General features: G+C 47.2%; 50 protein-coding genes (1 of these 50 running past the window's edge). 27 read left to right on the top strand and 23 right to left on the bottom strand.

Translation table 11 applies throughout. The annotated features are described in order from the left end of the window. From gyrB to dnaA, 5 genes are all read right to left on the bottom strand, one after another. Positions 1-852: the start of a DNA topoisomerase (ATP-hydrolyzing) subunit B gene (gene gyrB, locus EKM75_RS06980; protein WP_125693230.1), read on the bottom strand. It extends 1,092 nt beyond the left edge of the window; only the first 852 of its 1,944 coding nucleotides appear in the window; its start codon is at positions 850-852; the stop codon falls past the left edge of the window. Positions 853-855: 3 nt separating this feature from the next. Next, on the bottom strand, positions 856-2,010 hold the full coding sequence (gene recF / locus EKM75_RS06975) for a DNA replication/repair protein RecF (protein ID WP_125680583.1): 1,155 nt from the start codon (positions 2,008-2,010) through the stop codon (positions 856-858). Then, a complete protein-coding gene (gene yaaA, locus EKM75_RS06970; RefSeq protein ID WP_125693228.1) occupies positions 2,010-2,237 on the bottom strand; it encodes a S4 domain-containing protein YaaA in 228 nt (75 codons plus the stop codon). Before yaaA ends, recF begins: the two co-directional genes overlap by 1 nt. 511 nt (positions 2,238-2,748) lie before the next feature. Continuing rightward, positions 2,749-3,888: a DNA polymerase III subunit beta gene (gene dnaN, locus EKM75_RS06965; protein ID WP_125680579.1), complete on the bottom strand. Its 1,140-nt coding sequence runs from the start codon at positions 3,886-3,888 to the stop codon at positions 2,749-2,751. A gap of 272 nt (positions 3,889-4,160) precedes the next feature. After that, positions 4,161-5,519 (bottom strand): chromosomal replication initiator protein DnaA, encoded by a 1,359-nt coding sequence (gene dnaA, locus EKM75_RS06960; RefSeq protein WP_125693226.1) that lies wholly within the window; start codon positions 5,517-5,519, stop codon positions 4,161-4,163. 544 nt (positions 5,520-6,063) lie between these two features. Here dnaA and rpmH point away from each other — a divergent pair. The 8 genes from rpmH (at position 6,064) to EKM75_RS06920 (ending at position 13,432) form a co-directional block, all read left to right on the top strand. Further along, positions 6,064-6,198, top strand: a complete 135-nt coding sequence (gene rpmH, locus EKM75_RS06955) for a 50S ribosomal protein L34 (RefSeq protein WP_081624573.1) — start codon at positions 6,064-6,066, stop codon at positions 6,196-6,198. A 95-nt stretch (positions 6,199-6,293) separates the two neighbouring features. Then, positions 6,294-6,650: a ribonuclease P protein component gene (rnpA, locus tag EKM75_RS06950; RefSeq protein WP_125693224.1), complete on the top strand. Its 357-nt coding sequence runs from the start codon at positions 6,294-6,296 to the stop codon at positions 6,648-6,650. A 38-nt stretch (positions 6,651-6,688) separates the two neighbouring features. Next, positions 6,689-7,495, top strand: coding sequence for a membrane protein insertase YidC (yidC, locus tag EKM75_RS06945; protein ID WP_125693343.1), 807 nt, complete (start codon positions 6,689-6,691; stop codon positions 7,493-7,495). Between the two features lie 239 nt (positions 7,496-7,734). Next, the gene (gene jag, locus EKM75_RS06940; RefSeq protein ID WP_125693222.1) at positions 7,735-8,532 is read left to right on the top strand and encodes an RNA-binding cell elongation regulator Jag/EloR; all 798 of its coding nucleotides are present in this window, start codon (positions 7,735-7,737) and stop codon (positions 8,530-8,532) included. 290 nt (positions 8,533-8,822) lie between these two features. Further along, positions 8,823-10,217, top strand: coding sequence for a tRNA uridine-5-carboxymethylaminomethyl(34) synthesis GTPase MnmE (gene mnmE, locus EKM75_RS06935; protein WP_125693220.1), 1,395 nt, complete (start codon positions 8,823-8,825; stop codon positions 10,215-10,217). A 62-nt stretch (positions 10,218-10,279) separates the two neighbouring features. Then, positions 10,280-12,190 carry a tRNA uridine-5-carboxymethylaminomethyl(34) synthesis enzyme MnmG gene (gene mnmG, locus EKM75_RS06930; RefSeq protein ID WP_125693218.1) on the top strand — a complete coding sequence of 637 codons (1,911 nt, stop codon included), beginning with the start codon at positions 10,280-10,282 and terminating at the stop codon, positions 12,188-12,190. Positions 12,191-12,706: 516 nt separating this feature from the next. Further along, on the top strand, positions 12,707-13,096 hold the full coding sequence (locus EKM75_RS06925; RefSeq protein ID WP_125693216.1) for a hypothetical protein: 390 nt from the start codon (positions 12,707-12,709) through the stop codon (positions 13,094-13,096). Positions 13,097-13,180: 84 nt separating this feature from the next. Continuing rightward, complete coding sequence (locus tag EKM75_RS06920) at positions 13,181-13,432, top strand: type II toxin-antitoxin system Phd/YefM family antitoxin (RefSeq protein ID WP_125693214.1); 252 nt, start codon at positions 13,181-13,183, stop codon at positions 13,430-13,432. Here the strand turns inward: EKM75_RS06920 and EKM75_RS06915 are convergent. From EKM75_RS06915 to EKM75_RS06900, 4 genes are all read right to left on the bottom strand, one after another. Continuing rightward, positions 13,429-14,118 (bottom strand): YjjG family noncanonical pyrimidine nucleotidase, encoded by a 690-nt coding sequence (locus tag EKM75_RS06915; protein WP_125693212.1) that lies wholly within the window; start codon positions 14,116-14,118, stop codon positions 13,429-13,431. The two genes, EKM75_RS06920 and EKM75_RS06915, sit on opposite strands and share 4 nt — an antisense overlap. 113 nt (positions 14,119-14,231) lie before the next feature. Then, complete coding sequence (locus tag EKM75_RS06910; protein ID WP_125693210.1) at positions 14,232-14,498, bottom strand: hypothetical protein; 267 nt, start codon at positions 14,496-14,498, stop codon at positions 14,232-14,234. A 109-nt stretch (positions 14,499-14,607) separates the two neighbouring features. After that, positions 14,608-15,951 (bottom strand): branched-chain amino acid transport system II carrier protein, encoded by a 1,344-nt coding sequence (brnQ, locus tag EKM75_RS06905; protein ID WP_164508749.1) that lies wholly within the window; start codon positions 15,949-15,951, stop codon positions 14,608-14,610. A 101-nt stretch (positions 15,952-16,052) separates the two neighbouring features. Next, positions 16,053-16,700, bottom strand: coding sequence for an NAD(P)-dependent oxidoreductase (locus EKM75_RS06900; protein ID WP_125693206.1), 648 nt, complete (start codon positions 16,698-16,700; stop codon positions 16,053-16,055). Between the two features lie 124 nt (positions 16,701-16,824). Between EKM75_RS06900 and EKM75_RS06895 the strand changes: the two genes are divergently transcribed. Next, complete coding sequence (locus EKM75_RS06895) at positions 16,825-17,382, top strand: GNAT family N-acetyltransferase (RefSeq protein WP_125693204.1); 558 nt, start codon at positions 16,825-16,827, stop codon at positions 17,380-17,382. Between the two features lie 61 nt (positions 17,383-17,443). Here EKM75_RS06895 and EKM75_RS06890 read toward each other — a convergent pair whose 3' ends face one another. Continuing rightward, on the bottom strand, positions 17,444-17,965 hold the full coding sequence (locus tag EKM75_RS06890) for an acyl-CoA thioesterase (protein WP_125693341.1): 522 nt from the start codon (positions 17,963-17,965) through the stop codon (positions 17,444-17,446). A 177-nt stretch (positions 17,966-18,142) separates the two neighbouring features. Here EKM75_RS06890 and EKM75_RS06885 point away from each other — a divergent pair, with 177 nt between their 5' ends. Then, positions 18,143-19,351: a condensation domain-containing protein gene (locus tag EKM75_RS06885; protein WP_125693202.1), complete on the top strand. Its 1,209-nt coding sequence runs from the start codon at positions 18,143-18,145 to the stop codon at positions 19,349-19,351. A gap of 43 nt (positions 19,352-19,394) precedes the next feature. Here EKM75_RS06885 and EKM75_RS06880 read toward each other — a convergent pair whose 3' ends face one another. Beyond that, positions 19,395-19,811: a MerR family transcriptional regulator gene (locus tag EKM75_RS06880; RefSeq protein WP_125693200.1), complete on the bottom strand. Its 417-nt coding sequence runs from the start codon at positions 19,809-19,811 to the stop codon at positions 19,395-19,397. Positions 19,812-19,907: 96 nt separating this feature from the next. Here EKM75_RS06880 and EKM75_RS06875 point away from each other — a divergent pair, with 96 nt between their 5' ends. Next, a complete protein-coding gene (locus EKM75_RS06875) occupies positions 19,908-20,885 on the top strand; it encodes an aldo/keto reductase (RefSeq protein WP_125693198.1) in 978 nt (325 codons plus the stop codon). Between the two features lie 122 nt (positions 20,886-21,007). Here EKM75_RS06875 and EKM75_RS06870 read toward each other — a convergent pair whose 3' ends face one another. Continuing rightward, on the bottom strand, positions 21,008-22,201 hold the full coding sequence (locus EKM75_RS06870; protein ID WP_125693196.1) for a multidrug effflux MFS transporter: 1,194 nt from the start codon (positions 22,199-22,201) through the stop codon (positions 21,008-21,010). A 339-nt stretch (positions 22,202-22,540) separates the two neighbouring features. Here EKM75_RS06870 and lepB point away from each other — a divergent pair, with 339 nt between their 5' ends. The 5 genes from lepB to EKM75_RS06845 all read left to right on the top strand — a co-directional run bounded on the left by lepB (position 22,541) and on the right by EKM75_RS06845 (position 27,133). Next, positions 22,541-23,125: a signal peptidase I gene (gene lepB / locus EKM75_RS06865; RefSeq protein ID WP_125680547.1), complete on the top strand. Its 585-nt coding sequence runs from the start codon at positions 22,541-22,543 to the stop codon at positions 23,123-23,125. Positions 23,126-23,263: 138 nt separating this feature from the next. Then, positions 23,264-23,728, top strand: coding sequence for a MarR family winged helix-turn-helix transcriptional regulator (locus tag EKM75_RS06860; protein WP_125693194.1), 465 nt, complete (start codon positions 23,264-23,266; stop codon positions 23,726-23,728). Positions 23,729-23,981: 253 nt separating this feature from the next. Further along, positions 23,982-24,626, top strand: a complete 645-nt coding sequence (locus tag EKM75_RS06855; protein ID WP_125693192.1) for a TetR/AcrR family transcriptional regulator — start codon at positions 23,982-23,984, stop codon at positions 24,624-24,626. A gap of 155 nt (positions 24,627-24,781) precedes the next feature. Continuing rightward, on the top strand, positions 24,782-26,116 hold the full coding sequence (locus EKM75_RS06850) for a C1 family peptidase (protein ID WP_125693190.1): 1,335 nt from the start codon (positions 24,782-24,784) through the stop codon (positions 26,114-26,116). A 378-nt stretch (positions 26,117-26,494) separates the two neighbouring features. Continuing rightward, positions 26,495-27,133 (top strand): HAD family hydrolase, encoded by a 639-nt coding sequence (locus EKM75_RS06845; RefSeq protein ID WP_125693188.1) that lies wholly within the window; start codon positions 26,495-26,497, stop codon positions 27,131-27,133. A 471-nt stretch (positions 27,134-27,604) separates the two neighbouring features. Here EKM75_RS06845 and EKM75_RS06840 read toward each other — a convergent pair whose 3' ends face one another. From EKM75_RS06840 to EKM75_RS06835, 3 genes are all read right to left on the bottom strand, one after another. Next, complete coding sequence (locus EKM75_RS06840; protein WP_125693186.1) at positions 27,605-27,901, bottom strand: transposase; 297 nt, start codon at positions 27,899-27,901, stop codon at positions 27,605-27,607. Positions 27,902-27,973: 72 nt separating this feature from the next. After that, positions 27,974-28,144 carry a hypothetical protein gene (locus EKM75_RS12745; protein ID WP_164508748.1) on the bottom strand — a complete coding sequence of 57 codons (171 nt, stop codon included), beginning with the start codon at positions 28,142-28,144 and terminating at the stop codon, positions 27,974-27,976. A gap of 58 nt (positions 28,145-28,202) precedes the next feature. After that, positions 28,203-28,745: a hypothetical protein gene (locus tag EKM75_RS06835; protein WP_125693184.1), complete on the bottom strand. Its 543-nt coding sequence runs from the start codon at positions 28,743-28,745 to the stop codon at positions 28,203-28,205. Positions 28,746-29,017: 272 nt separating this feature from the next. On the opposite strand from EKM75_RS06835, the gene EKM75_RS06830 reads away from it, so the two are divergent. Next, entirely contained in the window at positions 29,018-29,836 is an 819-nt protein-coding gene (locus EKM75_RS06830; RefSeq protein WP_125693182.1) for a DNA/RNA non-specific endonuclease, read from the top strand. Between the two features lie 129 nt (positions 29,837-29,965). Here EKM75_RS06830 and EKM75_RS12740 read toward each other — a convergent pair whose 3' ends face one another. Beyond that, positions 29,966-30,121, bottom strand: coding sequence for a hypothetical protein (locus EKM75_RS12740; protein WP_164508747.1), 156 nt, complete (start codon positions 30,119-30,121; stop codon positions 29,966-29,968). 118 nt (positions 30,122-30,239) lie between these two features. Between EKM75_RS12740 and cls the strand changes: the two genes are divergently transcribed. From cls to EKM75_RS06815, 3 genes are all read left to right on the top strand, one after another. Next, positions 30,240-31,697, top strand: a complete 1,458-nt coding sequence (cls, locus tag EKM75_RS06825) for a cardiolipin synthase (protein WP_125693180.1) — start codon at positions 30,240-30,242, stop codon at positions 31,695-31,697. A 587-nt stretch (positions 31,698-32,284) separates the two neighbouring features. Further along, positions 32,285-35,380, top strand: coding sequence for a YfhO family protein (locus tag EKM75_RS06820; protein ID WP_125693178.1), 3,096 nt, complete (start codon positions 32,285-32,287; stop codon positions 35,378-35,380). A 95-nt stretch (positions 35,381-35,475) separates the two neighbouring features. Continuing rightward, a complete protein-coding gene (locus tag EKM75_RS06815; RefSeq protein ID WP_125693176.1) occupies positions 35,476-36,390 on the top strand; it encodes a prenyltransferase in 915 nt (304 codons plus the stop codon). A gap of 152 nt (positions 36,391-36,542) precedes the next feature. Here the strand turns inward: EKM75_RS06815 and EKM75_RS06810 are convergent, their stop codons facing one another. Both EKM75_RS06810 and EKM75_RS06805 read right to left on the bottom strand, forming a co-directional pair. Further along, positions 36,543-37,853, bottom strand: a complete 1,311-nt coding sequence (locus EKM75_RS06810; protein ID WP_125693174.1) for an NCS2 family permease — start codon at positions 37,851-37,853, stop codon at positions 36,543-36,545. 204 nt (positions 37,854-38,057) lie between these two features. Next, positions 38,058-39,041, bottom strand: coding sequence for an aldo/keto reductase (locus EKM75_RS06805; protein ID WP_125693172.1), 984 nt, complete (start codon positions 39,039-39,041; stop codon positions 38,058-38,060). A 147-nt stretch (positions 39,042-39,188) separates the two neighbouring features. Between EKM75_RS06805 and EKM75_RS06800 the strand changes: the two genes are divergently transcribed. The 3 genes from EKM75_RS06800 to EKM75_RS06790 all read left to right on the top strand — a co-directional run bounded on the left by EKM75_RS06800 (position 39,189) and on the right by EKM75_RS06790 (position 41,378). After that, complete coding sequence (locus EKM75_RS06800; RefSeq protein WP_125693170.1) at positions 39,189-39,791, top strand: NAD(P)-binding oxidoreductase; 603 nt, start codon at positions 39,189-39,191, stop codon at positions 39,789-39,791. A gap of 67 nt (positions 39,792-39,858) precedes the next feature. Further along, entirely contained in the window at positions 39,859-40,233 is a 375-nt protein-coding gene (locus tag EKM75_RS06795; RefSeq protein ID WP_225426673.1) for a hypothetical protein, read from the top strand. 128 nt (positions 40,234-40,361) lie between these two features. After that, a complete protein-coding gene (locus EKM75_RS06790) occupies positions 40,362-41,378 on the top strand; it encodes a polysaccharide deacetylase family protein (protein WP_125693166.1) in 1,017 nt (338 codons plus the stop codon). Between the two features lie 60 nt (positions 41,379-41,438). On the opposite strand, the gene EKM75_RS06785 is transcribed toward EKM75_RS06790, so the two are convergent. Beyond that, positions 41,439-42,581, bottom strand: coding sequence for an ArgE/DapE family deacylase (locus tag EKM75_RS06785; protein ID WP_125693164.1), 1,143 nt, complete (start codon positions 42,579-42,581; stop codon positions 41,439-41,441). 176 nt (positions 42,582-42,757) lie between these two features. Between EKM75_RS06785 and EKM75_RS06780 the strand changes: the two genes are divergently transcribed. Next, entirely contained in the window at positions 42,758-46,363 is a 3,606-nt protein-coding gene (locus EKM75_RS06780; protein ID WP_125693162.1) for a PD-(D/E)XK nuclease family protein, read from the top strand. Beyond that, the gene (gene addA, locus EKM75_RS06775; RefSeq protein ID WP_125693160.1) at positions 46,347-50,117 is read left to right on the top strand and encodes a helicase-exonuclease AddAB subunit AddA; all 3,771 of its coding nucleotides are present in this window, start codon (positions 46,347-46,349) and stop codon (positions 50,115-50,117) included. Before EKM75_RS06780 ends, addA begins: the two co-directional genes overlap by 17 nt. A gap of 51 nt (positions 50,118-50,168) precedes the next feature. Here the strand turns inward: addA and EKM75_RS06770 are convergent, their stop codons facing one another. Both EKM75_RS06770 and EKM75_RS06765 read right to left on the bottom strand, forming a co-directional pair. Further along, positions 50,169-50,360 carry a hypothetical protein gene (locus EKM75_RS06770; RefSeq protein ID WP_125693158.1) on the bottom strand — a complete coding sequence of 64 codons (192 nt, stop codon included), beginning with the start codon at positions 50,358-50,360 and terminating at the stop codon, positions 50,169-50,171. 66 nt (positions 50,361-50,426) lie between these two features. Then, the gene (locus EKM75_RS06765) at positions 50,427-51,593 is read right to left on the bottom strand and encodes a thiolase family protein (RefSeq protein ID WP_125693156.1); all 1,167 of its coding nucleotides are present in this window, start codon (positions 51,591-51,593) and stop codon (positions 50,427-50,429) included. Between the two features lie 162 nt (positions 51,594-51,755). On the opposite strand from EKM75_RS06765, the gene EKM75_RS06760 reads away from it, so the two are divergent. Next, positions 51,756-52,715, top strand: coding sequence for a hypothetical protein (locus tag EKM75_RS06760; RefSeq protein WP_125693154.1), 960 nt, complete (start codon positions 51,756-51,758; stop codon positions 52,713-52,715). Between the two features lie 43 nt (positions 52,716-52,758). Here EKM75_RS06760 and EKM75_RS06755 read toward each other — a convergent pair whose 3' ends face one another. Both EKM75_RS06755 and lysS read right to left on the bottom strand, forming a co-directional pair. Then, the gene (locus EKM75_RS06755; RefSeq protein WP_125693152.1) at positions 52,759-54,273 is read right to left on the bottom strand and encodes a UDP-N-acetylmuramoyl-L-alanyl-D-glutamate--2,6-diaminopimelate ligase; all 1,515 of its coding nucleotides are present in this window, start codon (positions 54,271-54,273) and stop codon (positions 52,759-52,761) included. A gap of 20 nt (positions 54,274-54,293) precedes the next feature. Further along, entirely contained in the window at positions 54,294-55,805 is a 1,512-nt protein-coding gene (gene lysS / locus EKM75_RS06750) for a lysine--tRNA ligase (protein WP_125693150.1), read from the bottom strand. 244 nt (positions 55,806-56,049) lie between these two features. Here lysS and EKM75_RS06745 point away from each other — a divergent pair, with 244 nt between their 5' ends. Continuing rightward, positions 56,050-57,231 carry an MFS transporter gene (locus tag EKM75_RS06745; protein ID WP_125693148.1) on the top strand — a complete coding sequence of 394 codons (1,182 nt, stop codon included), beginning with the start codon at positions 56,050-56,052 and terminating at the stop codon, positions 57,229-57,231. Positions 57,232-57,671 lie beyond the last annotated feature (440 nt).

Here is a 57,671-nt window from a genome sequence, read left to right as displayed (position 1 = left end):
GGTAAAGGTCAACAAGTTGTTGTGATAGTCATCGGTGTATTGAAGCGCCACTTCAACGGTAATGCCATTCTCTTGGCCTTCCACGTAAATTGGTGGTTCAAACAACGTTTCTTTGTTTTCGTTTAAGTAATCAACGTAATGGCGAATTCCACCTTCATAGAGGAAGTCGTCTTCCGTTGGCGTTTCTGGGCGTTCATCCCGGATGGTGATGCGCAGGCCTTTGTTCAGGAAGGCGAGCTCGCGAATCCGCGTCGTCAACGTTTTGATATCAAACGTCGTCGTTTCCCGGAAGATATCTGGATCCGGCAGGAAATGAACAATGGTCCCGTGATCATCGATAGGAAGTCCTTCTTCGAGCACGTGCATTGGTTCAGCCACGTGACCACGGTTGAACTTCATCCCATACTTCTTGCCATCCCGGATAACTTGCGCATCCAGTTCGGTAGACAGGGCGTTAACAACAGACGCACCAACCCCGTGAAGTCCACCGGAGACCTTGTAACCGCCACCGCCGAACTTCCCACCGGCATGCAGGATCGTGAAGACCGTTTCGAGGGCGGGTTTCCCCGTCTTTTTTTGAATATCGATGGGGATTCCCCGACCGTTATCAGTTACGGTCACACTATTATCCATGTTAACGGTCACGTGAATTTCGTTGGCAAAGCCCGCCAAGGCTTCGTCGATCCCGTTATCAACAATTTCCCAGACCAAGTGGTGCAGGCCTTGGGCACTCGTCGAGCCAATGTACATCCCGGGACGTTTTCGCACAGCCTCCAAGCCCTCTAAGACTTGAATTTGGCTGGCATCATATTCCCTAGCTCGTTCTGCTTTGGTTTCGTGTTCGTTAGCCACTGCCTAATCCTCCTTTGTTGCTGCATCGCCCTGTTCAGGCGACCCATCCGCCACCACGGTTCCATCGGCCACGTGAAAAATGGTCGGATCCTTGATCAGTTTGCGCGTGATGCCGCTCAAACTGGTGGTGGTGATAAACGTCTGTACCTTGTCCTGAATGGCCGTCAATAAATGCGTTTGGCGCGCATCATCCAGTTCTGAAAGTACATCATCAAGCAATAAGACTGGGTATTCGCCAGTCTCTTCCTTCATCAAATCAATCTCGGCAAGTTTGACACTCAATGCAGTTGTCCGCTGTTGGCCCTGTGACCCGAACGTTTGCACGTTCTTCCCGTTAACCTGGAAGTGCAGGTCATCACGGTGAGGACCAACCAAGGTCGTGCCCTGATAGAGCTCCTTTTCCTGCTGCTTCGCGTAAAGCGCGGTCAGCGCATCACAGATGGTCTTGGCGTCCGTTAACTGATCGTCAGCCACCTGTGTAGCGTAATGAAACGTCAGCTCTTCACGTTGCTGCGAAATCTCAGCATGAATGGCTTGCGCCCAATGCTCCAATTTCTTCAGCATCGTCAACCGTGCCATGATGATCTCTGCCCCAAATGCTGCTAACTGGTCTGACAGGACAGACAAAAAAAGGAGGTCCTTTTTTTGCTTGTGCTGGAGATCCTTTAGATACCGATTTCGCTGTTTTAACAACGTCCGATATTGGCTCAAGTTGTAGAGATACCGCGGATTCATCTGACCAAATTCCATGTCCATGAAGCGTCGCCGAACGGTCGGTGCGCCCTTAACAATGGCGAGGTCTTCCGGTGCAAACAAGATCACGTTGAGCTGTCCCACGTATTGAGACAACCGGGCTTGCTCCAAATGATTCACCTTGGCGCGCTTCCCTTGGCGTGAAAATGTGAGCTCTAACGGCACCGTGCCGGCAGATTTAACGACCCGGCCACTGACCTTGGCCGTCTTGGCCTGCCAATTGACCAAATCATGGTCATTGGCGGTACGGTGACTGCGCGTTAACGCCAGCACGTAAATTGCCTCTAATAGATTGGTCTTGCCTTGCGCATTTTCACCAAGCAAAACATTAATGCCCTGCCCCAACTGCAAATCAGCCGTTGGGTAATTCCGAAAATGCTGCAGCTGCAACTCTTGCAAATACATTATTCACCCTGCTTTGAGCGTATAAAAAACAATCCCGTATCAGGCACTTCCACCGTATCACCAGGATACAGTTTACGGCCACGCCGGTTGTCCGGCTCGTCGTTAATATTTACGGTGTTTTCGCGTAAATACCACTTGGATTGGCCGCCAGTACTGATAATGGATTCTTCCTTGAGTAACTGGCCTAAAGTGATGTAGGGCGTGTCAATGAAAACTTCTTTTTTCACAATTTCACCCCTTAATTTTCTTCTCTTATATTATACCGCTTTTTAAACGAAAGGTACAGGTTGACCACCTTATTTTTGCGTTCTCAGCCGATTTAGGCCGTTTATGATATTTTTGGTAAAAAGCTACTAAATTTGCTCAGAACAAAAAAGAACCCGCTTATATCAAAATATGCCTTTTTTTGTGCTCAAATCCAACTTTTACCGTTTATTAATCGAAAACAGCCATTAATTGCGCACGCAAGTACTAATTTCACCCCAAAATAAGGTCAGCTTTCACTTGGTTTGCAAGGTTTCACCCACCGTGAGTGTTTACCTGGACCAATTCGTCAAATTGGCAGGTGACAGACCGTGGCTGCCCCCCTCCGGATAAATTCTCAGATGCAACCTATTTGCTACTCAGAACTAGCTACTACCTGGCCACATTCCGGCGCAGCAAAATCGGCGACAAAAAAGGTCTGAGACCTATGCCTCAGACCCTCTCATACATTGCGATACACCCCAAGTCGTTCGGCTAGAACGTCCGGACTGGCGTAATCAGTTGAATAAAGTTACTCGTATCTTCAGTTGGAACCAACGTAAATGGCCGCAAAGCTGAGGTGAAGGCGACCCGAATCGTCGCCTGACCAAATGAATGGAGCGCATCCTTCATATAATCAGGATTGAAGGAAATCTCCAGGTCTTCCCCATCCAAAGCCTTAGGTGCCAACTCTTCTTCAACGTTCCCCACGTCAGGAGAATTACTGAAGATAGTGACCTGATTGTCGGCAGGCGTCAGCGTCAATTTAACCACGTTGTTCCGTGATTCATGAGACAACAGGGAGGCCCGTTCTACGGCTGCCAATAATTCTGGCGCTTCGAACTCAACGGTCGTTGAAGCATCTTTGGGAATTAACCGTGACGTATCGGGATAGTTTCCCTCTAATAACCGTGAGTAGAAGGAAGTATCACCCAGTAAGAACAGCACTTGGTTTTCAGAGAACTGCATCTTCACGTCGGCATCGTCATCCCCGATCATCCGTGAGAGTTCAGTCAAACTCTTCCCTGGAATAATCACGTCAAATGAAGCTTCACTAGGTGTTGGCAGTTCAATCTGGCGTTGACTCAACCGGTGACTGTCCGTGGCGACGGCCAAGAATTGGTTATCTGCTAAGACAAAGTGCACCCCGGTCAAGATTGGCCGACTTTCCTGGTTGGACACGGCAATAACAGTCTGACTGATCAATTCCTTGAAGACCGCACCAGAAAGAACGACTGAATCAGCGGCATCAATCTCAGGTAAGTGCGGATAGTTATTCGCATCCTGGCCGTTAATGTTAAAGGCGGCTGAACCAGAAGTAATTTCCGTTTGGAACCCGTCTTTAACGGTCACCGTCATATCTTTTTCAGGTAATCGCTTAACGATTTCGCTAAAGAACCGCGCCGTTAAGACAATAGAACCCGGTTCATCAATAGCTAAACCAATGTCTGGGTCATCAGCGCGAATCAACGTTTCAATGGAAATATCTGCGTTGGATCCGGTTAAAAGTAACCCAGCGTCACTAGCGACGATTTTTAATCCCGTCAAAATGGGAATCGTGGTCTTGGAAGAGATGGCCCGGGAGACATTATTCAATTCCTTAATGAACGCAGCCCGGTTGATTGAGAATTTCATAGATTGGACACTCCTTTTTCGTGGTGCGGGTTATTTACTTAATTAAAAGAAAAAAATAGTAGCCGTAGTAGAGCGGTGTATTTTGTGGATAACTTTGAGAAACTACTAAGCAGTTAGGGTTTTCCACCTGTGGATAACTTGTGGAAAACTCTGAGGGTTATTCTTTTTTATCCACACACCGTGGGCTTGCTACTCTTCATGATACCCCAATCGGTCACAAAAAGACCGTCATGAGTCCGTAACTTTAGTCGTTAGACTCAGACGATCCCCTCCTAACGACGAAGGTCCTCCTTGAGACTGTCGATATCCTTTTGCAGTTCAAGATCAGTCTTTAAGGAGTCCGTAATTTTGTCGTAGGCGTGGATGACGGTAGTGTGGTCTTTACCGCCAAATTCGTTGCCGATACGTGGTAAGGATGCTTCGGTCAATTCACGTGAGAGATACATGGCAATTTGCCGGGGCATCACGATCGCCTTTTTCCGCTTCTTACCCTTTAAGTCTTTGAGTGAGACGTGGAAATAGTTGGCGACCTTATCTTGAATCAATGGAATGGTGATGGCGTCGCTAGCGTTAGCGAGGTTCAGGCTCTTGAGCGCTTCGGCTGCCAGGTCGGTGGTAATCGGCTGATGCATGAGTTGCGAATAGGCCTGAACACGGGCTAAGGCGCCCTCAAGTTCACGCACGTTGGAGTCAATTTGACCGGCGATATAACTGAGTGTGTCATCGGGGATGTCGATTTGATCGGCATCCGCCTTATTACGTAAGATAGCAATTCGCGTTTCGAGGTCTGGTGGCGTGATGTCAACGGATAATCCCCAAGCAAACCGGGAGACTAACCGGTCTTGCAACTTAGGAATTTCGTTAGGCAGACGGTCGGACGTCAAAACGATTTGTTTGCCATCGTCGTAGAGTGCATTAAATGTATGGAAGAACTCTTCTTGGGTTCCTTCCTTATTAGCGAAGAACTGAATATCATCGACCAGTAGCAGATCAACGTTACGGTACTCCTGTCGAAACTGCTCCTGCGTCCGAGTTTGAATCGCATTAATGAAGTCGTTCGTGAAGGCCTCGCTAGTCACGTATTTAACCTTGGTGTCCGGGTGATCTTCAAGCATTTTGTTGCCGATCGCGTGCATCAAGTGGGTCTTGCCCAAACCAACGCCACCATAGAAGAACAGCGGATTGTACATCACGCCGGGTTCTTCCGAGACAACCAGGGCCGCTGCGTGGGCCATCTGGTTACCTTTTCCGATAACGAAAGTGTCAAACGTGTAGCGCGAATTCAACGCCGTTTCCTTCATAAAGGTGGGCGTTGGTTCCGTTGAGGCCGCTTCTCCAGGAGTCGCGGTCTTGGCTTTGAGCGTCGCTTGTTGTTGACGCTCCCCTTCCAAAATAAGGACGGGCTGAATATCTTCGTGAGCGGCTTGGTATGCGTATTCTACCAATTGCTGGTCCAGGTGTTGATGGGTCCAGTAATCACGATGCAGGGGTGATGGGAGTTCCAACGTTAATTTGTTGCCTTCGAGGGCAATCGGCTTGGCTGTTTCAATCCAAGTCGCGTAGGCCGTCTTGGAATTGTTCTCTTCGAACAACGCCTTGATATCAGTCCACAAAGTTAACATGTCTGGCACTGATGTATCCCCCTATTTTAGTTTAGATGCTCATTTATCAATTGGGCGTAGTCTCCCCAAAAGAAAACGTAAATCCAGTGTAGCATGAAGAAAAAAAGTTTTCCACAGGGTATTGGAGGCTGTGAATAATTGTTTCACAGGAAGTGAATAGAGTTATCCACAGGCTTGTGAGAATCTGTGGATAGTTTTCTTTTGTTTTAGTTATGCACAGAAGCTTATTCTCTAATAACCGCATAGCAGTAAGTGTTTCACAAGTTATCCACAGAATCAACAAAACCTATTTTTTAAAAATTAACAGCCTGTGGAACGGTGGATAACTCGGTGGTCAAGTCCGAAATAACTTTTTCTAGATATTAGAGTTATCCACAAGCAAAGTGCATGAAACAAATTTTACTGGGAACAACTTTTTCTATGAAATCGAAACTTGCTATTTCAATCCAGCCGTTTTTATGCTAATATGTTCAGGAAATGCATTTACTAGATGTATCCAAGTCTGGGACTCCCAGATGAAAATATAGTCATAGTTAAGAGAGGAGTTTTTACGATGAAGCGTACTTTCCAACCAAAGAAACGTCACCGTTCACGTGTCCACGGCTTCCGCAAGCGCATGAGCACTAGCAATGGCCGTCAAGTATTAGCACGTCGCCGTCAAAAGGGACGTAAAGTATTGTCTGCATAGGCCGCTGATGGTTCAGTGGTCTTTTTATTTTATCTGCGGGGTGACTGGATCACCAATCCCTCACGGACTGTAAATCGAGAATTTTGGAGATGCACATGCGAAAATCTTACCGCATTAAGAAAGAAGCGGAATTTCAGCAGGTCTTTGAAACCAGGAATTCAGTCGCCAATCGGCAATTCGTGGTGTACTCAATGGAAAAGCCTAGCCAGAAGCACTTTCGGGTCGGCATTTCCGTCGGGAAGAAAATTGGTAACGCCGTTCACCGTAATTGGGTGAAACGTCGGATTCGGCAGAGTCTCCTCGAGTTAAAGCCCTACCTCAAGCAGGATGTGGACTTTCTCGTGATTGCTCGTCCCCGAGCCGATGGTATTGCCATGCCCGACGCGAAAAGCAGTATGATCCACGTGTTGAAGCTAGCCAAACTGTTGGATTCCAACTTTAGCGAGGAATAAACGTGAAAAACGTCAAAAAGTACAAACGTACCCTACTTATGCTGGGCATTGTGAGTTTGGTCTTTATCCTTTCCGCTTGTAGCAACAAGCCAATCACCAATCAAAGTACGGGGTTGTGGGACGGTCTGATCGTCTTGAACTTCTCCCGGGCGATTATCTGGTTGGCTGACTTGTTTGGTGGAAGTTACGGTGTTGGGATTATTATCTTTACCGTAATCATTCGGATTATCTTGATGCCATTGATGATCTTCCAAACGCGAAGCATGCGGAAGACCCAAGAGGTTCAACCTCAACTCAAAGCACTGCAAAAGAAATATTCGTCTAAGGATCGCGAGACGATGCAGAAATTGCAGACCGAGCAGCAAAAGCTGTACTCGGAAGCCGGTATCAATCCTATGTTGGGTTGTTTACCAGCTGTTGTGCAATTGCCTATTATCTGGGCACTGTATCAAGCCATTTGGCGGACGGCAGAATTACGTACTGGGAGTTTTTTATGGCTGCAACTTGGTCACAAGGACCCGTACTTCATCCTACCGATCCTAGCCGCATTGGCAACGTTCGCTAGTTCGTGGTTAACCACGAAGTCCGCCCCAGAGTCCAGTTCAATGAACACAATGATGGTTGTCGGGATGCCGGTAGTGGTCTTCTTCACTGCCCTGAACGTGGCTTCATCACTGTCACTTTACTGGACCGTTTCCTACATTTTCCAAGTTGGGCAAACCTTGCTTATCCAGAACCCTTGGAAGATTCAAGCAGAGCGTGACGTGAAGAATCGGGAAAAGGCAGCGCATGATCGCGCAGTTAAAAAGGCTGTTCGTCGTGCTAAGCAAAGTAAGCGTAAATAGTTAAACATAAATGCATTTTAAGGGCCTGGGAGTTCATTCCAAGCCCTTTTCTTGTGCCTAATTTAGGGGATAAAGGATAACACGATGCACGCTGGATACCAGGGATGAAACTCATATCTGACATCCGGTAAGGCGGAAATACGTAATTATCCTGCTGACCATCCTTTTTTATAGGACTAGTTGTATCAGGGCAGTATGGTATACTGAAGCTTAGCGAAAACGATACGGAGGAATGAACGATGACGATCTTTACGGGGAAAACGGAAGAAGCAGCGATTGCCGCGGGACTGGCCGCGCTGAACTGTGAACGAGACCAGGTCGCAATTAAGGTCGTAGCAACCCCGCGTAAGGGTCTACTAGGAATTGGTCGGCGTGATGCGATGGTGGATGTTGTGCTAAAGCCCGTGGCCGAGGAAGAAAAACAGTCAGCGAAAGCGGCAAATTCAACCGCAGCAACTGATTCGTTGGCTCAGGTATCAACGCCAACGGCTGAGCCGGTAGAGGAAGCGGTCGCTGCTGCTTCGGTTGCACCAACCACGACTGAAGAGCAATCGACGGTGACACCAGAAGAGCGGCGTCAGCAGCGTAAGGCGGCTGTAGATGCCGTGCAAGACTACTTGGCGACCATTGTTGAGCAACTGGGTATCGACGCCTCTCTGGAGGTCGAGAGCAGTGCTCACCGGCAAGTCCGCTTAACGTTTACGACGGACAAAGAGGGGCTATTGATTGGTAAGCACGGGCGGACCATTAATGCTTTGCAGAGTCTAGCTCAGCTGTTCTTGAACCATAACGGGGCCGCGCACGTCGACATTGAACTGGACGTTGCGGGCTATCGGGAGCGGCGAACGGTGACTTTAACTCGTTTGGCTGAGAATACGGCCCGGGAGGTCGTGGCGACTGGTAAGCCTATTTATTTGGACCCCATGCCATCGTTTGAACGGAAGCAGATTCATGCCGTGCTAGCTAAGAATCGCTACGTGACGACCTATTCTGCGGGTAAAGAACCGCACCGGGCCGTTGTGATTGAACCGGCATAGGTTTCTGTTTGACAAATGACGTGATTGCCCTTATAGTGAAGACAATCATTCTTATCAAGTTTACGATAAAGTAGTGAAAGTACTTTATCCGCGCAGAGTTAGGTGGCGTGGAGTGGGTGCTTTTTTTTATGGCGTTAAATGATACGCCCGGGTTGAAAGAGTGTGGTAGCGGGTGACCACGGTCCCTGATAAGGGGATGGGCTTCCCCGTTCATAAGGGACGATGCAACTAAGATGTCGCTCCAATTATTCAGTAGTTAAAAGGATTTTTAAATCAAAGGAGGATGACTCATGGCAGTCACCACAACAGAGTTTGATACGATTGCAGCAATTTCTACCCCACCTGGTGAGGGAGGGATTTCCATTATTCGGTTGAGCGGTGAGGAAGTCTTTAGCGTTGCCGCTAAGTTATTTAAGGGTGCCAATTTGACTAAGGTAGCGAGTCACACGATTCACTACGGCCACATTATTGACCCGGAGAATGGCGAAGAAGTTGATGAAGTCATGGCGACCGTGATGCGGGCACCCAAGACGTACACCAAGGAAGACATCATCGAAATCAATTGTCACGGGGGAATTGTGGCTACGAACCGGATTCTCCAATTGTGCTTGAGCTATGGTGCTCGGCTGGCCGAACCCGGTGAATACACCAAGCGCGCCTTCCTGAATGGCCGGATCGATTTGACACAGGCAGAATCTGTGATGGATTTGATTCGAGCTAAAACGGACAAGTCAATGAAAGTAGCTTTAGACCAATTAGACGGAGATTTGTCTAAACTGATTCGTAACTTACGTCAAGATATTCTAGATGCCTTGGCTCAAGTAGAAGTTAATATCGACTACCCTGAATACGATGACGTGGAAACGATGACGACTAAGATGCTGCTAGAGAAGGCCCAAGAGGTCCAAAAGCAGATCAAGGTCTTGCTTTCAACGGCGAAGCAGGGGAAAGTCTTACGTGAAGGACTGGCCACTGCTATCGTTGGTCGTCCCAACGTGGGGAAATCTAGCCTGTTGAACCACCTCTTACATGAGGATAAGGCGATTGTGACCGACGTTGCCGGTACTACCCGTGACGTGATTGAAGAATACGTGAACGTTAAGGGTGTGCCTTTGAAATTGATCGATACGGCTGGTATCCGGGATACTGAGGATAAGGTCGAAAAGATTGGGGTCGAACGTTCGCGGAAAGCCATCAATACGGCTGACTTAGTCATGTTGGTGTTGAACGCGAGTGAACCGTTGACTGCTGAGGATCGTGAACTTTTGAAAGCTACGGCCGATACACAACGCATTTTAATTTTAAATAAAACAGACCTGCCAGAGAAACTCGACATGGCTGAAGTTAAAGCAGCAGCTGGTGACAGTCCGCTGATCGGTACCTCGATCCTGCAAAGCACGGGGATGGATGAGTTGGAAACGACCATTGCTCACCTGTTCTTTGATGAAGGGATTGAGTCTAGTCAAAACACCGTGATGGTCACGAACGCCCGGCATATTGGGTTGCTCCATCAAGCCAGTGCGGCTTTGGATGACGTGCAACACGGGATTGCGGCGGGGATGCCCGTCGATTTGGTCCAAATTGATATGACCCGTGCCTGGGATCTGTTAGGTGAAATCACCGGGGACAGCTACCAAGATGAATTGTTAGATCAGCTGTTTAGTCAGTTCTGTTTAGGTAAATAACGGAAAACACATAAGACCGTCCGGCTATGCGCAGATGTAGCTAGACATGGAGGGAAAGAATCTTGACTGAAGTAAAGCAATATCCCGGTGAGAACTACGACGTTATCGTCGTTGGTGCCGGTCACGCCGGTAGTGAAGCAGCCTTAGCCGCTGCTCGGATGGGGAATAAGACCCTGTTGATGACGATCAATCTTGATATGGTAGCGTTTATGCCATGTAACCCATCCGTGGGTGGTCCAGCCAAGGGAATCGTTGTCCGTGAAATTGACGCCCTGGGTGGCGAGATGGGCCAAAACATCGACAAGACTTACGTTCAGATGCGGATGCTCAATACGGGGAAGGGCCCAGCTGTCCGTGCCTTGCGAGCACAGGCAGATAAGCATGCTTACCACGCTGAAATGAAGCACACTTTGGAACGCGAACCGAACCTGACTTTGCGGCAGGGAATCGTCGATGATTTAATCGTAGAAGATGGCGTCTGTCACGGGGTCATCACGAATACGGGGGCTCGTTATAGTGCCAAGGCCGTGGTCGTTGCGGCCGGAACGGCTGCCCGCGGTAAAATTATCATTGGTGAATTAATGTACTCTTCCGGTCCTAACAACTCGCAACCAGCGACTAAGCTGACGGCGAACCTGCCCAAGTATGGTTTTGACTTGGAACGGTTTAAGACTGGGACCCCACCACGGGTTGATGGCAATACGATCCATTACGATGAAACGGAAGAACAGCCCGGCGACGTGGAACCTAACCACTTTAGTTTCACCACGCCCGACAGTGCTTATTTAGACCTGAAGAATCAACTATCGTGCTGGTTGACCTACACGAACGCCAAAACGCACGATATTATTCGAGAGAACTTAGACCGTGCGCCTATGTTTACCGGCGTGATCGAAGGTGTTGGCCCCCGTTACTGCCCATCCATTGAGGATAAAATCGTTCGGTTTGCTGACAAGCCACGGCATCAACTCTTCCTCGAACCAGAAGGTCGTAAGACTGATGAATGGTACGTTCAGGGACTATCAACGTCTATGCCAGAAGAAGTTCAGCAGAAGATTTTGCACTCCATCAAGGGGTTAGAAGATGCCCAAATGATGCGGCCAGGTTACGCCATTGAATACGATGTCGTTTCACCATACCAGTTACGGCCAACGCTGGAAACGAAGCCACTGAAGAACTTGTTTACAGCGGGCCAAACGAACGGAACATCTGGGTACGAAGAAGCTGCTGGCCAAGGGCTGTTAGCTGGGATCAACGCCGGTTTACGGGCCCAGGGTAAGCCTGGCTTTACGCTGAAGCGTTCCGATGCTTACATTGGTGTGATGGTCGATGACTTGGTCACCAAGGGGACTAACGAACCTTACCGTCTGTTGACAAGTCGGGCCGAATACCGTTTAATTTTGCGGCACGATAATGCTGATTTACGGTTGACTGCTAAGGGCCATGAACTGGGATTGATCAGTGATGAACGCTACGAGGCCTTCTTGGCTAAAAAGGCGGCGCTCAAGGCTGAAATTGACCGGCTAAACAGCATTCGAATCAAGCCTGGGGATGATATCAACGCGTTTGTTCAGAGCCACGGGGACAAGCCCCTGCAGGATGGCGTGTTAGCAGCTGCCTTCTTGCGCCGGCCATACGTGGACTACCAAACGTTGTTGCGGTTCATGCCAGCGCCAGAACAGCCGTTAGATCGGCACATCGTTGAGGAGATTGAAATCTCTTTGAAGTACGCTGGTTACATCAAGAAGGCTGAAGAGAACGTGGCCAAGCTGAAGCGGATGGAAGCCAAGGCGATTCCAGCCAAGATCGATTACGATGCTATTGATGGACTCGCAACTGAGGCGCACCAGAAGTTGAAGAAGATTCAACCGGAAACGTTGGCGCAGGCTAGCCGAATCAGTGGGGTCAACCCTGCCGATATTGCTATCCTGAGTGTCTACATTGAACAGGGAAAAATTGCTAAGGTCGATTAGCATTGAAAAGAGAGTGAGACCAAAGGCGGTTAGTCAATGAGCATTAACGTCGCTAGACGAATAATCCCGGTCTTGGATTGTTTGTCTAGCGGGGTTAAGCGGAGTTAACTGCCTGTTGTTGCACGTCTCGACTATTTACGTTTGGAGCACAAAAAGGGTTTGAGACTTTTGTCTCAAGCCCTTTTTTGTTATTAATAATTATTAATTAACGTCTAATATCAATATATTAATAAAAAGGAAACACAATCTTTACCGATTCTTTGCAAGATTTCAACATAGCTTCGGTAAGGTAGAAGCTGTAGTGAGACAACGTTAAACGGTTGGCTGGTAAGTGATTACGCCACCCCTAGATAACGGCAACAAACGGTGGTGCAGCTTATTTATCAGTAAGCAGGGTACCACTGACTTTGCGTAGCTAATCATTTGGCTGCGAAGTCTGGTAAAATATTCCCAGAGTCATCTAATATCGGGGCAAGTGATGTCGGGACATTACTTGAAACAAGGGGAGTTTTTACAATGTACACGAGTCTGTTGAGTTTCGGGGTGCTGTTAACGTTAGGCAGTCACTGGCAACATCAGCGGTTGTTACGAGCCGTGCAACAACAATCAGTCACGTCGGAGCGGGTCAGCCGCAACCGATTTTTGTATCATGGGTTGTTATACGTCGGCCTCAGCTACGTGGTAGTGGGGCTTTGGCAACCAGCCTGGCTGAATGCACGCGTCATTGGTTTACTGTTACTGGTGGATTTGGTAGCAGTTGCCATGGCGAGTTTTGAGCGTCGCCAGCGACGGTATCCTAGGGCTGTTCGGGCGTTGGGTCGCCGTCAAGCGTGGTACTTTACTAGCAGTCAATTATTATTGGCTGCGGTGCTGTTGGGAACGTTGCTGGGGTCACCGTACCGGTAAAATACATTAAATGAATCGTTGTCCGTTAACGTTAGTCTTTAACTGCGCTAACGGGCGTTTTTAATTTTAAGGGGGAGCTTTAACATGAAACAGTATTCACCAGTAGCGGCACAGGAAGACTTTTTAGAAATTTTGTCGGCGGTTCATCAGCTTAAGGAGACTATTTTAGTTACGCCGACGGACGAGCGGGACGAGCACGCGGCTGTAATTTTACCTTTGCAAGAATGGCAGGCCTTGTCAGAACTGGCTTTTTTAGAGGCACCAGCAGCACCGATCAAGCAAAATAGTCGGATCAATCTAACCAGTTTGCGGACTGATCAAGTCGAATGGGGTTAAATTTCTGTGAGTAAGAGTCGTTGAAGGTCCGAGTAGGTCGTTACTTCGTAAGTTGGTTGGAAGTCTAACCGGTTGACGTGATGCTGCGGATTGAACCAAACGTTGTGGAGTTGGGCGTTGCGTGCGCCCAAAATATCAGACTGGAGGCGGTCGCCAATCATCAGGGTATTCGCTGGTGTGAGGTCTGGATAATGCTGAAAAATGGGCGCAAAGAAACGAGGGTCTGGTTTGGTGTAGCCGATATCTTCAGAAATGAAGAGGCTATCAAAGTACTGGTGGAGACCGGAGCCATTTAGGCGATTCAACTGGATGGATTTGGTCCCGTTAGTGGCGACGACTAGTGTCAGATTAGCTGCCCGCAGTGTTTGTAACAGAGAGTCTGCACCAGCCAAGATATAGTAATTATGGTCGAGGATGACGTTGTACTGTTCTTCGACGCTAGCACCGTCCACGGCTAAGCCCATGGCAGCAAAGGTGCGCGTGAACCGATCATTTAGTAACTGGTCACGGGGGGCGCCTTGCTCAATAGCTTGCCAGACGGCGTGATTGATGTTCAGGTAGGTCTTAAATCCAGCTTGAATATCAGTCACGCCGTATTTTTTTAGCAAATGGGTAATTCCTTCGTTTTCGCCGCGGGTGAAATCAAGCAGGGTGTCATCGAGGTCGAAGATAGCGTATTTTAGCATGGTTACGGTCCTTTCAAGGTGGTTTACCAGAGTTTAGCATAGTTTGGTGTTCGGTGAAATTTAGGTATGAAAAAAGGCTCCGTTATCCATTGCTGGATAACGAAGCCTAGCTGTTAAGGGTGACCGCCCATGGCCAAGGCCCGGACGACGGATAAAATCAGAAAGGCAACTTGAATACCAAGGTCGATCCGATTCAAAGGATTCTTGTCAGCAGTACTTTCAAAGACGTTGAAGTGGAGCATAGCAGTAATCAGTGAACTAAAACATAAGAACGCGACAGTAACGGGGTCTTGAAGAAATAACATAGCTAGTAAGAGCACCACCGTCAGAATTGGGACACCAATTTTAAGCGGGGTGACTGGGTACTTTGTATCGGTCATCCGAATTACCTCGTTTCGTTTAAATGAGAGTATGAGATTTTGGTTATAACTTGCTCTTATTTTAACAGAAGTTGGGGTAAAAGGGGAGATAAAACCATTGGATTGTCAGTTAACCCACTGATTTGTCAAACAGACGACCCAGTAGCCAACCTAGTGCAATGGCTAGTAGTGCCGGGACAACCCAACTGAACCCAGCCGCTGCAAAGGGTAGCCGATTGTTGAGACTAACGATTGCGTGGCCCCAACCAGTTTGTTGCAGATTAGCCGGTAAGGCAGCTACTGCGGAGAAGATGGCTGGAATTAAGGTGATCAGGGTGCTGGTTCCAAATAACCACCGGGAGGTTCCCAGAATAGGTGATAGCACTGCCAGGAAGATCAATACGATGGCTAGCGGGTAGAGAAACATGAGGACGGGTGTTGAGTAAGTAATGAGCTTGGTTAGTCCCACGTTGGCAAAGAGGCAGGGTAAGATACTGGCCGCTGCAATCAAAGCAGCGTAGGGGACCCGTGGGAACATTTCATGTAGGGTATCCCCAAAGGCTGAAATCAGGCCAATCGCCGTCTTGAGGCAAGCGATGATGACAATCAGTGCCAACAAGGCGTTGCCAAAGGTACCGAAGTAGTGGGCTGCCACCTGAGCTAAAGTGATGCCCCCGTTGGCAGCTGGTGAGAATTGGCCAACACTCATGGTTCCCATTAAAGCCAGCAGCGTATAGATCAGGCCCATGAGGACGATACTGATCGTCCCCCCTTTAATGACGTCGCGGGCAATTTGGCCAGGTTCAGTGACGCCAAGAGCGCGAATACTATTGATGATGACGATACCAAAGGCCAGTGAGGCGAGGGCGTCCATGGTGTTGTAGCCCTCGGTGAACCCGCTGAGAATTGGTTCGGTAATGTAGGTGCCACGGGCAGCGGCAGCAAAGCCACCCATAGGTTTGATAAAGGCGGCGAGTAACAGGATACCTAGTAGAATTAGGAAGGTTGGCGTCAGCCATTTGCCGACGTAGACCATGAGCTTGCCGGGATTTCGAGCCAGCCACCAAGCAGTGAAGAAGAAAATAACGGAGAAAATAGCCAGAACAGCGGGTTGGGCCCCCTGACTGGTAAAGGGGGCTAAACCAATTTGGAAGGACGTGGTCGCTAGTCGTGGTAGGGCAAAGAACGGGCCAATGGTGAGGTAAAGGAGGATGGTAAAGACGTAGGCGAACGGTCGGTTGACCTTTGTGGCTAAGTCAAAGACCCCCTCGCTACGCGTTAAGCCGATCCCTGCGACCCCCAGGAGCGGTAGGCCAATCCCTGTTAACAACAGGCCGATGACCGCCGTCCAGACGTGATGTCCAGCCTGCTGTCCCAAGAAGACCGGGAAAATTAGGTTACCAGCACCGAAGAAGAGACCGAAGAGCATCATCCCAATGATGAGTAACTCGCGACCGGATAATTTAGTTTTCAATGTAATCGCAACTTTCTATTAAGTTTCAGGCAGTGTCTCTGCATAATCAACGACTAGCATACCAAAAAACGCCCGCCGAAGAAACGGTGAGCGTCAGAAACTTACTTATCAGCTACGGTGAAGCGACTGTTATGGTGTTGTGGGTCTTCAACTTCGTTTAAAATGGCAACGGCCATCGTACCAGCTGAAGTACCTGATTCTTGTTGGGCGTTGAAGAGCAGGTCGTCTTCGCCCAAAAGTGCTGCGGTAGCCTCTCCAGGATGGAAATTAGCAGCAGGAGAAACGCCGACCCAGTTGACATCCTCAACTTCGCGGAGGAAGTTGAGCTCCTTCAATTGATTTTGAGGAACACTGATAAAACTAGCTGCGTGGGGATCTTTGGCAATATCATTGACGAATAAGTGGCGGTCGTCACCCGTGTGCAGGCTACCAGCTCCTAAAATGAAGACTAAGCGTGGCGTGGTTGTTTCGCGGAGAACGTGGACCAGGTGAGCAGCCAAGTCGACGTGTAAGTAAGCCTGAGCTGGGGCCGTAGCGAAGGCGTCGATTACGACGTCAGCTGTCTGCAAGTCGGCGGCGGTGACAGCAAAGGCGTCTACGGCGCGGGTCGTGAGATTAGGGCTCGTGGGTAAGGCGGCCAATTTTTCGGTGGAGCGGGCCAGCGCGGTTACTTGGTGCCCTCGCTTGAGTGCCTCAGCAACCAGTGCGCTACCGGCCATACCGGTCGCTCCAATAATTGTAATTTTCATAAAAAAATCGTCCTCCTTTTTGAGTTGTGATTAGTATAGAGGAAGTTTGGTCAATCGCCAACTATTTTGACCCTTCATTGTCACCGTATGGTACAGTGGAGAAAACACTGAGGGGGTCACAAGAATGAAAGATGTGGTACAAGGCCGGTTGGTTCATTTGACAGAAATGAGAGACGGGGATGCAGAGTGGTTGCAGGATACCCAGTGGGAGCCAGGATTGCTGCGGAATTTATCCGCTGATGCCATTCACCCATTGACGGCGCAGGAGTACGCAGAATGGGCAACAGATCCGGACAGTGACGACCACTACTTCTTTATGGTGCGGGCTAATGCGGACGATGGTTTGCTAGGATCAGTCGTTTTGAATAACGTCTATTTCAAAAACCGGCGGGCATCCATGGGAATCGCCTTACCCGTGGTCAGTGACCGGGGGCAGGGTTACGGCCAGGATGCCATGCAAACAATCTTGTCGTTTGCATTTAATGAGCTGGGTCTCCATAAGGTAAATTTGGAGGTCAATGCTAACAATCCCTTAGCCATTCATGCTTATGAGGCAGTCGGCTTTACTAGGGAAGGGGTCAATCGAGAAGCCATTTTCCAGGATGGCCACTGGTTGGATCTCTATTCTTATGGGATTTTAGCAAGTGAATGGCGCGCTGTTTCACGTGAAACAGAAGGCTAAAAAAGCTCGTCGTCGCACCTTGAAGATGCGACGACGAACTCGGAATGTTTCATGTGAAACATTAAAGTGGCCAAGGAAATTCAGTTGAAACGTGATTGTTTAGGCTGGCTTGTTCTGCCCGCCGCTGTTTCCGTTGGGCGGTACGTTTCTCGTAACCCGAGACAATGTAGCGTTGTTCCTCCGTGACGGGTTTAACCGGTGGCAGTGGTTGTGTTGATCGGGAGTCCTCAATGACGTAAGTAATGAAGCACGTGAAACCAACGAAACGTTCACTGGTCGTGAGATTTTCGCCGATAATTTTAACGAAGACTTCCAGGGAGCGCGTCCCCGTGCCAGTGACATAGGCCTCCAAGAACATGGAATCATCTAAATGGAAGGGTTCTAGGAAACTAACGTGGTCAAAGGAGGCTGTGACCACCGTCTTGTGGGTTAGTCGTACAGCGGCCACGGAAGCGCTATCATCTACTAGCGACAAAATCTTACCGCCAAAGACGGATTCATGTTCGTTTAGATCTGGTTGAAAAACCCGGTGACTGGTCACGATTAGTGTGGCGTTGCAGGACACGGGCGTGGTTCGATTCATCAAAAGCTTCACCTCATCAGTTAATTTATCTCCCTCTATTCTACCAGAGTCCGTGCATTCCGGCGACTTTAGCAAAGGTTACAGGACTATTAATTTTTCACAATGACTCAGTGAATTCCTAGAGGTCGGCCAGTTGGCTTGCTATACTATGGATAAATGAGTAAGGAGGGGTGTTGCATGATTTACCACGGTGAACCGTTAGATTTGATGCCAACGTTGGACACGGCTCAGACGTATCCACTACTTGAATGTACACTGAGTTTGACGCACCCCATTGATTTGGCACGATTACAAGAAGCGATTGAGACGACTCAAACGGTGGTTCCCCAGATTTTGGGTCGGTATAATTTGAAATGGAATCGATTTGAAGTTGAACCGGATGTGGCGACGGATGTGGTTGAAGAATATGCTGCGAGTCATGATCCCGGTCGGGTTCAACTTGACGTCCTAGCGGGGCCACAGTTAAAAATCCAGGTGATTCATTACGCTGCCTATGATCAACTACGACTGGCAATGAGTCGCTTACTGGCCGATGGGGAAGGGTTCAAGCATTACCTGTATCTCTTGGCTGCCGCATATGATGGTCAGGACTTAACGAATTTTACCAATGAGCGTAGTGTGCGTAAAATTTTAGCACACTTGCGCCATCCCCACCGGGCGTTGCCGCTCTTGCACGATAATGCGACGGAAACCTTTCCACAGCTAAGTGGGGACGTTCACCATCACCGTGGTGAAGCCACTATTCCGCGGGTCGAGAGCCGGTTGCTTCGGCAAAAAGCGCGTGAACAGGGGGTCACGATGAATGCTGTGCTCCTTTCTGCTTACGCGCTCGCGTTATTTGCGTTGACTGGTGAAAAACGGTTGGTCATCCCGTACCAGGTTGATTTACGGTTACACGGACCAGTGGCTGCAACGAACATTGTTCAGGTAGCCAATTTGACCAGTGAAATGCCTGTGGCCATGACGGTTAAGGATGGTGATACCTTAGGGGCTGTGGTTCAGCGGACCCAGACGACGATCACGCAAATGCGAGATGAGTTGGCTTACCTACCGCCCTTAGTGGAAATCAATCGGATGAGTCGGGCCTTGCCACCACAGTTGGTGCGGCGGTTAGCTGGGAAACATCGGCCCCAGGCGGCCATTTCTTTTGCGAACTTCGGCCACATTGATCATACGCGGCTCAACTTTTCTGGGATCACCGTTACCCAGATTTATTTTGCTGGTGCTTATCGGACAATGCCGCATTTTCAATTGACGGTCAGCGTGTATCACGATGCGTGGACGTTGGCATTTCGGATGATGGGGTCCGAACCCGACTATCAATTGGGTATTAAAATTTTAAAAAACGTCGTGGCTCAGTTAACGCAATGGAGCCACGAGGCGTAAGCCATTGGACCTGAAAGCAACTTTTAGGTCCATTTTTATACCCCTATTTCTCGTAAGTTGGCTTATAATCCGCCCAGTCTGGTCGGGGGTCGCCTTTAGCTTCAGCCTCCTTGATAGCTGAATAGAAGGCCACCTTTTGCGTGATATGTCGTTGATACTTCTTGAGTTTGGCCAGCTGCTGGGCCACACTGATGGCGTGTTCATTCAGAACGTTTAAAATCTCATTCAGGTCGTCCCCGGTTTCCTGATAGCTCAGTAGGGTTTGAAGCTCATTCATGCTCATGCCAGAATTTTTGAAACAAAGGATACTGTTCAATTTTTCAAGATTAGCTTCGTTGTAGACGCGATGGTTGCCCCTTTGTTGGACGTTAGGAATCAGCCCCAGTCGTTCATAATATCTGAGGGTCGAGGGGGCCAGGTTATACGCCTTGGCGACTTCGGAAATGGTTAATTCGGTCATTATTTATTCATCCTATTCTTTGATAGAGAAACTACTTTACTTGAAGTGTACTTCAAGTGGTATGTTAGAAACAAGTAGAAGGGCAGGTTAACAAATATGAAATTTAGAACATTGGGCAAGACGGGTTTTAACATCAGCGAAGTTTCCTTGGGGACTTGGCAGCTTGGTGGTAAGTGGGGGGCCCCATTTAGTGAAAAGGATGCTAGTGAGACGCTAGAGGCCGCTTATGACCATGGCGTCAACTTCTTTGATACCGCCGATGGTTACCAGGATGGGTTAAGTGAAAAGGTGCTCGGTCAGTTCATCAAACGCCACCCCGACGTCCACTATTCAACCAAAGTCGGTCGCAAAGAAATGCCCCTGTCAGTGGAACATTTTAGTCCTAAGTTTATCAGACGATACGTTGAAGAGAGCCTGCAGAACATGCAAGTCGATTCACTTGATCAGGTGTTACTGCACTGCCCACCAATGAGCGTGTACTACCAACCAGAAACCTTTAAAACGTTGGATGATCTCAAGCAGGAAGGGAAAATCGCCAACTACGGTGTCAGCGTTGAACGGGTTGAGGAAGCCATTAAGTCGTTGGATTATGACATTTCCAGCGTTGAAATTATTTTCAACATGTTCCGGTTACGGCCAGCTAAGTTATTCTTTGAGCTGGCTAAGCAGGCTAACGTGGGAATCCTAGCTCGGGTGCCCCTAGCTAGTGGCCTGTTGACTGGGAAGTTTACGGCGGACACGCACTTTGAACCCAACGATCACCGGATGTCTAACCGGAATGGCGAGCTCTTCAGTAAAGGGGAGACATTCTCTGGCGTCGACTACTTAACGGGGGTTAAGGCCGCCAATGAGTTGAAGGAACGACTGGGGACGGATAACCTGGCCGCCACCGCCTTGCGTTATATTTTGATGTTTGACGCGGTTTCTGCTGTTATTCCAGGGGCTAGCACGCCTAACCAGATTGAGCGGAACACAATTGCTGCGGACGTCAAACCGTTAACTAATGAACAGATGGCTATTGTCACGGACGTTTACGATAAATATATTAAAGATCCAATTGAATACATGTGGTAAACCCGGTTATGGTAGCAGGGCGGTCGATAGTTGTCGACTGCCTTTTTTGCTATGGCCAGGGCTAGTTAGTATCAAATGAACGGTCAAAAAAAAGCCCCCACCAGATTGGTGAGAGCAGTCATTTAAGCTTTAGCAAGTTTACCCTGAACTTTGACCAGTCCAAGGGCCCCCACGTTACAAATAAAGAGCATGATAGCCATTGCTGCGTAGGAACTACCAGTTAGACCAACAAGTGGCGAGGCTAAGCCCCCGCAGGCATTTTGGGAAAGACCAATGACAGCTGACGCGCCACCAGCGTTACTGGTAGCCTGATCCATGATAATGGTGACGGTCAAAGTGAGGAGGGCCCCAATTAAAACGACAAGAATCAGGATCAAACCGCTCACCAGCCAGACGTTGGCGGGGAAGAGCAGTGAACCGATTAGAATCAGACTGGTGAGCGCAGCCAGTGTCAACAGGGTCGTGACCTGCTGTCGGTTAGAGAAGCGTCCAGCCAGTTGCCCGGGAAGATTACTGCCGACAACGATTCCGAGCCCGTTAAAGGCGTAGAGCAAACTAAACATTTGCGGAGGCATACCGAAACCGGTTTGGAAGACGAAGGTCGACGCAGAAATGTAACTGAACAGGGCGCCGTAGACGAGGCCGGTTGCAAGAATCAGTGGCCAGAAGGCGGGCTTGATCAGCAAGTTGCCCATGGACAACAGAGACGTGTGGAAGCCACCCGTCTGACGGTCAGCAACTGGCAGAGATTCGTGGAGGCCCAAGGCAACGGCAAGGGCAATGACCCAGCCGATTACAGCTAGCAGGATGAAGATGGCCTGCCAGTCAACGTAACGAATCATAAAGCCACCAATAATGGGGGCAATGATGGGAAAGACACCGTTGACGGTATTGAGGAGGGCGTAGAACTTCGTCAATTTCTTGCCAGAGAAGAGGTCGCGCGCCACTGCCCGGGCGAGCACCTGCCCGGTGGCCCCGGCCAGCCCCTGAATGAACCGGAGGCCAATTAGGAGACCAATTGAATGGATAAAGGCCATTGCTAGTGAGACCAGGCCGAAGATGATAAAACCAGTGATTAACGGTTTACGGCGGCCATATTGGTCAGATAGCGGACCCGCAATCAGTTGACCTAGGGCCAGACCAATCAGGCAGGCGGTGATACTGAGCTGCATGAGTGAAGCGTTGGTTGCGAACTGAACTTTCATTTGAGGCAGGGCCGGCAAATAAAGGTCGATGGCCAGGGGACCCGTTGCACTAACGGTTCCCAGGAGTAAGGTCAGCCAGATTTGGCGCCGTCGTGAGAGTGTAGAATTCAAAGACTGTCAGCCCTTTCTAGAGATATTATGAAATTAATAATGGGGCAAATCACCACTGGACCGCTACTCTGTCGGGCAGAATGGCGGTCCAGCGGATGAAATGGCTATTCGTTATGTATCTGTCCATTATTGCTGGAAAAAAACGAATTTGCAAGCTCAGTTTTTCTACGGGGGATATCAATTTTGTAACATTTAAAATAAACTTGGGAAAAAGCATGGGGGTTTTAGCCAGTAAATGGTAAGATTAGACTCGACCATAAAAACGGAACCGGTTGTCTGATTTCGTTGCGGGTGTATGATAACAGTATATTAATATTTCTGAACATAAGGAGCCTCATCATGAAAGTACTAAAGGAAGTCATGAGTTGGATCATCCCCGTGATTATCGGGCTGGCTATCGCCTTTGCCATCAAGCAGTTCGTCTTTACCCGGGTGCGGGTCGACGGGCCATCCATGGAACCAAACTTGCAAAATAACGAAAAGGTTTTTGCCTTCAAGCAATCGAAGGTTAAACACCTGAGTGTCATCGTTTTTGACGCCCATGGTGAGGACCCATCTGCTAAGGCAAACACCAATTACGTTAAGCGGGTCATCGGGTTACCAGGTGATACGGTTACCAGTAAAAATGGGTACATCTACGTAAACAAGAAGAAAATTAAGCAGAGTTTTATTAGTGAGTCCGAACGGAATGCTGGGACCGGTAACTGGACCTTAGCTAGTCTGCAGAAGAGTAATGGTTGGGGCAATGGCACCACAGTTGTTCCTAAGGGCAAGTACTTTGTGCTTGGTGATCACCGGAGTGTGTCCAACGATAGCCGTTACTGGGGATTCGTTAACAAGGACAAAGTTTTGGGCGTTGTGAAGGTGCCGGCTTGGACCTCTAATAAGACGCGGCGGGCTAACGTTAATGGATTAGCCTACTAAATAAGAACGTGATGGTTCATGGGAATGCCTGTGATCATCACGTTTTTTTGTGGCAGGTTAGCCGGTTAGGGTTGGCTTGACATGCCCTGCGATTTAGTATATGCTTGCGCACGTATTTTTCAGGGAGGGGACGGTACTTTGGTTACCGGAAACAACGATTCGGACATTTTAAAATGGATTTCAATTACGACTCGCTATACGCGAATTGCCTTAGACCGGCGCTTGCAGCCGTACCGCTTGAATGCGAGCATGTACTACTACATTCTGCGGATTCACGAGCGGCCAAAGATGACCCAAGATAAGCTGATCAGTTTGACGTACCTCAATCCGAGTAACGTGACGCGGGCAGTCAACCAGCTAGTTCATTTAGGGTACGTGCGCAAGCGGCAGTCTAAATCGGATAAGCGGGTTTACGAGCTGTCGTTAACGAAAAAGGGAGAGACGCTTTATCCTAAAATTGTGACGCTGCGCCAAGAGGTCGCAGACAACTTGTTGACGGACGTTGCGCCGGAACATCATGACGAACTGGTCGCTGAGATTCGTCAGCTAGCCTTGCGAGCCGTACATAATGAAATGCCAGAAATTAATAACGAGCAAGGATGAGGGACTGGGCCATTGGGCGGGTCTCTTTTTAATTGACCGTCCCTAGATGCGAGCTAATTGATAAGCTGGTTGACTTATTGGTTGGCCCGGTTTACCATAGAAAGAAAAGGTGAGTGTTCACTCACTGAAACGACGGTTTTAAAAAGTCGACGCAATGGGACCAGCATTGGTGGTGGCAAAGGTCCATTTGATTGGGAAACAGTGCGCTCACGTCGATAGGTGGTCATCATGAATTAGCGGAGGGTATCGGTAAATGGTAAAGGAAACAAATATTCAGACGGCGTTTCAGGAAGTGATGGCGGCCAGCGGAAATATTCCGCCTAAGCAGAAGCAGGTGTTGGCGGCTAGTCTATCATTGTTTGCTGAGAAAGGGTTTGCGAGCACGACGACGAAAGAGATAGCGGAGCGTGCTGGTGTAGCCGAGGGAACAGTTTACCGGCGTTATCGAACCAAGGATGAACTATTGGCTGGCGTGTTGGCGCCGTTTATGACGGAGGTCTTGCCCAAACTGGTTTCGGAATTTGCCGAAAAGGTGGTGGGACAAACTTATTCATCTCGTCATGATTTAGTGGCGACGGTCGTGAATGATCGGATGCAATTCGTAGTAGAAAACCAGTCAGTTTTACGGATATTGGTCACGGAGATTTTGGTAAGAAATGACTTACGAGACCAAACGATTTCCCGGATGGTGCCGTTATTGAAACAAAACCTGTACCCAGTTTTGGACCACTTAAAAGCTATTGGTGAGCTGGTTGACTGGCCTAATGACCGGATTGCGCAGTTCATGATTGGGACCATGCTGACGCAGTTAGTGCGGAGTACCTTAACGAATGAAGAAGTAACGAGCGCCGCATCCCTCATAATTAAATTTTTAGAAAAAGGTTTGGCACCGGAATAACTGGTGCTGGCTAAGAGGAGCTGGGTTAAACCGGTTCCTTTTTTTAATACTCAAGATTAATTGCGTTGGGCGTGGTGGAGCGCTAGAATGAATCTATGGTTAATATGAGATTTCCATGAGAATCTTGGTGGACATCCCACAGAGAGGAGCTTTTTATGCCAAAAGATAGTCAACAGGCACATGTCTTAAGTCCCGCAGAGACGGCAGAGTTACATGCCGATCTACAGCAACAACCCGCGCACGACGTCATTAGTCGGGCAGTTATTAAGAATGGGGTGTTAGCAGCAGCTGAGGATCCCCAAGCAACGGTTCGCCTAGACCGAACGTTTTCCGTGGAATTGGATACCGGTAAAGTTTCTAACCAGAAGCATTCTGGCCGGTGCTGGTTGTTTTCGACACTGAATACAATTCGTCATCAATTTGCTACGAAGTATGGGGTCAAAGATTTCGAGTTATCGCAGAGCTATCTATTTTTCTGGGACCGAATCGAACGGGCCAATATGTTTTACAACAATATTCTACGAACGGCGGATAAGCCGCTAGATGATCGGGAAGTGGCGTTTTTCCTGCAACGACCGGACGATGATGGTGGTCAGTGGGCTATGGGGGCCGCACTGGTTCAAAAGTATGGGGTCGTTCCGGCAAGCGTTATGCCAGAATCCTTTAACACTAACGACACGACGGGAATCGGGTCTGCCTTAAATCTGAAGTTGCGGAAGGATGCGCTCACACTCCGGAAGTTAGTCGCAGATGGCGCTAGCGAAGAACAGATTGCGTCCACGCGAGCCGCTGCGTTGAAGGAAGTTTATCGCATGGCCGCTTACGCCTTTGGTGAACCGCCAACCACGTTTGATTTAGAATATAAGGATGATAAGCACCAATATCATCGCGATGCAGATCTGACACCACAGGGCTTCTTTGACAAGTACTTCGACATTGATTTGGACGATTACGTGGTCTTGTCGAATTCTCCAGATAAGCCATTTGACCGCTTATACAGTTTACCTAGTCAGGATAACATCGTTGGTGGTAAGCACATCACGATGCTCAATGAGCCAATGGCAGACTTGAAGCGAGCCGCCATTGCGCAATTGCAGGATAGTGAGACGGTGTGGTTTGGGAACGATGTTCTTCAACAGATGAGCCGCGAACAGGGCTTCCTCGACAGTCATCTATATCAGATCAGTGATTTGTTTGGGGTCGACCTAGGTTTGACGAAGGCCCAGCGTTTGGCAACTGGTGAGGCGGAGGTCTCACATGCGATGACGTTGACCGGTGTCGATTTAGTTGCGGACGAACCGACTCGCTGGAAAGTTGAAAACAGTTGGGGTGAAAAGAATGGTGACAAGGGTTACTTTGTCATGACAGACGATTGGATGGACGACTTCGTTTACGAGGTCGTCGTTCACAAGCGTTATCTGACAGCTGCCCAACAAGCACTGTTAACGACGGAACCAGAACCATTACCTGCGTGGGATTCACTGCAATAATCAAAACAGAGTGAGACGAAAGGCTGGTAGTCAATGAGCATTAACGTCGGTCGACGAATAATCCCAGTCTTGGATTGTCTGTCTAGCGGGGTTAAGTGGCGTTGACTGCCTTTTGTCGCACGTTTCGACCATATACGTTCGGAGCACAAAAAGGTCTGAAACTTTTGTCTCAGACCTTTTTAGTTGGCCATGAATTTGGGTGAACGCCGGCTGGTTAGGCGGCGGTGGCCTGGCTAACTGGCATTGTTTCATGTGAAACACTTAGGCTAGGGTCACTGATAATTCCAGAATAAAACGACTTGTGGCTGGTATTTCACATAAGTTTACGGGTAAACTAAGGATGAGGTCCAGACAGCTAATTTGATGAGGTGATTCGAAATGCACAATTTTTTCTTCGACTTTGACAGTACACTGGCAGATACTCGTAACGTCGCAGTGATTGCGACCCAACGAGCTTTTGCGGCTAGAGGATTAACCCAACCCAGTCGTGCCACGGTTGTCAGCTACATGGGGGTACCAATTGAGGTATCCTTTGCTAAAATGGCAGACCGTGCGTTAACGGCTGTGGAATTGGAGACGTTGTATACAACGTTTAGAGAGCAGTATCAGCAGGCTGAGCAGTTGGGGATTTCCCTGTTTACGGGGATGGCAGACACCTTGTCTGAACTGAAAGCACGTGGTGAGCGGCTTTACGTGGTTTCTAGTAAGCATTCCGTCCCCCTACAACGTAACCTTGAACAGGTCGGCTTGGGAACGACGTTTGCAGCCATTAGTGGATCCGATACCGTCGCCAATTATAAGCCAGCCCCGGATGGCATTCTAAATCTGTTGGACCGCTTTGACTTGATGGCTGCTGAGAGTGTCATGATCGGTGATGCGAAGTATGATATGCAGATGGGCCACAACGCTGGAGTGGCTACTGCCGCAGCATTGTGGGGCGCGGCAGATCCGGAGTCAGTTAAGGCGGAAGAACCGACCTATTTATTACAGGCACCGATGGAATTATTAACTATTTAGCTAAACGTTGACCAGTCCTCTGTGGCTGGTTTTTTGGATAAAAAAAAGCCGTCCCTGGTTAGAGGACGGTCAGAACCGCTTGCTTGGTTAGGGCAAGTGGCGTCATTTTATTTGGTGAATAAAATGAAAAAGGTTGGTTAATAGGTTTATATTGGTATGCTTGTATCGTAACCGGTAAATGTGAAGAAATTGTGAACTTTTCTTACGTTTAATCAATGATAGCTATAAATATATTCTAATGAGTAGTCGAAAACCCATTTATTCGGGTCTAACCGGGGGTTGGATTACTTTTTTCTAATTGTTAATGGCAGATTGATCAATAAAATACGTATGGGAAAAAGATAAAACTAAGAGAATTTAAGGAATACGTATATACTACATAATTTTTTGATTATGTTACATTTTGTTAAAAATTTTATTAGAAACTGGAGCCAATTAAAAACCGACTCTAAGTGAGTCGGTTACGTTGTTTTAGTGTTGATTGTGATGAAGACGATCGGCAAGTGGGCGAGGCTTGCCATTGGGCCGATAGCCAGGAAGGTGTTCCAGCTGAAACTGTTTCGTGCGTTCTTTTTCAATTTTAACCTGTTTTTTGAGTTGCCGATTTTTCCAAAACCCATGAATCATCAGGGAAACGGGGATGATCTCCAGCGAAACAGTTGCGGGAATCAGCCAGGGATTTTCGCTAACCAGTTTAGTAAAATATTCCTTATGTTCCTGTAGGACTTCTGGGTCGGTATCCACGATAAACTTGTGTTTAATCATCATCATCACACTCCTTTGCACCATCATAACCCAAACTGAGAGCGCTGTCAGCCGGCCCGTTTTACCGGGGCTAAGTTAGTGATGGTCACGCCAAAAGCGAATGAGGTGCAGAACGCCCAAAACAGCGGCAATACCTAGGATGCCAGTTTCCAATAGGACAATGCCACTTAGATGACGGTAGCGTTGATAGAGGACAACACCACCGACAAAGAGGACACCTAGGGTAAGGGGTAGGTATTTTTTCATGTCAATTCCTCCACAAAAAAACGGCACTGCAGGTGCAGCACCGTTTAGCAATAGGCTCTTATTCGGCAACCTTAACCATCACAGCCTTGGTAACATCTTGATCGACATCACGTGAAATGTGATAACCGGCAACTTTTAACTTACTTTCTTTGTTTTTGCCAGTAAGTGTGTCTTTAACCGTGAACTTTTGCGTCATTGGGATGTCAGATAACTTCCCCTTAAAGTTGATTACGGTGTCGTCACCCTTAGTCTTGAACGTGGTATTAAGGGTCCCTTCTTTGTTCAAAGCGTTGGCCTTTTTAGCGGCGCTGTAGGACTTGTAGAGTTTGTTGACGTTGTAGACGGTCACTTTACCATCTTTATTGAACCGGTAGGCCTCAAGACCTGAGTTACTCTTCGCATTCATGGCACCAGTTACGTACCAAAGTTTGGTCGAGCTGGTCAACGTTGACTTAACGTCAGCCTTCTTAGTCGTTTTGTTTTTGAAGCTAGCTTGTTGGTTGTTCCCCGACTTGCTACTACTGTTACTGCAGCCAGCAAGACCGATAGCAAATACTGCTAACAGCCCCATGGCGGCGGCAAAAATCCGGGATTTCTTCATATCTCAATCACCTCATCGAAAATGATAACAGTTTTGTGCGTTACACACAAACCCATCTACTTCTATCCACCCACAGTATAGCATGGTCGTCCGGGGTAAATAGTTACGGGGCAATTAAAAAAGTGTTAAGTTGCGGGGCATGCAGTCTGTTGTTTATTATTAATTATCCATCATTTGATTATTAATAATAAAATAGTAGAGACAAACGTATGTTCTTCTGGTAAAATTAAGGCCGTTAGTTTTGCGAAGAGAGAAAGGGGAACCAGTAAGTTATGAGTAAACGTCGTCGGGGGCGTCGCCGAAGTACGGTTTCAATTTATGCGGCAATATTAGTGATTGCCATTGGGGCAATTGGTGGATTGAGCAGCCAGGGAAATCCAACGGCTAAAAAAGTGACTGAGGTGGCCTCGAGTCTGGTCGGTGGTGCAACCAAAGATAGCAGCAGTAGTTCGGCAACGTCGGTTCCTAAACAGTCCGTTGCCACTAAGGCACTCGCTGATCAAAAATATACCGGGACTCAGATTGTTGCGGTGAATCACAACAAACCAACGTTCACGTCGGCTGAACTGTCGACGAAAAAGGGTGCCTGGGCAACCTATGGTGCCCTGGACAACCTTAATCGGGTAACCACGGCGAATGCCCTCCTGAGTAAGAGCACCATGCCAACGGCCAAACGAGAACCGCTCTACGTCAGTCCGACCGGGTGGAAAAACAAGGCTTATACCGTTAATGGTAAGAAGGGGTATTTGTATAACCGGAGTCACTTGATCGGCTACCAGCTGACGGGGCAGAATAATAATTTAAAGAACCTGATGACCGGGACGCGGTCACTGAATGACCCGGGAATGACCGCTTACGAGAATCCAGTGGCTAGTTATTTGAAGAGTCACCCTACCGATTACGTTCGCTACCAAGTTCAGCCAGTGTTCCGTGGAAGCGAACTGGTGGCTCGTGGCGTGCATATGCAGGCCAAGTCGGTCAAAAATGCAGGGGTTTCCTACAATGTTTATATTTTTAACATCCAAGCGGGCGTTAAAATTGATTACGCTACCGGGACTAGTCAATACGGTGATCCTGCGGCCAGTTTTTAGGGCGTCACAGGGTACGGCATGGTCATCAGTGACCCACTTAATTTAAGCAAGGGACCGGAGAAATTGCCGGTCTCTTTTGTGTTTTCAGATAAGCAAATTGGGTTACTGGCGATGGAAGTCGCTAGATTTTTAATGACGATTCATGTACCGGTAAATTGCATAGAGGATGATGCCAGCTAGTACGATGATGCCAACCGTGGGATTGTCACGGAAGAGCCACCGAACGATTCGAAAAGAACTGGTGCCGTGCAAGCCACCGAGCAGGGTGGTGAAGTGAGTAAACATGGTCGCAGGACCTCCTTGAAATTAGGAAATTAAAATATCAAAAAAGTTAAAGAAAAGTAAAGACATTTGAGTGATTTAGCGTATCATGAAATCACAGAGAATAGAGGAGGGTTTACACGTGAACGTGAATTACATGCTCATCCTGGAAATCGTTGTGGTGATTAACTCAGCACTGGCCTTTGTAACTGTTTTTCGGGAGAAACGCGATATTGCGGCAACGTGGGCTTGGATGCTGGTATTGGTCTTACTGCCAGTAGTTGGATTTATTGCCTATGCCTTCATTGGCCGAAAGTTACCGAAAGATCGCATGTTCCGACTGCAGCGGCAGGTGGCCGTTCAACTTGAGGAACGGTTATCTCAACAGCGTGAAGAGATTGGCAATCAAGTTATGCCAGCAGATGAAATTAGCCATTCGGTTATCAATATGGTTAATATGTTTATGGCGACGGATCACGCGTTTCTAGCCCGAAAAAATCGGGTGCGGGTGATTACGGATGGTCATAACCTGTTCCACCTAATGATGGAAGATATTGAACGTGCACACTCAAGTATTCATATTGAATTTTACACCTTTTACAATGATCAGATTGGTAATGACATCTTGGATTTATTGGTAAAGAAGGCGAAAATGGGTGTGGAAGTGCGGGTCATTTATGATCCATGGGGATCCATGGGGACCTGGAAACGCTTCTTTAAACCGTTGATGGCAGCGGGGGGCCACGTGGAGCCCTTCCTGGGCACCCGGTCAGCCGTTATTGACTTTCGGTTGAATTTCCGTGATCATAGAAAAATTGTGACGATTGACGGACAGATTGGGTACGTCGGTGGGTTTAACATTGGCGATCAATATCTTGGTCGTAAAGAAAAGTTTGGCTACTGGCGTGACACGCATCTACGGTTAGTTGGTTCAGGGGTCTTCTCCCTCCAAGCGCGGTTCATGCTAGATTGGAATGCAACGGATCGTGATCACCCGTTTAAGGATGACCGTATTGAACACAAGTATTTCCCATTGACGAAGGTCAAGGGGGAAACCAGTTTGCAAATTGTTTCTAGTGGACCAGATTCGGACTTGCAGCAAATTAAGATGGGGTACATGCGCTTGATTCAAACCGCTGAGAAGCGGTTATGGATTCAGACCCCCTATCTGATTCCGGATGACAGTGTTTTGGACTCGTTGCGGATTGCGGCAATGGCGGGGATCGATGTGCGAATCATGATTCCAGATAAGCCGGATCACGCGTTCGTATACCGAGCAACGCAGTATTATGCACGGCAACTTGCCGATGATGGCGTGAAAATTTATTATTATCATAATGGATTCATTCATGCGAAGACGATGGTCGTTGATGGCCGGATTGCTTCCGTTGGTTCAGCCAATATGGATTATCGTAGCTTTAAACTGAATTTCGAAATTAATGCCTTTATTTATGATCCGCAGGTGGCGACTCAGTTAGAGGAAATCTATGAAGCCGATATGCGGCATAGTGAGTTGATTACACCGAAAATGTTTGATGAACAGTCACTGTACTTGAAGTTTAAGCAGACGGCGTCCCGGTTACTATCTCCGATTCTGTAGCAAATCTGTTGGTCACGTTGGGCAGGTAAATGTCTGATAAAATGCTAAATAATTGGGTCTTATGGTATTCGGGTGTATGATGGTGGCGCTGAGATGATTAGCTTGTCTTTAGCTGGATTGAGGCCGGTGCTTCACCGGTCAGCTAAGACGCATCGTGCATCAGCAGACTAGTATGTATGTGTGAGAAAGTCCGTGAGTAATCACGGGCTTTTTTTCGTAGTCTGTTAACAGTACCTGAAGATGTATCCGATAGCAATGAAAAGTAAAAACAATCAAGTTACGGGGTAATTGACGGACCGACTATCCATCTTAGTGGTTGGGTACGAAGAACGGAGATAATGACTGACATTGGTCGGGACTTCCGGTATAGTTGAACAACTGCTAGTGCTTGTATTCTTAAGTTAATTTGGTGTATATGTTTGGCCAGACAATTTTTAGGGAATACTGATGCAAGTGTTTCACGTGAAACATTAAAATCAGGTATCTTATGGCTGGAAAGATTGACACAGGGCGGTTTGATTTGTAGATTTAATGTAAGTCGGTTTAAAAGGACCGGGAACTTGAGTAATTAATTGGAGGCTGTCATCATGAAAATCGCACACCACCGTTGGCCATTATGGGCTTTGTATAGCCTGGCCTTTATGGTGATCGCGGCATTTAGTTTTGGGGTGTTTGGCCTAGCCAACCGAACATTGATTTGGAATATGGATGGGATTACCCAACATTATCCTGTCATTTTGGAACTGCACCAGCTATTAGTGAAATCAGGTTTTGCGGGATTGGCAGGCTGGTCGTGGACGATGGGGCTGGGAGCAGATAAGCTCACAACGTTGGCTTATTACGTCCTTGGTGACCCCTTTGCCTATGGCTTGGCACTGTTGCCAACGCGATGGCTAGAAACCGGGTACGGTGTGTTTATCGTCCTACGACTCTATGCGACCGGGTTAGCCTTTCTAGCATTTGCCCGTCGATATAATTTTCGTCCGGGAAGTCGCTTGATGGGAGCAATTACCTACGCCTTTACGGGATATTCCCTAATGGTTGGTGTCCACCATCCATTCTTTTTATTACCCATGATTTGGCTACCGCTGTTGTTTGTAGGTATTGACCGAATCCTACGAGGCAAAGGGTGGGGATTTCTAGGGCTAATGACTGGTGTGACTATCCTTAGTAACTTTTATTTTGCTTACATATTGGGACTTGGTAGCTTAATTTATGCAGTTATTCGTTTCTTCAGTCTGCAAGGACAAGGGGCGTTGGCGGTTAAATGGCGGCCAGCTATTGGTCGCTTCATAGCGGCAGCGGTCACTGGTGTTTTCGTTTCGGGTATCTTACTGCTACCATCACTACTGATGATGCTGAAATCAACCAGGACCGTGTCTATTTTTGCAAATGGGCTGTGGCTATATCCTAATGGTTACTATTTACAGTTAGGAAATGCCATTTTAACCACTGGGAATGCGCTGAGTTATTGGGCGGTATTGGGGGTCAGCGGACTGACCTTTTTAGGCGGCGTGTATGTCCTAGTCCATTGGCGTGAGCAACGTTGGCTAGCCGGAACGTTAGTGGCAATCGTGGTCGGTTTAGGGATTCCGGCGGTCGCGGCATTCTTTAATGTGTTGTCAACGCCCTCTAATCGGTGGATTTTGTTAGCCGCAATTCCTTTTGGATTAGCGACGATGACGCTGTGGGATCATTTGACGACGTTAACGCGGACGGATCGATATTGGTTAGCTGGCAGTGCAATGGCGCTTTTAGCGATAATTTACCTGTGTAATGGTTTGACGTTTAACAATGCTAAGCGGGATTTGATTACCTATTGTTTATTGCTGGCCTTAGTTGCTGTGATTTGGGGTGGTGCGCAGCTGACGGCACGGTGGTTAGTCAGCTTGGTTTGTATCTTGGTTGGACTGAATTTAGTTAATAATGCTTGGGGATACTATGATCCTAATGCCGGCGTTCAGGCCACCCAGCAGTTACGGCGGCACGATGCCACGCGGTATATTTTGGATTACTTTGATGGTGCTGATCACGGCATCAAAAAAGCAGCCGCCTTTTCGCGGGTGAACGCGACGCGGAACTTCAACCTCTTCCGCACGGTTGGAAACAACATGACAATGAGTCATGGCTTGCGGGGGACGATGTCTTATTTTTCTGTTCAGAATGGTTACGTTGGGCAATTTAGCCGTGACTTACAAAATTCAGAATATGCCATGAATGCGCCAATAGGGCAGGCGGACAGTCGTACCTCACTGAATCAATTGCTGGGGGTTAAGCATTTATTTGCACGAGAAGATCAGGTGACCAATCATGCAGCCTTACCCTATGGGTATCATGCTCAGAAGAAAGTGTATCCAGAAAAACCGGTATACGCACTCTCTAACGGTGTGGGAACACAGATTTTAACGACCAAGCTCAATTTCCCCTTGGTGTATACGCAGCCACAGGCATTATCAGCAAACGCTTGGCGTAAGCTTGATGGTGTTGATCGGGAACGTAGTCTGACACAAGGTGCAGTGACTGATGATGCCTTTAAAGGCATTCCCCAAACGGCCTATGCGTCACCCAAACGAACGTTAGATTATACAGTTACACCGAACGCGATTCCAGTTATTGACAGTACCAATAAGGTTATTCAGTATCGTTTAAAGCAAGGGATTACAGGTCAGAAAACTGGCTTAAACGATAAGCAATTGGATAATTACGGGTCATCAATTAAGACACCAGAGCTGAAGGTTGATGAGAATGGTCTGTTGAGTAAGCAAGAGGTCAAGACTTATGGGCCCATGGTGGATTTGAATAACCAGCAGACAGCTTTAAAGAGGGTGTTGGTGCAGAATCAACAGGTTCTTGAGACGACCACGCAGGCAAATCGAAATGGTCTTCACCAGATGACGAGTGACGCTCAAGGGCAGCCAATTAGCTATACGTTAACGCTAAAGCGGCCAAAACGGGCACAGGGAACGGAACTCTATTTAGCGTTAGATGGTATTACGTCACAGAAATTGACCACTAAGCGACAACTGCAAGACCAGGATAATACCAGTATTCTGGGAGCAACACCGCGGTCTAATTTAACTAAATTAAATGCCTGGCGGGATGCTGTCAGCGCACCAGATTTAGGAGATTATTGGGTCAAGGTTCAGACACGTAATCAATCGAAAATGTTTTCTCAGTTTGGGGTGGATAATCTTTCAGATTACGAACCCAAACATCAGGTATTGTTGAACCTGGGGTACTCTAAGCAGCGTCGGGAAACGATAACCGTTACCTTTAATGCGACGCGGCAGATCAACTTTAAGTCGGCTAAATTGCTTGCAATGCCTTTTGGCAAGAGCTACGACCAGCAAGTTCACGCTGCTCAGCAACGTGGGTTAAAGCACGCCAAAGTGACCGACAATCAGGTTACTGGAGAAGTCAGCCCACAGCGAACGAGTGTGTTAACAACATCAATTCCGTATTCGGATGGTTGGCATTTGGCCGTCGATGGTCATCAGGTAAAAACACAGGTCGTCAATGATGGTTTTGTGGGCGCCCGATTGTCGGCTGGAACCCATAAGATTCGGTTGACGTATCGGACTCCTGGTCTGTTAGTAGGTGCGTTAGTCACTCTATTAGGAGGACTAATTTTAATAGCTGAAAGTAGTTGGCGATGGTTTCGTGAACGTAAAGAATCTCAATAATTACTAAGAAAAGCGCCCCTCGAATTCGAGGGGCGCTTTTCTTAGTAAGATTTGCTACACTCAATTTGTTGGCAATCGATAAAGGAGCGATGGTGATGGTAAGGTGGCTCAAGTGGCCAGTATTTGTTGAATTAACAGAAATCTACACGGCACTGTTGAATGTGATGTGGTTTGTGTTAGGGGCAGCCATTGCGCAGTACAACGTTGGTGTCGTGAACTGGGCAAACGTTGGTTTGTGCCTGCTAGTGGTTTTTATTTTTGATTTGGCGGTCAACGTGGCGGACAATTATTATGATTATCAACATGCACATGACCGGGAAGGATACGCACAGCAAACGAATCCAGTTGGTCGATTGGGTTTGCCAGAGCATGGTGTGGCGCAGCTCGCCTGGGGGTTATATTTACTGGCTGCAATTCCTGGCGTAGTTTTAGTCTTGAGAACTGGCTGGCCGGTTGCAGTATTTGGCGCAGTTGGGTATGCTATCGGTATTTTTTACACGGCTGGGCCGCGCCCGATTAATACAACGCCATTTTCTGCGGCAGTTGTGGCCTTGGCGATTGCCTTTCTAATCCAATTAACGTGTGTCTATGTGTCCATCTACGGCCAACGACCCTTATCCTGGACCATCGTTGGTGTGACATTTTTGCTGTGTCTGCCACTTACGCTGATCTTCTTTACACTGCAATTAGCTAATGATACGGCTGACCGTGATGAGGATATTGCTAATCGGCGGTATACGTTGGCTTACTATACCGGAAAAAGGGGTGCCGTTCGGTTGATCAAGGTGTTTTTAGTTGTTGGCAGTTTGTGGCCACTACTCAACGTCATTTTTGGGGTGGCCCCAGCAATTACGGGCTGGGCAGCCATTTTGCTTCCGGTGATGTGGCGCGGTATGACGCCGTTCTTTCAGCGTCAAGATAAACAACTGACGTTCATGGCAACGGTGAAGAGCGCTTCACTCTTCTTTTTAGCCTATCCGGTATTGTTTGCAATCGGAACTTGGCTTTAGGCGGGTATCCGATTATGGGGCACCACAGTTTAACCCGGGTTATAGTTAATCATTATCGCAGTTGAAAAAGTGGCTTCAGCAGTCTTGTTTGTGCTGTATAAGAAAGGGCGTCGTCAGAATTAACTGGCGACGCCCTTTCTTATAGTCATTTATTATCCGGCATTCAAGATCCACAAGAAGAGGACGAAGACGACGGCTAGGCCGTACATCATAGGTCCCACATCCTTACCGCGCTTAGCAGCAAGCATCGTTAAAGGATATGTGATGAAGCCCAAGGCAATTCCATCTGAAATACTGTAAGTCAGAGGCATGCCCAGGACAATCAGAAAGGCGGGCGCAGCGACTTCGAATTTTTCCCAATGGATGTTCTTCAGGGATTGGGCCATGAGTACCCCAACGATAATCAGAGCAGGAGCAGTAACTTGGTTCGTGACAACCGCCAACAGAGGGGAGAAGAAGGCACCAAAGATGAAGAGAATACCCGTAACGATAGCGGTGAAACCAGTTCGACCACCAACGGCGATACCAGCTGAGGATTCAACGAAGGCCCCCATTGGCGAGGTTCCCAACAGTGAGCCGACAACCATTGTGCTGGAGTCAGCCATCAAGGCTTTACCGATACGAGGAAGCTTGTTGTTCTTGACCAGACCAGCTTGTTCGGCTAACCCAACCAATGTCCCGGTAGTGTCAAAGAAAGTAACGAGTAGGAACGTTAAAACAACGACGACTAGTTGCAGGGAGTTAATACTTCCCACATGGGTTAACCCAACCATGAAAGTGGAACTGATACTAGGAATTGCTGAAACGATGTGATGGGGCATAGGAATTAATCCAGTGGCCAGACCCAAGACAGAGTTAGCAACCATCCCAATAAAGATAGCCCCAGGAACCCGGGCACTCATGAGAATCATGGTGACAATCAATCCAAAGATAGTCAGCCAGGTACTCCCGACTTGCAGAGAACCGAGCGTGACAACCGTTGATTTATCAGCAACAATCAGACCACCTTGACTCAAGCCGATAAAGGCGATGAATAATCCGATCCCGGCGCTAATGGCCATCTTTAAATCACGAGGAATTGCGTCAACGACCATTTCGCGAATCTTAAATGCGGTTAAAATCATGAAGAGAATTGAAGCCACAAAGACACCAGCTAGTGCGGTTTCCCAAGGAACCTTCATACCAATGACAACTGAATAGGCAAAGAAGGCGTTGATTCCTAAACTGGCGGAAATTGCAATGGGGTAGTTAGCTAGTAAGCCCATCAGGAAACAACCTAACGCTGAGGCGAAAGCGGTTGCCGTGAAGACGGCCCCTTGACTGATCCCGGAAGCACCTAATACTTGGGGATTTACAAACAAAATGTAGGCCATGGATACGAAAGTTGTGAGACCGGCCAACATTTCAGTCCGGAAGCTGGTTCCTAATTCATCAAAATGGAAAAAGTTCGCAATACGTTGCATAAATGAGGCTCCTTAAAATAATTTATTTATGAAAACCCGAACGTTTTAAAGGAATGTTCGGATATAAATGCTAAATCACTACTTAAAGAGCATATCATTTTTATGAATAGAATACAATCACGAATTACAATTAAATTTGTAAAATAATCGTTCGGATAAATAAAAAGAGTCAGGGCACTTGCTCTGGCTCTTAGGAATAGTCAATTAATCTGGATCGGCTAGCGATTTACCACTCGTGACAGTTCGGAAACCAGCGAAGGCTTCGTCAATCGTCCGGTATTCAGCAGTGCCCAGTGTCACATCTAAGGCGCCGGCATTGGCTTCAACTTGAGCGGCCTTTTTGGCGCCAGGGATAACGACGCCAATCAGTGGATTTTGCATGTACCAGGCCAGGACAGTCTGAGCTATCGTTGCTTGGTGAGCTTTTGCAATTGGTCGAATCTTTTCGATAGCTGCTAAAGCTTGACTGTAGCGGGGGTCCTGGAAATCGCTAATTTGGCTACGAATATCATCAGCGGGAAAACTAACGTCGTGATTGTACTTACCTGTCAGTAGTCCTGAAGCGAGTGGGAAGTAGGGGACGAAGCTGATTTGATGATCCTTCAGGTAAGGTAACAGGTCGGTTTCGTGGTCCCGATGTAAGAGACTAAATTCATCTTCAACCACGTCTAGGTAGCCATCAGCATTGGCTTCCTTAACTTGCTTTAGGCTGAAGTTAGAGACCCCAATTGCCCGGATTTTTCCTTGCTCACGTAATCGCTGTAGAGCACCAACAGCTTCTGCTTTAGGGGTTTGCTTATCAGGAAAGTGAATGTAATAGATATCAAGATAATCGGTGTTAAGCCGTTTTAGACTAGCTTCGACTTGCTCAGTTAAAAACTGAGGATCATTGTTGATGACTTGCTCGCCAGATGAAAAATCTTGGGCGCCTTTGGTCGCTAAGGTAAAACTGTGACGATCGAAGGTGTGCATTGCTTGGCCGACCAGCTCTTCCGAATGGCCTAAGCCATAAACGAAGGCCGTATCCAAGAGCTTGATGCCTTGATTCAAGCCGGCCTGGACTAGGTCGATACCATCCTCATCTTTGAGGTCAGGAAAGAGGTTATAACCACCGACCGCATTGGTACCAAGTCCCAAGGGCGTGGTTTGAACGTCAGTCTTGCCAATAGTTACCATATTATGTGTCATAGTTTACCTCCTAATAGTGATGAAACCGGATTCAATACACACCCATTATACCCAAATTGATTGGATTTCAAAATCACTTTATCCAGAAGTTCCTCAGGTGAGATGGTTTCTGGTACACTAGAAGGCAAGGAAAAAGGAGCGGATGATATGACAACTTATTTGATTGTGGGTGCAAGTTCACTGGGGCAATCCGTAGCACGACAATTGGCTCAAGCTAAGGAGTCGACCGTGCGAGTATTACATGCAGTTGATGACACGCTACCCCAGGATTTAGCGAAGCAAGTTGTTGAGTTGACGGGCGACTTAACGAAAGAAGCGACTTACCTAGCTGCGTTACAAGATAAGCCAATCATTTTTTCTGCGTTGGAAGGCATGGATGTTGATTTAGCCTTTGAGGCATTATTTGATGCGCAATATCACAATCAACTAGCATTAACGCGGTTCGTGATGTTGAGTACCGCTGGTGTGGATCAGGAAGTGAGTGGAGCCAGCCAGTATCCTGGTATTAAAGATGTCAAAGAGTATTTGAATCAGCAGCGGTACGCTGCTAAATTAGTCGATGAGGCAGAATTTCCTTACACTATTCTGCGGCCGGTAACCCTGATGGATGGGCCGGCTACGGCACCTCAGATAATTCCAGAAGGGACAGCAGTACCAGCGGGAACTGTTTCACGTGAAACAGTTGCGACGGTGGCAGTTACGATTTTACAAGCAGGTGGCTACGACTATCAATCATTAGCAATTTGCTAACGTTTCATGAAACCTAACGAAATGTTACGTCATTATATGAATTATTTGTTAAAATGGCTGTAGTGGGGTGAATGCATTGGCATTAAATATTGATGATGAGCAGTTACAAGCAATTCGTGAGCGAATGGATGAAGCTAATCAGCGTGCCCACTTTGTTATTTTTCAATCCGTTGAAAAACAAACGGGAAAGGCCCTGCGATTAATCACAGATATCGAAAGTTTTCAGTCGATTGAAGATCAACATCAGGAAGATTCTGATATGACCATCATCCAAGATATTGTTCCAATTACGGATGCATTGGCTCGTTGGGCGGTTGCCGAAAATATGGCAGCACAACAAGGTGATGATACGGCTGTTTTAGCTGATCTGGAATACTACACGAATGAAGTTTTGAAGGAAAACCATCAGGCGGTCAATCCACCTGACAGCGCCGACGATTAGGTAGTCTAACATCTGTTAGGCTACTTTTTTTATCGGGGAATTTATAAGACGTTTTGTAGGGCTGGTTACTGGACAACTGGTAAACTAAAGGTAGACACAGGGGAGTCACTTTTTGAGGAGGGATGAAGATGAAGCGAGCAAAATGGTTGTTTGCAAGCGTTGTGGTAGCGGTCGCTGTCTTAATTGTGGGGATGAATCCGACAGGGGCACAAGCCAAGGGCGCTAATCGGACCGTTACGTTCAGTCAGTTGACGAACAAGAACCCGCACCGGTTGGCTGCCATTCGGCAAGCTGCGCGGCAACAGATTTTGAAACAGAAGAAGGCTAAAGGAAGTCGGGTCAAAGCAGTTTATCAGGTGAAATTACCGAAAAACATGGCCAAGAAAGCAACATTAACACCGGCAGGGCTTCGGATGAATCTATTGGCTAATAGCTTTAAGGTTAAGCAGATTACGATTCCTTACGCACAGCTAAAAGGCAAGATCCTGAATAAATACTTACCCAAGGCTAACAGAACGCACACGGTTAAGACGAATAAAATGGTCGCATTAACTTTTGATGATGGGCCAGATCCAACGTTAACGCCGCGCCTATTGAAAACTTTGAAGAAGTATCACGTCCATGCGACGTTCTTTGAAGTGGGGCAGAGTGTTAGTCGCTATCCAAAAATTTCACGGGCAGTCTTAGCCGGTGGTAATGAACTGGGAAATCATTCTTGGAACCATCCTGATTTTGACAGCATTGGTACGTCGAAGACCTTTGATCAAATTACACGTACGAATCGCGCCATTTATCAAGCTACCGGGACCTTACCACAGTACGTCCGGCCGCCATATGGCAACATTACGGCTGCTGAGGGACGGGCCATTGAGCAGCCAATTATTCGGTGGTCAGTGGATTCTCGTGACTGGGCTTACTTGAATACTCAGAAGGATATTAATGAAATTATGCGTGACACTCGTGGTGGCGACATTGTACTGATGCATGATATTCATGCACAGTCCGTTGCGGCCGTACCAACGATTATTAAGCGTTTAAAGGCTAAGGGGTATCACCTGGTGACTGTTAGTCAGTTACTGAATAGTCAAGCGCTACCAGGGTTACAGTACTTTGGTGCCCATGATTATCGTCGCGCTGGTAAATAAAAGCAGATAAAAACGATGAGCTCTTCGGTCATAGCCGTAAGCTCATCGTTTTTTTTGAGACTAACTTAGATATTTTTGAACAAGCTGCTGATAAACATGTTGAACGTGGATGAATAGATCGAGGTCTACGGATTCGTTGAGTGCGTGAGCATCGGACCATTGACCGGCACCATAAACGATAACGGGGAATTGGTTGGCTGATTTGGTGAATTCGGAGGCATCGGTGGCGCCGTGGATGACCTGAAGTTTAATTGGTTGTGTAAATTCAGTGTCGGCAATTTGTTTCGTCAATTGAACGAGGGGAGAATCTTGCGCACTGATGATTGGTTTGAAGCTATAGTCGACGTGTAACTTCAGGTCTTCTTGTTTTTCCTGATTGAGATGGTCAACGATGGCATTTAACCGTTTAATAACAGCGGCATTATCAAATTCCGGAATTGGGCGAATGTTTCCTTGAATTTCGGCTTTGGCGGGGATGCTATTAACCTGCTCACCACCATTGAAGACGGTGACACTGTGGACCAGTGGACCGAGTTCTGGGCTGACAGGTGCGTCATCGAATGCGGTTGCCTCAGCCGTCACGTATTTAACTAAATTAGTGATAGCATTGATTCCCTTCTCTGGCATAGAGCTGTGGACGCCTAGTCCATGTGAATAAACGTGATAGTTGAGGGAGCCGTTATGGGCATAGACTAGATTACCACCAGTGGGCTCACCAATAACCATTGCGCTGAGATCATCAGCGTAGCCTTGTTCGGTTAGCATCCGCGATCCCATTGCACCGTTTTCTTCACCAACGGTACCAATGAGGCGTAGCCGGCCATTTAAGGGAACCTTTTGGTCAGCTAAGTTAATCATTGTGATAATCATTGCGGCTAGGCCGCTCTTCATATCGGCGGCACCACGGCCGTATAGTTGATTGTCGGCAATGTGTGCTGCGAATGGGTCGAATTTCCAGTCCGTTAGGTCGCCAGTTGCGACGGTGTCTAAGTGACCAGCTAGAGCGAAGACGGTCTTACTATCTGGGTTACCGATTTCAGCGACAATGTTGTCGCGTCCATCTGCGTAAGGAATAATTTTAGCAGAAATATTGTGTTTGGCTAAGAGTTGCTTGATATAGGCGGCAACTTCACCTTCGTTGCCGTTGACGGAATTAATTTGAACAAGATGCTGTAGAATCTGAATTTTTTCACTATCTTCCATAAAATACTAACCCGCTTTCTCATCGTTTTTTAATGTTAAGTCCTAGTTTATCACGGTTTGCGTTGCGTGGCTGAAATAATTTGTAAAGTCAGTGTAAAGAAAACGAACATCCGTTCGCTTTTGGTGAAAGATATGCTAAACTATAATCAATAGCAAAGTGTCCAAGGAGGTTGCTGATGAGTTTACAATTTATTTTAGGGAGTGCGGGATTGAATCACCGCGAGCCGATGGTGACCACCTTGGCTCAGCAAGTAACGACGCATCCAGAAGAGTCTTATTATTACTTGGTTCCTAACCATATCAAGTTTGAGACTGAAGTAGATGTTTTAACTGCTTTGAAACAGCGGATAGCTCCTGAGCAACGCTTATTTGCACAGACGCAAGTACAAGTGTTTTCGTTTACCCGGTTGGCTTGGTTTTTTATGAAGAACGAACCCGTTTATCAATTGCCACGGATCTCCGCAGCGGGTCTGAATATGTTGATTTATCAAATTATTCAAGAGCATGCTGATGACTTAACTATTTTTCGGGGAGAGGTCGACCGGCCGGGATTCATCAGCCAACTGACCACCCAATTATCTGAATTTAAAGTTGGTCAGGTGACGGCTGCTGATTTAATGAGCGCCATTGATCAGCTTTCAACCAAGAATGCGGATTTACAGGCTAAACTACATGATTTAATGGTAATTTACGAAGCCTTTGAAACGAAGATGCTTGGCAAATATGTTGAAAATACGGACCTGCTGAATCAATTGGCAGACTATTTAGAAACGAAAATCGATTTAAGCCACGCACATTTTTATTTAGAAGGATTCTCACAATTAAGTGCCCAAGAACGTCGGTTGGCCGCCGTTCTGATTCAGCGGTCAGCTAGTGTTACGGTAGCCTTGAACTTAAATAAGGGTTACCCACAGGCGTTACCAGATACGACAGATCTTTTTTTTCAATCTGCTAAGCTTTATCATCAGCTGTATACGGTGGCGCAGACCAATCATGTACCAGTATTGGTCGACGAACGCGCTAAAGTGTCACGGGTCTCAGCTGATTTAGGTGCTTTAGATGCGTACTGGCAGGCTAGTAATACCCTGTCACCGGCACCTGATAAACCCACGACCCAGCCAACCGATATTCAAATCGTGCAGGCAGATAATCGCTACGTTGAAGTGTCCCGAGTGGCAACTCAGATTCGTCAGTTGGTCGCAACTGGGAAGTATCGCTATCAAGACTTCTTGGTGCTCGCTCGGCATTTAGATACATATCAGACGGTGATTGATCCAGTCTTTCGTGCACAAGAAATTCCTTATTTTGATGATGCCGATGTGCAGATGGCTGATCATCCCTTTGTGGAGTTAATTAATGCTTTGTTTGATGTTCAACGGCGTAACTATCGGTATGCGGACGTGTTCCGGGTTTTAAAATCAGAACTTCTGCTACCCAAAGATGATGCAGGTGAGCCTATGTCACTAACGGATTATCGTCAGGCGCTGGCACTTACGGAAAACATGGTTTTGAAGAATGGTTATGAAGGACAACATCGATGGACACAAGAAAAAGATTGGGTCTTTCACCGTTTTACTAGTGGGGATGTGGGTGTTCAAACAACGCAGGATGACCAGGTAACGGCGCAGGTCAATCAGATTCGTCACTTTGTAAAACAGACCTTACCGCCATTTTTTGCACGATTAAAGGCAGCGAAGACCTATACGGATGCGGCGGCAATTTTGTACCAATTTTTGGATGGTGCTGGTGTAAGTCAACGTTTGATGGCTTGGCGGGATCAGGCGATTGAAGCAGGAGACTTGGTTCGGGCCGGTCAACCAGAGCAAACGTGGGCGACCTTCTGTCAGATGCTAGACGAATGTCACAGTATTATTGGTGATTTAGTTTTTAGTCAAACAGATTTTCAAACCTTACTACAAGCAGGATTTGCTGGTGCTAAGTTTAGTCAAATTCCTTCAACGTTAGACCAAGTGACCATTTCAGAAAGTGGGATTGTTCAAGCAAATAATCGCAAAATTACTTTTTTGATGGGAGCCACTGCCGATGCGATGCCTGACGACCAAGTTCCAACGACACTGTTGGCTGATAACGATCGCCAAGACTTAAGTACACAGCTGCAATCCATTGATGAGTCGAGTTATCTGCGAGATGATGCAGCTACGCAGTTAGCGGGTGAGCCATATCTTAACTATCTGGCCTTTCTGAGCGGCAGTGAGCAATTGATTTTTAGTTACCCAGTGAATAGTGATGGTGATCGGAATGGGTTGGAAATTTCCCCCTATGTAGCCCGGATTAAGGACTACTTCAACTTGCCGATTATCAAGGCGGTGGCAACACCTAGTGCTGATGAAACAGCAATTTTACCGTTTGTTGGGACACGCCGAAGTACACTACGCCATCTGGTTCAAGCGAGCCGGGATAGTCAACTACGTGAGGAGCCCTTATCCAAGCCGTGGTTGTACGTGTTACGGTTACTTCGGGCGGACCGAAACTATGGTGATCTCACGACGAAATTGCTAGGTAGCTTAAGCTATCGCAATGTGCCAACGCAATTGACGCCTGATATTGTGACCCACTTATATGGGCAGAAAATTAGTACCTCAATTTCAAAGTTGGAGGAATACTACGCCAACCCATACGCCTACTTCCTTAAATACGGGCTAAAACTACAGGAGAGAGACGTTTTTGAACTTTCACCGGCAAGTACCGGGGAATTCTTCCATGCGACCTTAGATGGGCTAATGAAGCTAGTTAAACAGCAACATTTAGACTTAGCTAGTCTGGACGCGCAACAGCTACACGAGTTGACCGATGAAGTTATCGCTCAGGTATTAGACACGTCAGAGAATCCGCAGTTTGCCATTCTCGAAAGTTCCCATCGTATGGGTTATATCCGCCAGCAGCTGATTAAGACGATGCGTCAGATGGCACGGACACTGCATGAACAGAGCACGCGAACCAAGCTACGACCACAAAGAACGGAAGTGCAGTTTGGACTGGGGGATGAACGGGGACTAAAGCCATTATCGTTTGACTTGGGTAAACGGCGTCAGGTGTCGGTCCGTGGGCGGATTGACCGGTTGGATGCGTTGGAAGTTAATGACAAAACGTTCTTGGGAATTGTAGATTATAAGAGTTCTGAGCATAAATTTAGCTATCAGGATGCTTATTATGGTCAAGCCATGCAAATGTTGACGTACCTAGATGCTGTCAAAAAGAATATGCCAGATTTACTGAATGATGATGAACAAGTGGCCGAGCTAGCGGGTGCCGTCTACTTACACTTACAAAATCCGGTTCTGAAAGCTGCTGATGTTTTAGATGAGGATCCCTTAGTAGCGTTATTAAAAGAAGAACGCTATCAGGGACTATTGTTAGACGATCCCGACCTTTTAACGAACATTGATACGTTATTTAGTGAGACAGATTACACCGGGAGTTCACTTTTATTCCAAGGATTACGACGCAAGAAAGATGGGGGCATCACGTCATATGGCAAGATGCTAGTTAACCCAGCTGAATTGGACCTCTTACTTGGTCATACCGAACGTTTGATTAAACGCGCTGCTAATCAGATTTTTGATGGGCACGTTGATTTGGCACCATTTCGAGAGCAGAATCGAACTGCCTTACAGTTTTCACCATATAAGTCGATCATGCAATTTGATCCTTTGTTAAAGGAAAATAATTACCGTGAATTGACCTCTCTGAAGAAGGACGAGGTTATTGCTCGGATCAAAGAAGAACAAGAACAGGAGGACCCAGATGAGCGCAAAATTTAATTTCACTCCCAGTCAGGACCAGGCAATTCACCAGACCGGGAACAATTTACTTGTATCAGCCTCTGCGGGTTCTGGTAAAACGCGGGTACTGGTTCAACGCGTTATTGAACGATTAAAGTCAGGCACGGGTATTGATGAAATCTTAATCGTGACGTTTACTAAAGCCGCAGCTGCAGAAATGCGGGATCGTATTCAGACGGCATTACGGCAAGAGTTGGCTGCTAATCAAGGGAATGCTGAACAACAGCAATTCTATTTACGTCAGTTAAATCAATTGCCAGTAGCAGATATTAGTACGTTGGATGCATTCTGTTTGCGAATCCTGCAGCATTATTACTACGTAATTGATCAAGACCCCGTGTTTCGGTTATTAGCGGATGAAACTGAGAACGCGCTAATGCGGGACGAAGTTTGGTCGGACCTACGTGAACAGTTATATGCGGATGACGAGACCGGACTATTTGCACGTTTAACGGAGAACTTTTCTGGAGATCGTAGTGATGATGGATTGGCAGAACTGGTTCAACAAACCTATACGTTTGCCAATGCGACTCCCCATCCCGAAGACTGGCTGGCTAATTTAGCCACGCCGTATCAGCTGGATAGTGAGCAACTGACGGGGACCACCTTTTACCGTGAACATTTGCAGCCCCTGTTCATGGAACAGTTGAAACAGATTCAGGCAGATTTGACGAGTGCCTATCAGCTAGCTGATCAAGCTGGCTTAACCAAGCAAGCGGAACATTTAACAACTGTTTTAGGCAGCATGCAAGAAGTAATCGAGTTAGCCAGTGATGGGAGTTGGAATGCGTTGCGAGCAGCCATTCAGAACTTCCCATGGGGGCGTATTCCTAGTATTCGCAAGGCAAATGAGGATTATCCCGTTTACAACGAACTTAAGACGACCTATTATGATCCAGCCAAAAAGCAATTAGAGACGCTGAAGAAGACGTATTTGATTCAGGATGAAGCGCAAGCTATGTCGACTATTGCGGCAGCCGGAGAACTCGTTACTGAACTTGGCAAAGTCGTCACAGACTTCCGGCAAGCCTATCGTCAAGAGAAACAACGACGCCACGTTTTAGATTTTGCGGATATTGAGCATGCAGCCTTGGAAATTCTGACGCAAGATACCGCGCAATCACACCAGGTAGCGCAACAATTACAAGACCAATATGCTGAAATCATGGTGGATGAGTATCAAGATACCAACAGCCTGCAAGAGGCTATTTTAACGGCGATTGCTCAACCGGCACCGACTGGTAATCTTTTTATGGTGGGTGACGTTAAGCAGTCAATTTATCGATTTCGACAAGCAGATCCCACTTTATTCATGGGCAAGACGGATTGCTATCAAGCGGACAGTCAAGCTGGTGAGTTGATTGTCTTGGCTGAAAACTTTCGTTCGATGAAAAACGTGGATGATTTTACCAACTTGATTTTCAAGCAATTGATGGACCGAGAGCTGGGAGAAATTGCTTATACAGGGTCGGCGCAGTTGAAATTTGGGGCAACGTACTATCCCGAGAAAGTTGAAAGTACTGCGGAACTGCTAGTTTACCTGACTGAGGGGAATAATGATTCTCAAAGTAATGATGGAGAAGCCATGGATGCTACTTTCCAGGTGGATAATAAGCATCAGGGTGAAGTGTTACTCGTTGGTAAACAGATTCAGCAATTAATTGCCGATAAGACACCTATTTACGATCGTGATGCCAAGCAGGTACGACCGATAACGTATAAGGATATTACGTTGTTGACGCCAACGCGGACCAACAACTTGATTATTACCGATGAACTGCGACGGTTGGGTATTCCAGTAGTTGTTAACGACGCACAGAACTACTTTAAGACAACGGAAATTCAAATTATGATGGCACTACTCCGGGTAATTGATAATCCGTATCAGGATATTCCTTTGGCTGCCGTTTTGCGGTCACCAATCGTGGGCTTGAATGAAAATGAACTGGCATTGCTACGAATCAATCAGCGAACGGGAGATTATTTCCAAGCTGTTCAGCATTTCCAACGGACTTTTGCGGCGGGTAGCGCCAGTGATTTCCAGCAGACGGTTTATGATAAAGTCAGTCATTTCTTAGAGCAGTTGCAAACCTTCCGTGACATTGCTCAGCAAAATGAATTGGTGACGTTGATTTGGCGAATTTATCAGGAGACTGGGTTCTTAGACTACGTTGGTGGGATGCCTGCAGGGGAACAACGACAAGCCAACTTGCACGCTTTGTATGAACGGGCCCAGAGTTATGAGAAGAGTAGTTTCAAGAGCCTTTTTCAATTTGTACGGTTTGTAGAAAAGTTACAAGAACGAGATGCGGATCTGGCTGGGGCGCCAGTTCAGTCAGCAGAAGATGCTGTGTCAGTGATGACGATTCATGGGAGTAAAGGGCTTGAGTTTCCCGTGGTGTTTATCATGGATGCTTCTCGCCAGTTTAATCGGCAAGACCAGCAGGGAAATTATGTGATGGGTGGGAAGTCGGGAATTGGTATCGACTATTTGAACCCTGAAAGTCGGATCAAGGCTCCCAGCCTGCAAAAATTAGTCACGGCACAAGCCATTTCACGGGCTAGCCTGGCTGAGGAAATGCGGAAACTTTACGTGGCGTTGACCCGGGCTGAATCACGGATTTATATTGTTGGTTCCCATAAGAGCGAAGCCGAGGCCATTTCAGCTTGGGAACAGGCTTATCAAAGTCCAGATCTGGTGTTAAACGCTACCTTGCGTGAAAAGAACACCTTAGCTAACTATTTGGACTGGATCGGTATGTGTTTAGTGCGTGATCCACAATTCGATGAGACCTTACGTCAGGGTTCAACGACTTTCGGTGGTTTAGCTGGTGATCCAGCTAAGTTCAAGGTGCACTTTGCCACGGCCGCCGATGTTGAGCCGGCACAGCAGGTTAACGAAGCGGCAGTTGATTGGTTGACGCAGACCGCTAAGTCGGCCGAGACTGTTTCTGATACAGTTGATAGTGCGCAAGTTAAGCATATTATGGATTTTCAGTATCCGCATCAGACGGCTACAGTAACAACAGCGTATCAATCAGTTTCTGAAGCTAAGCGGCTGTTTGAAGATCCTGATAACGCGTCAATTGGCGAATATCAGCCTGGTACGCACGGTCAAGCGGGAAATCGATTTGTTACACATGATTTTGCGCGACCGGAATTTCTACAGACTGTGCGAGAGCCGTTGGCAACTGAAATTGGGACGGCAACCCACTTAGTGTTACAGCAGATATCCGTGTCAACGGAACCAACGAATGATAGCATTCAGTCAGTTATTGATGGATTGGTTACAGATGGTATCTTGACCAGCGAAGTGGCTGAACGGATACAAATTACTGCAATTTTACAATTTTTCCAAAGTAACCTGGGCCAACAGATTTTAGCTAACCCAGAGGATTTGCAGCGTGAGGTGCCATTCTCATTATTGATGCCAGCTCAGAGCCTTTTTAAGGATTTTCAGGAAGCTGATTCCCAAGTGTTAGTCCATGGGATTGTGGATGGTTACTTAAGGACGTCAGAGGGGATTATTCTGTTTGACTACAAGACCGATCATGTTAATTCGCGTAATTTAGCGCAGAGTGAGGCTAAATTGATTGAACGGTATGGTGGCCAGGTTAATCTGTACGCCGAGGCGTTACAACAAATGACGCAGCAGCCAATTATTGCCCAGTATTTGTATTTGCTTACTGCTGGGCAGTTGGTTGCGGTGCCTAAGCAAGAGATTCAAAAGTAATGATGATACAAAAATGAGGTTATACCGTTTAGAACGATACAACCTCATTTTTTATTGGTGAATTAATAATAGCGATGTCAGAACGAACAGCTGAACGACAATCACACCAAGTAGACCAGTGAATCCTTGATAATACTGATGGTTACGATGCCAGAGATAACCCAGAATAACTGCTAAAGCCACTAGGCCCGCGGTGAATAAAATGATTAATTTTAGTTTTACGTCAAAATCACTGGTCAACATGATTTTCGCTCCTTTTATGGTTGTGTAGTGGCTCCATTATAGCAGAGATTAAGGGTCGGTCAGAGACTAGCGTTCAATAATGAGGGCAATTCCCATTCCACCGCCAACGCACATGCTGGCTAGTCCACGTTTGCTGTCACTGTGGAGTAGTTCGTACAGTAAAGTAACGGCAATTCGTGTTCCTGAAGCACCCAGCGGGTGGCCTAAGGCAATTGAACCACCATTGACGTTTAGCCTTTCGGCCGGGAGGTGTAGGTCCCGAGCAATGGCGACGGATTGCGAGGCAAAGGCTTCGTTGATTTCAAAACGACCAATATCAGCTAGCGTTAAATTGGCTTGTGTCAGGACCTGCTGAATAGCGGTGACGGGCGCATACCCCATGATGGCTGGGTCAATACCAACTTCTTGATAACCCGCTAACGTTGCCAAATAGGGGATGCCGGCAGCGTCCGCAGCAGATTTACGCATTAAGATCATGGCAGCTGCCCCATCATTGAGCCCTGCTGAGTTTCCAGCAGTCACCGTGCCATTAGGCTTGAATGAGGGTTTGAGAGCGGCAAGTTGTTCCAGAGAAGTATCGGTACGTACGGCTTCATCGGTGGTGATGAGTTTATCGCCCACGGGAACCGGTGTAATTTCATCCGTAAATTGGCCGTTAAGTTGGGCCCGGGTAGCCTTTTTCTGAGAATCTAAGGAAAAGGCATCTTGTTCGGCTCGACTGACGTGATATTTTTCTGCAACATTTTCGGCGGTGATACCCATGGGAACGTCGTTGAAGGCGTCCATCAGACCATCCTTAGCCAGACTATCTGTTAGGGTTACATCACCATATTTACTGCCCCAACGGGTCCGAGGGTTTAAGTATGGGGCGTGACTCATACTCTCAGTTCCACCTACTAAGACAGCGTCTGCGTCACCCATCAGGATAGCGCTTTGGCCCAAACGGATGGCTTTAAGACTTGAGCCACAGACCTGATTAATGGTCATGGCGGTACTAGTGACTGGTAAACCAGCGTTCAATTCTATCTGACGGGCGACATTTTGTCCTTGCCCAGCCTGCAATACTGTTCCAAAAATGGTTTGCTGAATCATGGCGGGTGCGAGGCCGCTACGTTCAATGGCGGCCTTCGCAGCGATGGTCCCCAACTGAACGGCGGATATTCCGTTAAAAATCCGGCCAAATTTGCCGATTGGGGTCCGGGCCGCACTAACAATTACTACTTTATCTGCCATGCTAATTGGTTACTCCTTTACGAAATGGTTTCCGAAACTCTAATATAACGAACTTTACCGGATTTGTCTTGAATTTGGTAAGGAGTTCACGAGGGATTTGCTTTTTCTTAATTATTTTTCCTATAATAGAGGGGTGGGCTTCAAGATAGGGGAATAGAAGTTATGAAACGAACAGAGTCAACTGCCAAATCACTGACGCCAGCAGAATTTTTGACGCCAGAACGATTGGCGCAATTGTCAGCTAACCAGCAAAAGTTTGCGGCTAACATTTTGCAGGATGTTTTGCACGCTCGAGAGACCGTCAATATGGCGGGGGATACTTGGACGGCACAACAGGTTGCAGCAACATTGGCAGCCTTGCCAACGTTGGTTGATCAACCGCACCTTTACTTTGTAGCGGTGGTTCCCGTCCTCACGGCTTATTTTAAGGCGCAACAACTTCCTAATTTAAAGGAATTAGAAGTGGCCTTAAAGAACGCTCGGCCTGTGTTGGTCGAGAAACACGCCGAAGCGGCTGATGAACAAGCTGCCTATGAAGATGTGGTTGCATTGGTTGAACAGTGGGTTCAGGACATGGTGGAACAGGCTGATGTTGCCAATTTAAAGGCTGACGACCTGCAACACTTTGTGACGATCGTTCATACGACGGCTGAATTGATGATTACGGGGAAGCACTTAGAACCTCAGGACTGGGACGTCAAGACGCTCAGTGAAATCATGTTTGGGCCATTTACGCATTTACTAGATGAACAGGACCGAGTGCCAGAGCTGTTCAATCTGGTGCCATTTGCTTTGACGACCTTATTTAGTTACTTAATGACGCAAAAAAAGTTACCACAAGGTCAGCCGTTGCTGGATTGGGTTAGTGGGCACCACGATGCATTAGTCACGATGTATGATCCTAAGCTGGAGAGTTTCTTTGAAGAACTGACTACGGCGATGCAACGTGAGGGTATCGATGCGAATGATCACACGAAAGTGGACGCATTTACGCAGGATTACTTGCGCCGTCACCCCACCGCTAGTCAGGAACTATTTGCGACGGATCGGCACTTAACCCACAAGAAACATATTAAACAAATCAAATATAGTCAAAAACGGCGGCGTAAGCGTCGACGGTAAACAAAAAAAGAGTTTGGAAATTCCAAACTCTTTTTTTCTGGTCTTATTTTTCGTCTGCCAAGTCGTCGATAACCTCGTGGGCAACGACGGGATCGGAGGCGTACGGGGTGTCGACCCCATTGATTTTTTGATAAGCGTCTTGTCCCTTACCAGCTAAAACGACGAGATCGTTATTAGTGGCAGTAGCAATGGCGTGCTGAATGGCTTCTTCACGCTGGGCAATGATGGTCACGTTCACCTTATTGTGGTCAATGTGACTATCGATTTCTTTAGCAATGGCGATGGGATCTTCGTGACCCGGATCGTCAGTGGTTAAGAAGGCAACGTCCGCGTAGTCATTAAGGGCTTGGGCAAATCCTTCACGTCGATCCTCACCCTTATCACCCGTACTACCAAGCACGGTGATAATCTGATGGTCAGGAAATTGGGTGTGTAGGAAACTCAGAAGGGCGTTCATACTACCCCAGTCATGGGCGTAGTCAATGTAGACCGTTCCGTGGTGCTGCGTCTTGATGAATTCCATCCGACCGGGAATGGTCGTGTGGGCCAAGCCGTTTTGCATATCAGCGACGTGAGCACCGGCTAAGTAACTAGCCAAAATAGCGGCCGTAGCATTGCTCTGGTTAAAGTCACCAGGCACTGAAACGTTGAACGTCGTTGCTAAATCAGTTAGCCGTTCATCATTGGCCGTTAGTCCAAATTCACTGTCCGTCAAAGTAGCCTCACTACTTGTGATGGACAGACTAGCCTGTTCTTGATTGAAACCATAAGTGAAGATGTGGTTCGGTTCAGTCGAGACCTTCGCTGCGGCGTAGACTTCATCAAAATGATCCATATCTGCGTCAATGATGCAGTTACGCGAGTTAAGCATGAGCTGCATTTTACAGAAGAGGTAGTTAGCGAAGTTAGGATGCTCATTGACCCCAATGTGATCAGGAGAAATATTGAGGAAAATCCCAACATCAAATTTTAACCCGTACACGCGGTCCAGTAGGTAAGCTTGTGACGCAACTTCCATGACCAGCACCTTTTGTCCGTTATCAACAGCCTGCCGCATCTCGTGGAAGAGGTCAAAAGATTCGGCCGTCGTAAGGTGAGCGCGAAACTGATCTTCTGGCCGTGGACCAAGAATGTGGTTGATGGTTGAGAACATGGCCACCTGTTGGGGGAAGGTGTGGTTAAGAATATTCTTAGTAAAGTAGGTTGAGGTCGTTTTCCCTTTGGTACCGGTATACCCAATGACAAACAGGTCATTCTGCGGAAACCCGAAGTATAGCTGAGCCGCGAGCGATAACGCTTTACGAACGTCACTAACTAGAATCGCGGGAACGTCAACGTGGTAGTCTTTTTCAGCCAAGTAGGCGCTGGCACCATTTTGAATGGCGGCGTGCAGATAATCCACTGAAAAATTGAAGCCCTTGCAGACGAAGAGGCCGTTGGCGCTGGCCTTGCGGGAATCGTAGGTTAACGATGCAAAGTCGACGTCGTCTGATTTAAGCGTGGTACTGCGAAATAAGTTATGTTCCTGCAGTAACGCGATCAGCTGGTTTGCTCTCATTCAATTGCCTCTTTTCGTGGTTAGTCGTTAGGCCGCATGGTTGGGAAGAGCATGACGTCGCGGATGGAGGTTGAATCAGTTAACAACATCGTCATCCGGTCGATCCCAATGCCCAAACCACCAGTAGGTGGCATACCATATTCCATGGCTTCGACGTAATCGTTATCGATACCGTGGGCTTCTTCGTTACCGGCTGCCCGTTCTGCATCTTGAGCTTCGAACCGTTGACGTTGATCGACGGGGTCGTTTAATTCAGTAAAGGCGTTACCGTATTCACTACCATCGATGTAAAGTTCGAACCGGTCGGTGAATCGTGCATCCTTAGGGTTCTTCTTAGCTAATGGTGAGATTTCAACGGGGTGACCATAGATGAAGGTTGGGTTGACCAGGTTGTCTTGAACCTTTTCTTCGAAGAAGGCGTTGATGATGTGACCAACCTTCCAGTATGGTTCACAATGAATGCCATTTTCTTCGGCAATTTTGTGGGCATCTTCATCAGACATTGGTTGCCAGAAGTCGATACCAGTGGCGTCCTTAACGGCGTCAACCATATGAACGCGCTTGAAATCACTGTCGAGGTCGATATCTTTACCTTGGTAACTGATTTGACCAGAGCCGTTAACCTTGTTAGCCACGAACCGGAAGATGTTTTCTGTTAAGTCCATGACATCGGTGTAATCAGCGTAGGCAGTATAGACTTCAACCATGTTAAATTCAGGGTTATGACGGACGTCAGTCCCTTCGTTCCGGAAGTCTTTGCCTAATTCGTAAACTTTTTCCATACCACCAACGATTAAACGCTTGAGGTAAAGTTCAGTGGCAATCCGGAGGTACAATGGAATGTCAAATGCGTTGGAGTGGGTCACGAATGGCCGGGCTTCAGCACCACCAGCTTCAGTTTGAAGGACTGGCGTGTCGACTTCTAAGTAACCTTCGCTGTCCAAGTATTCACGGATAGCGCGCTTGATTTGAGTGACTTTAACAAACCGGTCAAAGCTGTCACGGTTTGAAATTAAGTCAAGGTACCGTTGACGGTAGATAGTTTCAGGATTAGTCAGACCATGATACTTATCTGGTAATGGCCGTAAAGCCTTTGATAAGAATTCAAAGTCAGTGAAACGGAGCGTGAGAGCACCAGTGTTTGTCTTGATGACGTAACCCTTGGCACCGATAAAGTCCCCTAAGTCTAGGGTCTTGTAAAGGCTGTACTTGTCTTCACCAAGTTCGTCTTGTCGTGCATAACCTTGGATGACACCAGTTCTGTCGAGCAAGTCGATGAAGCCGGCCTTACCACTACCACGCTTACCGGTAATCCGACCCGCAACAGCAACATAATGTTTGTCTTCCATCAACTCTTCTTTATCATACTTGTCGTACTTTTCAACGAGCGACTTACTGTCGTCAGTTCTATCGAAGCGGTGACCGAAAGGCGCGATGCCCTGTTCTTGTAGATTATTCATTTTATCCCGACGAACCTGCATTTGATCATTTAGATTGGCCGGTGTGGCATTATTATTCTTGCTGTTACCCATGTTGTGTCCTCCTATAAAGTATTGATTCGAAAGTTCTATGAATCCAGACCTCCCTTAAATTTAGTTGATTTTTGTTGAATAAGCAAGTCCCAACGGCGCGTTAGGTCCATGAAGGCGCTTTCTTTTTGCGGTATTTAGTAGCTTTCTGACTGGCAGGCCTTTTGGGGGACTTAGTAAACATGATAGACTGAATTTAAAGAAGCTGATATCTATAGAAAGAAATCGAAAGAAGGGGAAAAGTAACGTGGCAAAAGTGATGCGAAAAATGTGGCCATTACTGGTTTTAGGATTTTTGGTAAACACGGCGTATAGCGTGATGTGGCCACTGACAACAATCTATTTACATGGAGACTTACACCTGAATTTGGTTCAAAGTGGTCTGATACTGGCGGCGTACTCTGGCTGTAACGTATTAGGGGGATACATAGGTGGCGTCTTAACGGATCGCTACTCAGCACGGTTTGTTGGACTAGCCATGTTAGCGGTTTTATTGATTGATGCGGGAGTCGGCTTTATTTGGAATGGTCTCATTGCCTATCCAATCGTCTTAGTCATCTTTGGCTTGCTAACGGGCGGAATGTTGACTCTAATTACGGCGATTACGGCGCAGCTGGGAACTGATGGCCGTTTGTTCAACTTGCTCTATATTTTCATTAATGTTGGGTTAGTGGTGGGTACTGCTAGTATCGGGTTGTTGTTTCGCCATAGCTTACGTCCAATTTTTGCCCTGCTCATTGGTTGCTATGGGTTAGCCCTGATTCTGTGGGCGAAGTGTGCGGGAAAATTTGAACAGCGGTCCTTATCGTTTGATGTAAAAAATGATCAAACAGCCGTCCGTCAACCGCGGATAAAGCAGCAATTAACGAAAGTCGGATTAGGCGTTCTTTTATTAACCTTGATCTTTATGTGGGTGACCTACGCACAGTGGATGAGTAATGTGTCGGTATTTATTCAAAATGAAGGACTTAGTATCAAACTGTATAGTTACCTGTGGGTTTACAACGGTATCTTACTGATCGTCATTCAAACGCTAATGGCCCGCGTGAACCATCCGCGGGTAGTGCCTTGGCAGATTTTGATGGGGCTGGTGGCAATTGGTGGATCGTTTCTTCTATTAAGTGGTGCATCTAGTGTAGTTGTCTTATTTGGCGCAATGACCCTACTGACTTTTGGAGAAGCTGTCTATGTTCCTGGTGTCCCAGCGTTAATTAATGCACATACGGTCGGTAATGAAGGCTTGTACCAGGGGTTGGTGAACGCCTTTTCCTCTTTGGGTAAAGCGTTAGGGCCGGTTCTTGGTGGTGTTGTCATTAGCTACTCTACGTCCTTTTCGTTGCTATTTTCCCTGTGTGCCGTGGTTGATGGTGTGATTGCCATTTGTTTTTTGGTGGGAATTTGGCCGATTATCAGTCGACGTGAAGGCTGAGTAAAAATCGAGACGAACCATTATTGGGAGACGGTACGGGGAACACCCGGTTTATCCGTCTCTTTTTAACAGCTTTCAGAGATAGTATTCGCCTTTGAAAATAATTTTCATTTTCTACGTATTTTAGTTGACGGTGGGACCTGTGGTTGGTATAGTTATATACGTTGTCACGGCGATTCATCAGCTAGACCAATTTGAAAGAGTGAAATTAGTTGTTGACAGTTGTGTTGATAAAATGATATATTATTCTAGCTGTCTCATTGAGACGGCGGTCAGTGAGGAACGTTGTTAAATCAAACTTCCTGTTGACATCATATTGATTGAATGATATGATTATTAAGTTATCTGCGAGAGCGGATAACTGGTAGACCTTTGAAAACTGAACATTGTTTCGACAAACCAAATATGTGTAGGGCGGTTTGATACTTGGTATCAAACCC

This window comes from Levilactobacillus tongjiangensis (assembly GCF_003946345.1).
Taxonomy (GTDB): Bacteria; Bacillota; Bacilli; order Lactobacillales; family Lactobacillaceae; genus Levilactobacillus; species Levilactobacillus tongjiangensis.
The sequence above is the reverse complement of the archived record's forward strand: the minus strand, read 5'-3'. Positions and strand labels throughout refer to the sequence as shown.

Coding starts and splice junctions, on each gene's coding strand:
- recF (WP_125680583.1), bottom strand. CDS start 2,010: ATGTATTTGCAAGAGTTGCAGCTGCAGCATTTTCGGAATTACCCAACG.
- dnaN (WP_125680579.1), bottom strand. CDS start 3,888: ATGAAATTCTCAATCAACCGGGCTGCGTTCATTAAGGAATTGAATAAT.
- rpmH (WP_081624573.1), top strand. CDS start 6,064: ATGAAGCGTACTTTCCAACCAAAGAAACGTCACCGTTCACGTGTCCAC.
- rnpA (WP_125693224.1), top strand. CDS start 6,294: ATGCGAAAATCTTACCGCATTAAGAAAGAAGCGGAATTTCAGCAGGTC.
- yidC (WP_125693343.1), top strand. CDS start 6,689: ATGCTGGGCATTGTGAGTTTGGTCTTTATCCTTTCCGCTTGTAGCAAC.
- jag (WP_125693222.1), top strand. CDS start 7,735: ATGACGATCTTTACGGGGAAAACGGAAGAAGCAGCGATTGCCGCGGGA.
- mnmE (WP_125693220.1), top strand. CDS start 8,823: ATGGCAGTCACCACAACAGAGTTTGATACGATTGCAGCAATTTCTACC.
- EKM75_RS06925 (WP_125693216.1), top strand. CDS start 12,707: ATGTACACGAGTCTGTTGAGTTTCGGGGTGCTGTTAACGTTAGGCAGT.
- EKM75_RS06920 (WP_125693214.1), top strand. CDS start 13,181: ATGAAACAGTATTCACCAGTAGCGGCACAGGAAGACTTTTTAGAAATT.
- EKM75_RS06915 (WP_125693212.1), bottom strand. CDS start 14,118: ATGCTAAAATACGCTATCTTCGACCTCGATGACACCCTGCTTGATTTC.
- EKM75_RS06910 (WP_125693210.1), bottom strand. CDS start 14,498: ATGACCGATACAAAGTACCCAGTCACCCCGCTTAAAATTGGTGTCCCA.
- EKM75_RS06900 (WP_125693206.1), bottom strand. CDS start 16,700: ATGAAAATTACAATTATTGGAGCGACCGGTATGGCCGGTAGCGCACTG.
- EKM75_RS06895 (WP_125693204.1), top strand. CDS start 16,825: ATGAAAGATGTGGTACAAGGCCGGTTGGTTCATTTGACAGAAATGAGA.
- EKM75_RS06890 (WP_125693341.1), bottom strand. CDS start 17,965: ATGAATCGAACCACGCCCGTGTCCTGCAACGCCACACTAATCGTGACC.
- EKM75_RS06885 (WP_125693202.1), top strand. CDS start 18,143: ATGATTTACCACGGTGAACCGTTAGATTTGATGCCAACGTTGGACACG.
- EKM75_RS06880 (WP_125693200.1), bottom strand. CDS start 19,811: ATGACCGAATTAACCATTTCCGAAGTCGCCAAGGCGTATAACCTGGCC.
- EKM75_RS06875 (WP_125693198.1), top strand. CDS start 19,908: ATGAAATTTAGAACATTGGGCAAGACGGGTTTTAACATCAGCGAAGTT.
- lepB (WP_125680547.1), top strand. CDS start 22,541: ATGAAAGTACTAAAGGAAGTCATGAGTTGGATCATCCCCGTGATTATC.
- EKM75_RS06855 (WP_125693192.1), top strand. CDS start 23,982: ATGGTAAAGGAAACAAATATTCAGACGGCGTTTCAGGAAGTGATGGCG.
- EKM75_RS06850 (WP_125693190.1), top strand. CDS start 24,782: ATGCCAAAAGATAGTCAACAGGCACATGTCTTAAGTCCCGCAGAGACG.
- EKM75_RS06845 (WP_125693188.1), top strand. CDS start 26,495: ATGCACAATTTTTTCTTCGACTTTGACAGTACACTGGCAGATACTCGT.
- EKM75_RS06840 (WP_125693186.1), bottom strand. CDS start 27,901: ATGATGATTAAACACAAGTTTATCGTGGATACCGACCCAGAAGTCCTA.
- EKM75_RS12745 (WP_164508748.1), bottom strand. CDS start 28,144: ATGAAAAAATACCTACCCCTTACCCTAGGTGTCCTCTTTGTCGGTGGT.
- EKM75_RS06835 (WP_125693184.1), bottom strand. CDS start 28,745: ATGAAGAAATCCCGGATTTTTGCCGCCGCCATGGGGCTGTTAGCAGTA.
- EKM75_RS06830 (WP_125693182.1), top strand. CDS start 29,018: ATGAGTAAACGTCGTCGGGGGCGTCGCCGAAGTACGGTTTCAATTTAT.
- EKM75_RS12740 (WP_164508747.1), bottom strand. CDS start 30,121: ATGTTTACTCACTTCACCACCCTGCTCGGTGGCTTGCACGGCACCAGT.
- EKM75_RS06820 (WP_125693178.1), top strand. CDS start 32,285: ATGAAAATCGCACACCACCGTTGGCCATTATGGGCTTTGTATAGCCTG.
- EKM75_RS06815 (WP_125693176.1), top strand. CDS start 35,476: ATGGTAAGGTGGCTCAAGTGGCCAGTATTTGTTGAATTAACAGAAATC.
- EKM75_RS06810 (WP_125693174.1), bottom strand. CDS start 37,853: ATGCAACGTATTGCGAACTTTTTCCATTTTGATGAATTAGGAACCAGC.
- EKM75_RS06805 (WP_125693172.1), bottom strand. CDS start 39,041: ATGACACATAATATGGTAACTATTGGCAAGACTGACGTTCAAACCACG.
- EKM75_RS06800 (WP_125693170.1), top strand. CDS start 39,189: ATGACAACTTATTTGATTGTGGGTGCAAGTTCACTGGGGCAATCCGTA.
- EKM75_RS06790 (WP_125693166.1), top strand. CDS start 40,362: ATGAAGCGAGCAAAATGGTTGTTTGCAAGCGTTGTGGTAGCGGTCGCT.
- EKM75_RS06785 (WP_125693164.1), bottom strand. CDS start 42,581: ATGGAAGATAGTGAAAAAATTCAGATTCTACAGCATCTTGTTCAAATT.
- EKM75_RS06780 (WP_125693162.1), top strand. CDS start 42,758: ATGAGTTTACAATTTATTTTAGGGAGTGCGGGATTGAATCACCGCGAG.
- addA (WP_125693160.1), top strand. CDS start 46,347: ATGAGCGCAAAATTTAATTTCACTCCCAGTCAGGACCAGGCAATTCAC.
- EKM75_RS06770 (WP_125693158.1), bottom strand. CDS start 50,360: ATGTTGACCAGTGATTTTGACGTAAAACTAAAATTAATCATTTTATTC.
- EKM75_RS06765 (WP_125693156.1), bottom strand. CDS start 51,593: ATGGCAGATAAAGTAGTAATTGTTAGTGCGGCCCGGACCCCAATCGGC.
- EKM75_RS06760 (WP_125693154.1), top strand. CDS start 51,756: ATGAAACGAACAGAGTCAACTGCCAAATCACTGACGCCAGCAGAATTT.
- EKM75_RS06755 (WP_125693152.1), bottom strand. CDS start 54,273: ATGAGAGCAAACCAGCTGATCGCGTTACTGCAGGAACATAACTTATTT.
- lysS (WP_125693150.1), bottom strand. CDS start 55,805: ATGGGTAACAGCAAGAATAATAATGCCACACCGGCCAATCTAAATGAT.